Origin of the sequence: Arenibacter sp. ARW7G5Y1 (assembly GCF_003201775.1) — a bacterium.
Taxonomy (GTDB): Bacteria; Bacteroidota; Bacteroidia; order Flavobacteriales; family Flavobacteriaceae; genus Arenibacter.
The window spans coordinates 1-57,671 of sequence record NZ_QJJZ01000010.1 but is presented as its reverse complement, the minus strand read 5'-3'; the positions used below and the strand labels follow the sequence as shown (position 1 = coordinate 57,671).

At 40.5% G+C, this 57,671-nt stretch carries 49 protein-coding genes and 2 tRNA genes (1 of these 51 running past the window's edge); 28 read left to right on the top strand and 23 right to left on the bottom strand.

Annotated features, from left to right (window positions below; all coding sequences use genetic code 11):
• The 3 genes from C7972_RS14845 to C7972_RS14835 form a co-directional block, all read right to left on the bottom strand.
• A protein-coding gene (locus tag C7972_RS14845) for a DUF4386 domain-containing protein (RefSeq protein WP_110356966.1) crosses the window boundary here: on the bottom strand, positions 1-38 show its beginning. It extends 667 nt beyond the left edge of the window; the window shows 38 of its 705 coding nt (coding positions 1-38); it begins with the start codon at positions 36-38; the stop codon falls past the left edge of the window.
• A gap of 57 nt (positions 39-95) precedes the next feature.
• Complete coding sequence (locus tag C7972_RS14840) at positions 96-815, bottom strand: porin family protein (protein WP_110356965.1); 720 nt, start codon at positions 813-815, stop codon at positions 96-98.
• Between the two features lie 189 nt (positions 816-1,004).
• Positions 1,005-2,840, bottom strand: a complete 1,836-nt coding sequence (locus C7972_RS14835; RefSeq protein ID WP_146216332.1) for a helix-turn-helix domain-containing protein — start codon at positions 2,838-2,840, stop codon at positions 1,005-1,007.
• Positions 2,841-3,030: 190 nt separating this feature from the next.
• On the opposite strand from C7972_RS14835, the gene C7972_RS14830 reads away from it, so the two are divergent.
• Positions 3,031-3,777 (top strand): hypothetical protein, encoded by a 747-nt coding sequence (locus C7972_RS14830; RefSeq protein ID WP_110356963.1) that lies wholly within the window; start codon positions 3,031-3,033, stop codon positions 3,775-3,777.
• 52 nt (positions 3,778-3,829) lie between these two features.
• Here the strand turns inward: C7972_RS14830 and C7972_RS14825 are convergent, their stop codons facing one another.
• Positions 3,830-4,927 carry an adenylate/guanylate cyclase domain-containing protein gene (locus C7972_RS14825; RefSeq protein ID WP_110356962.1) on the bottom strand — a complete coding sequence of 366 codons (1,098 nt, stop codon included), beginning with the start codon at positions 4,925-4,927 and terminating at the stop codon, positions 3,830-3,832.
• Positions 4,928-5,065: 138 nt separating this feature from the next.
• Between C7972_RS14825 and C7972_RS14820 the strand changes: the two genes are divergently transcribed.
• From C7972_RS14820 to C7972_RS14790, 7 genes are all read left to right on the top strand, one after another.
• The gene (locus C7972_RS14820) at positions 5,066-7,399 is read left to right on the top strand and encodes a helix-turn-helix domain-containing protein (protein WP_110356961.1); all 2,334 of its coding nucleotides are present in this window, start codon (positions 5,066-5,068) and stop codon (positions 7,397-7,399) included.
• Positions 7,400-7,531: 132 nt separating this feature from the next.
• Positions 7,532-8,440 carry a leucine-rich repeat domain-containing protein gene (locus tag C7972_RS14815; RefSeq protein ID WP_110356960.1) on the top strand — a complete coding sequence of 303 codons (909 nt, stop codon included), beginning with the start codon at positions 7,532-7,534 and terminating at the stop codon, positions 8,438-8,440.
• A 132-nt stretch (positions 8,441-8,572) separates the two neighbouring features.
• Positions 8,573-9,016 (top strand): GNAT family N-acetyltransferase, encoded by a 444-nt coding sequence (locus C7972_RS14810; RefSeq protein WP_110356959.1) that lies wholly within the window; start codon positions 8,573-8,575, stop codon positions 9,014-9,016.
• A 145-nt stretch (positions 9,017-9,161) separates the two neighbouring features.
• Positions 9,162-10,133: an NAD(P)-dependent alcohol dehydrogenase gene (locus tag C7972_RS14805; RefSeq protein WP_110356958.1), complete on the top strand. Its 972-nt coding sequence runs from the start codon at positions 9,162-9,164 to the stop codon at positions 10,131-10,133.
• A 541-nt stretch (positions 10,134-10,674) separates the two neighbouring features.
• Positions 10,675-10,956, top strand: coding sequence for a hypothetical protein (locus tag C7972_RS14800; RefSeq protein ID WP_110356957.1), 282 nt, complete (start codon positions 10,675-10,677; stop codon positions 10,954-10,956).
• A gap of 253 nt (positions 10,957-11,209) precedes the next feature.
• Positions 11,210-14,053, top strand: a complete 2,844-nt coding sequence (locus C7972_RS14795; RefSeq protein ID WP_110356956.1) for a DUF1549 domain-containing protein — start codon at positions 11,210-11,212, stop codon at positions 14,051-14,053.
• A gap of 6 nt (positions 14,054-14,059) precedes the next feature.
• Positions 14,060-15,511: a DUF1501 domain-containing protein gene (locus C7972_RS14790; RefSeq protein ID WP_110356955.1), complete on the top strand. Its 1,452-nt coding sequence runs from the start codon at positions 14,060-14,062 to the stop codon at positions 15,509-15,511.
• A 139-nt stretch (positions 15,512-15,650) separates the two neighbouring features.
• Here the strand turns inward: C7972_RS14790 and C7972_RS24200 are convergent, their stop codons facing one another.
• From C7972_RS24200 to C7972_RS14775, 3 genes are all read right to left on the bottom strand, one after another.
• On the bottom strand, positions 15,651-15,776 hold the full coding sequence (locus tag C7972_RS24200) for a hypothetical protein (RefSeq protein WP_258364872.1): 126 nt from the start codon (positions 15,774-15,776) through the stop codon (positions 15,651-15,653).
• A gap of 152 nt (positions 15,777-15,928) precedes the next feature.
• Positions 15,929-17,245, bottom strand: a complete 1,317-nt coding sequence (locus C7972_RS14785) for a sugar porter family MFS transporter (RefSeq protein ID WP_110356954.1) — start codon at positions 17,243-17,245, stop codon at positions 15,929-15,931.
• Between the two features lie 313 nt (positions 17,246-17,558).
• On the bottom strand, positions 17,559-18,794 hold the full coding sequence (locus C7972_RS14775) for a 3-deoxy-D-manno-octulosonic acid transferase (protein ID WP_110357076.1): 1,236 nt from the start codon (positions 18,792-18,794) through the stop codon (positions 17,559-17,561).
• A 115-nt stretch (positions 18,795-18,909) separates the two neighbouring features.
• On the opposite strand from C7972_RS14775, the gene C7972_RS14770 reads away from it, so the two are divergent.
• The 4 genes from C7972_RS14770 to C7972_RS14755 all read left to right on the top strand — a co-directional run bounded on the left by C7972_RS14770 (position 18,910) and on the right by C7972_RS14755 (position 22,267).
• On the top strand, positions 18,910-20,064 hold the full coding sequence (locus C7972_RS14770; protein WP_110357075.1) for a DegT/DnrJ/EryC1/StrS aminotransferase family protein: 1,155 nt from the start codon (positions 18,910-18,912) through the stop codon (positions 20,062-20,064).
• Positions 20,065-20,137: 73 nt separating this feature from the next.
• Positions 20,138-21,154, top strand: coding sequence for a UDP-glucose 4-epimerase GalE (gene galE, locus C7972_RS14765; protein WP_110356952.1), 1,017 nt, complete (start codon positions 20,138-20,140; stop codon positions 21,152-21,154).
• A gap of 157 nt (positions 21,155-21,311) precedes the next feature.
• Positions 21,312-21,740, top strand: a complete 429-nt coding sequence (locus C7972_RS14760) for a hypothetical protein (RefSeq protein WP_110356951.1) — start codon at positions 21,312-21,314, stop codon at positions 21,738-21,740.
• Between the two features lie 170 nt (positions 21,741-21,910).
• Positions 21,911-22,267 (top strand): hypothetical protein, encoded by a 357-nt coding sequence (locus tag C7972_RS14755; protein WP_110356950.1) that lies wholly within the window; start codon positions 21,911-21,913, stop codon positions 22,265-22,267.
• Position 22,268: 1 nt separating this feature from the next.
• Here the strand turns inward: C7972_RS14755 and C7972_RS14750 are convergent, their stop codons facing one another.
• Positions 22,269-22,799 carry an alpha-ketoglutarate decarboxylase gene (locus C7972_RS14750; RefSeq protein ID WP_181422902.1) on the bottom strand — a complete coding sequence of 177 codons (531 nt, stop codon included), beginning with the start codon at positions 22,797-22,799 and terminating at the stop codon, positions 22,269-22,271.
• Positions 22,800-22,903: 104 nt separating this feature from the next.
• Between C7972_RS14750 and C7972_RS14745 the strand changes: the two genes are divergently transcribed.
• Both C7972_RS14745 and odhB read left to right on the top strand, forming a co-directional pair.
• Positions 22,904-25,714 (top strand): 2-oxoglutarate dehydrogenase E1 component, encoded by a 2,811-nt coding sequence (locus C7972_RS14745; RefSeq protein ID WP_110356949.1) that lies wholly within the window; start codon positions 22,904-22,906, stop codon positions 25,712-25,714.
• 118 nt (positions 25,715-25,832) lie between these two features.
• Complete coding sequence (odhB, locus tag C7972_RS14740; protein ID WP_110356948.1) at positions 25,833-27,056, top strand: 2-oxoglutarate dehydrogenase complex dihydrolipoyllysine-residue succinyltransferase; 1,224 nt, start codon at positions 25,833-25,835, stop codon at positions 27,054-27,056.
• A 103-nt stretch (positions 27,057-27,159) separates the two neighbouring features.
• On the opposite strand, the gene C7972_RS14735 is transcribed toward odhB, so the two are convergent.
• Positions 27,160-27,600 (bottom strand): TIGR02281 family clan AA aspartic protease, encoded by a 441-nt coding sequence (locus C7972_RS14735; RefSeq protein ID WP_110356947.1) that lies wholly within the window; start codon positions 27,598-27,600, stop codon positions 27,160-27,162.
• Between the two features lie 39 nt (positions 27,601-27,639).
• Here C7972_RS14735 and C7972_RS14730 point away from each other — a divergent pair, with 39 nt between their 5' ends.
• The 8 genes from C7972_RS14730 to C7972_RS14695 all read left to right on the top strand — a co-directional run bounded on the left by C7972_RS14730 (position 27,640) and on the right by C7972_RS14695 (position 32,919).
• Positions 27,640-28,407 carry a TatD family hydrolase gene (locus C7972_RS14730; RefSeq protein WP_110356946.1) on the top strand — a complete coding sequence of 256 codons (768 nt, stop codon included), beginning with the start codon at positions 27,640-27,642 and terminating at the stop codon, positions 28,405-28,407.
• 90 nt (positions 28,408-28,497) lie between these two features.
• A complete protein-coding gene (locus tag C7972_RS14725) occupies positions 28,498-29,544 on the top strand; it encodes an asparaginase (RefSeq protein WP_110356945.1) in 1,047 nt (348 codons plus the stop codon).
• A 66-nt stretch (positions 29,545-29,610) separates the two neighbouring features.
• Positions 29,611-29,698 (top strand) — tRNA-Ser (locus tag C7972_RS14720).
• Between the two features lie 79 nt (positions 29,699-29,777).
• The gene (locus C7972_RS14715) at positions 29,778-30,527 is read left to right on the top strand and encodes a MotA/TolQ/ExbB proton channel family protein (RefSeq protein ID WP_110356944.1); all 750 of its coding nucleotides are present in this window, start codon (positions 29,778-29,780) and stop codon (positions 30,525-30,527) included.
• 26 nt (positions 30,528-30,553) lie between these two features.
• On the top strand, positions 30,554-30,997 hold the full coding sequence (locus tag C7972_RS14710) for a hypothetical protein (protein WP_110356943.1): 444 nt from the start codon (positions 30,554-30,556) through the stop codon (positions 30,995-30,997).
• 14 nt (positions 30,998-31,011) lie between these two features.
• The gene (locus C7972_RS14705) at positions 31,012-31,632 is read left to right on the top strand and encodes a biopolymer transporter ExbD (RefSeq protein WP_110356942.1); all 621 of its coding nucleotides are present in this window, start codon (positions 31,012-31,014) and stop codon (positions 31,630-31,632) included.
• Positions 31,633-31,656: 24 nt separating this feature from the next.
• Positions 31,657-32,139, top strand: a complete 483-nt coding sequence (locus C7972_RS14700) for a biopolymer transporter ExbD (protein WP_110356941.1) — start codon at positions 31,657-31,659, stop codon at positions 32,137-32,139.
• A gap of 87 nt (positions 32,140-32,226) precedes the next feature.
• A complete protein-coding gene (locus C7972_RS14695; protein ID WP_110356940.1) occupies positions 32,227-32,919 on the top strand; it encodes a porin family protein in 693 nt (230 codons plus the stop codon).
• Here C7972_RS14695 and C7972_RS14690 read toward each other — a convergent pair.
• The 6 genes from C7972_RS14690 to pyrH form a co-directional block, all read right to left on the bottom strand.
• A complete protein-coding gene (locus C7972_RS14690) occupies positions 32,914-33,519 on the bottom strand; it encodes a hypothetical protein (protein ID WP_110356939.1) in 606 nt (201 codons plus the stop codon). The two genes, C7972_RS14695 and C7972_RS14690, sit on opposite strands and share 6 nt — an antisense overlap.
• A complete protein-coding gene (rpoN, locus tag C7972_RS14685) occupies positions 33,519-34,976 on the bottom strand; it encodes an RNA polymerase factor sigma-54 (protein WP_110356938.1) in 1,458 nt (485 codons plus the stop codon). Before rpoN ends, C7972_RS14690 begins: the two co-directional genes overlap by 1 nt.
• Before the next feature lie 40 nt (positions 34,977-35,016).
• The gene (gene asnS / locus C7972_RS14680; protein ID WP_110356937.1) at positions 35,017-36,450 is read right to left on the bottom strand and encodes an asparagine--tRNA ligase; all 1,434 of its coding nucleotides are present in this window, start codon (positions 36,448-36,450) and stop codon (positions 35,017-35,019) included.
• A 102-nt stretch (positions 36,451-36,552) separates the two neighbouring features.
• Positions 36,553-38,955, bottom strand: a complete 2,403-nt coding sequence (locus tag C7972_RS14675; RefSeq protein ID WP_110356936.1) for an RND family transporter — start codon at positions 38,953-38,955, stop codon at positions 36,553-36,555.
• A 303-nt stretch (positions 38,956-39,258) separates the two neighbouring features.
• Positions 39,259-39,813 carry a ribosome recycling factor gene (gene frr / locus C7972_RS14665; protein WP_110356934.1) on the bottom strand — a complete coding sequence of 185 codons (555 nt, stop codon included), beginning with the start codon at positions 39,811-39,813 and terminating at the stop codon, positions 39,259-39,261.
• A gap of 40 nt (positions 39,814-39,853) precedes the next feature.
• Positions 39,854-40,561: a UMP kinase gene (pyrH, locus tag C7972_RS14660; RefSeq protein WP_110356933.1), complete on the bottom strand. Its 708-nt coding sequence runs from the start codon at positions 40,559-40,561 to the stop codon at positions 39,854-39,856.
• A gap of 242 nt (positions 40,562-40,803) precedes the next feature.
• Here pyrH and C7972_RS14655 point away from each other — a divergent pair, with 242 nt between their 5' ends.
• Complete coding sequence (locus tag C7972_RS14655) at positions 40,804-42,696, top strand: peptidase M61 (RefSeq protein ID WP_110356932.1); 1,893 nt, start codon at positions 40,804-40,806, stop codon at positions 42,694-42,696.
• A gap of 409 nt (positions 42,697-43,105) precedes the next feature.
• On the opposite strand, the gene tsf is transcribed toward C7972_RS14655, so the two are convergent.
• The 4 genes from tsf to rplM form a co-directional block, all read right to left on the bottom strand.
• Positions 43,106-43,930: a translation elongation factor Ts gene (gene tsf / locus C7972_RS14650; protein ID WP_110356931.1), complete on the bottom strand. Its 825-nt coding sequence runs from the start codon at positions 43,928-43,930 to the stop codon at positions 43,106-43,108.
• An 89-nt stretch (positions 43,931-44,019) separates the two neighbouring features.
• Entirely contained in the window at positions 44,020-45,129 is a 1,110-nt protein-coding gene (rpsB, locus tag C7972_RS14645) for a 30S ribosomal protein S2 (protein WP_110356930.1), read from the bottom strand.
• A 274-nt stretch (positions 45,130-45,403) separates the two neighbouring features.
• Positions 45,404-45,790 (bottom strand): 30S ribosomal protein S9, encoded by a 387-nt coding sequence (rpsI, locus tag C7972_RS14640; RefSeq protein ID WP_031442374.1) that lies wholly within the window; start codon positions 45,788-45,790, stop codon positions 45,404-45,406.
• Positions 45,790-46,245: a 50S ribosomal protein L13 gene (gene rplM, locus C7972_RS14635; protein WP_110357074.1), complete on the bottom strand. Its 456-nt coding sequence runs from the start codon at positions 46,243-46,245 to the stop codon at positions 45,790-45,792. The genes rpsI and rplM overlap by 1 nt, the downstream gene beginning before the upstream one ends.
• 412 nt (positions 46,246-46,657) lie before the next feature.
• Between rplM and C7972_RS14630 the strand changes: the two genes are divergently transcribed.
• The gene (locus C7972_RS14630; protein WP_110356929.1) at positions 46,658-47,158 is read left to right on the top strand and encodes a hypothetical protein; all 501 of its coding nucleotides are present in this window, start codon (positions 46,658-46,660) and stop codon (positions 47,156-47,158) included.
• 89 nt (positions 47,159-47,247) lie between these two features.
• On the opposite strand, the gene polA is transcribed toward C7972_RS14630, so the two are convergent.
• Together polA and C7972_RS14620 are read right to left on the bottom strand one after the other, a co-directional pair.
• Positions 47,248-50,094, bottom strand: a complete 2,847-nt coding sequence (polA, locus tag C7972_RS14625) for a DNA polymerase I (RefSeq protein WP_110356928.1) — start codon at positions 50,092-50,094, stop codon at positions 47,248-47,250.
• A gap of 44 nt (positions 50,095-50,138) precedes the next feature.
• Positions 50,139-51,134 carry an isoaspartyl peptidase/L-asparaginase family protein gene (locus tag C7972_RS14620; RefSeq protein ID WP_110356927.1) on the bottom strand — a complete coding sequence of 332 codons (996 nt, stop codon included), beginning with the start codon at positions 51,132-51,134 and terminating at the stop codon, positions 50,139-50,141.
• Between the two features lie 42 nt (positions 51,135-51,176).
• On the opposite strand from C7972_RS14620, the gene C7972_RS14615 reads away from it, so the two are divergent.
• The 3 genes from C7972_RS14615 (at position 51,177) to C7972_RS14605 (ending at position 53,572) form a co-directional block, all read left to right on the top strand.
• Positions 51,177-51,905 carry a copper homeostasis protein CutC gene (locus tag C7972_RS14615; RefSeq protein WP_110356926.1) on the top strand — a complete coding sequence of 243 codons (729 nt, stop codon included), beginning with the start codon at positions 51,177-51,179 and terminating at the stop codon, positions 51,903-51,905.
• 49 nt (positions 51,906-51,954) lie between these two features.
• Complete coding sequence (locus tag C7972_RS14610; RefSeq protein ID WP_110356925.1) at positions 51,955-53,184, top strand: metallophosphoesterase; 1,230 nt, start codon at positions 51,955-51,957, stop codon at positions 53,182-53,184.
• A gap of 91 nt (positions 53,185-53,275) precedes the next feature.
• The gene (locus tag C7972_RS14605) at positions 53,276-53,572 is read left to right on the top strand and encodes a co-chaperone YbbN (RefSeq protein ID WP_072862855.1); all 297 of its coding nucleotides are present in this window, start codon (positions 53,276-53,278) and stop codon (positions 53,570-53,572) included.
• Between the two features lie 55 nt (positions 53,573-53,627).
• Here the strand turns inward: C7972_RS14605 and C7972_RS14600 are convergent, their stop codons facing one another.
• Entirely contained in the window at positions 53,628-56,960 is a 3,333-nt protein-coding gene (locus C7972_RS14600; protein ID WP_110356924.1) for a DUF2723 domain-containing protein, read from the bottom strand.
• A gap of 284 nt (positions 56,961-57,244) precedes the next feature.
• On the opposite strand from C7972_RS14600, the gene C7972_RS14595 reads away from it, so the two are divergent.
• Positions 57,245-57,316, top strand: a tRNA-Gln gene (locus tag C7972_RS14595).
• Positions 57,317-57,543: 227 nt separating this feature from the next.
• Here the strand turns inward: C7972_RS14595 and C7972_RS14590 are convergent.
• On the bottom strand, positions 57,544-57,671 hold a 128-nt coding region (locus tag C7972_RS14590), incomplete at its 5' end, for a transposase (protein ID WP_146216331.1).

The following is a 57,671-nucleotide window of genomic DNA, read 5'->3' as shown; positions in this document are numbered from 1 at the left end:
GTCCCCGCAATTAGGGCCATCCTTTTATTGTTTAACATGGTGGGAAGTATAAAAAGTTTTTGTGTAGGATTGATGACGATTAAATATCACTAATTTTATTTCAACGGATTGGCCAATTGCTCATCATATGCCTCCCAAAAGGCAAGGTCCCGGCTCTTTTTCTTTTCTAATGGATTTTTTTTCCATTTTTTGGAAAGCAGGATATTCATATTAAAATAGCGGTTATACATGTCGGCTCCGTTGCCTATGTCCACCATGCCATAATGGTAGCGTAGATCCAGTAGGAGTCTCGATTTTTTAAACTTGAACTCATAGCCCATACCAAATTGTAAGCCGGCATCCCAGCGACTATAGGTACCCAGTTCCGAACCGAATTCCATTTTGGACTTACCTCCGGACAGGTTGCCATTGCTCTCGGTTTTTAACCGGCCTCCTATGTTATAACTTATTACTGGTCCGGCGTTTAAATATAGGTTGCACAAATGAAGGCGCCCCATTACGGGTAGGTCCAGGGTGTTGAACCTAATCTTGGTTTCCTGGCCTGTAAGAGGATTATTATTTTTCAACCGTCCTCCTTTCATAACAAAATAAAGTTCAGGTACCAAGGAGAAATACTCATTGATTCCGGCCTGGAAGGAGGCTCCTGCTTGAATTCCCCAATATCCCTTTTTAAAATCTTTAAGATCTTTGTTGTTGTCCCCATAATGAAGACTTGTTGGGGTGTAGTTGATCACTATGTCCATAAAAGTCTCCTGGGCCATGGTCTTTCCGGTAAAGGTGGCCATTGTAACGAATAATAATAATTGCTTTCTCATCTTTGTGATAGAATTTATGATTGATTATGGGACAAAGATGAAAATGTAGTGGGTGTCAAACGCCCGTACTTATGATTCCGAACTATTTAGGTGAAATTTGGAACTTGTTTATTTCGCATCCGTTAAAAGTGGTATTGTAAGAGAAGTGTTTTTCCAGGTACCCCTATCATTTTAATCTGTACTCGAAATTTAGGGCATCCTCAGTTTTAACCATTGCTTAGGGGTCATCCCGGTTTCTTTTTTAAAGAAGGTATTGAAGACGGTTTTGGAATTGAAACCACTGTCGTAGGCCAGCCCAAGTAAGGTCAGGTTTTTATTGGCAGGGTCTACGGCCATTTGTTGAAACTCTTTTATACGGAATTGATTTATAAAATCGTTGAAATTTTTTCCGAAATGGTTGTTCAACAGCCATGAAAGTTTGTTGGGGTGCAGCCCCACATGGGCGGCCAGTTGTTTTAAGTTTAGTTCTGGGTCAATAAATAGCTTTTCTTGGTGCATAAGTAGTTCCAAGACCTCGGAATAATGCTCAATTTGACCACTGTCAAAAGGGAATGAAGCTACGGGGCTTTTGGGCTCCAAAATAAATTCTGGCAAATCCAGGGTTTGAAATATTGAATCCTCAATTTCTTTATATTTCCTATGGGTACGCAATGGTTCCAATAGTGGGTCGTTTCTAAAATTGAACAATTGTCCAGATCTTTCCTTTATCCGATTATGAAGTATATTCAAGGCCATTTCATGGTTGCCACTATAAACCTCATAATAGAGGTCCCACGCACGAAGACTAATCTCCGCGGCCTCCTGCAATTCTTTTTCTACCTCTTTTTTTGAAATATTAAAAGCATCTGCGTTGTGCATGAGGTCATAAATGGCCCTATATGAATTGGGTCGTTCCAACTGTGGAGTATTTTCAACAAACGATGCCAGCAGATCTGCCTGCCGGTCTAAAATCAGGGCTGCAGCCTTCATTTCCAGTGCCAAGGGAAAACATGGATTTATTGATAAAGCCTTGTCAAAAAGAACAACCGCTTCTTGGAAGTTCTTTTTGAAGTAAATCATATTGCCTTTAGTGAAATATAGGTTGGCGGATAGGGGATTGATGCGCAATGCCATTTTGTTATTGGCCAAGGCTTCGTCTATTTTTCCCAAGGCAGAAAAGCCGTCTGCCATGGCATCACGTACTTCCGAGGAATTAGGATTAATTTTAAGGGACAATTGTAAATGTTCAAAAGCATCCTTGTAGTTCCAATAACCCCAAAAACTAATGGTACCCTTCACATAATGTCCCATGGCAGAGTTGGGATTCAGTTGAAGTCCAATATCAATGTACCTATTGGCCTCCAGAAGCCCTTCGTCCTTTATTAAATATCCCCAGCTGGCAAGCATACCCAAACACCAACCTTTTTCAAAATGGGCATCGGCATAACTAGGGTCTAGTGTTATACTTTGTTCAAAATAAGGGATGGCATTTTTAACATCTTGGGCGTTCCAACGCATGCGCAATTCGCGGCCTTTTAAAAGGTGTTTGTAAGCCTCAATATTTTTGGTAGGGGCTTCAATTAAATGTTCCTGAACCTCCAGGTGTCCAAAATTCTCCCGAATCTTGTCGACGATTAGAAGACTAATCTCATCCTGTAGTTGAAATATATCGGAAAGATGGCGATCAAAATTCTCGGACCAGATATGAAATCCTGTGTCGGTGCGTATCAATTGGGCTGTAATCCTTACCCGATCATTCAAAATCCTTGCACTTCCTTCAAGCAATGTTTCCACCCCAAGCTCATTTCCAATGATTCGGGCATCCAAATGTTTATCCTTGTAGTAAAAGGTAGATGTTCTAGCGGTCACTTTTAGGTCACGTACTTTGGTCAGCGCATTGATGATTTCTTCCGTAATGCCGTCCGAAAAGTACTCGTTTTCTTCCCTTCCAATGTTTACAAAAGGGAGTACTGCAATAGACTTTGGATTAAAAGAGGTATGCACTCGTGGGCAGGGGTTGTTCGTTAAATAGAAAAAAAATCGCAACTAAAATACAAATTTTAATCTAAAAGTATCCAGTTTTAGTAGCTCGGCAAGGGTCATATTCAGGAACTGTTTATGGAAATCAAGACCTAATTGAAAATCAGAACCTTTTAGTGATAATCGGAACTTTTAAGGGTATATAGCTGGCTAACTTGCACTTGTAAAATAGTGCGGAACACTAAAAATATACCTTATGAATTATCCTTTTGTACGACCTAAATTTTATTTGAGATTGATTAAGACCTTAATGCAGTTTGTCTCTCAGCCCCAGTATCTTCCATTAAAAGACTTAATAGTCAAGAATAAAATATTCGACACCTTGGGATTGTTCCTGATTAAACTGGTCTTTTCGCTATTGATCGCAAATGTACTGGCTGTTTTTTATGAGCCAAAAAATATCACGGATGCAAATATGTCGGAGCGGTTTGCTCCTTTAACCTACCTCTTGGTGGGGGGTGTAATTCTACCCCTTTATGAAGAGGTTTGTTTTAGATTGAGTCTTAAGTTTAAACCGCTGTATGCGGCTTTTACTTTTACGTCGCTATCATATTACTTGCTTACAAAAGCCATATACAAAACCAACTTGAGCCTAGTGGATGAAACCTTTTATACCCGGGTGTTGCTCTCCCTGTTTCTTGGTGTAATTGCATATGCCTTAATGTATAGGAAAAAAATCACCAAAAAGCTAGCCGCTATTTGGGAGAATAATTTTAGGTGGATTTATTACCTTTCCTGTGTGCTGTTTGCCTGGTTGCATATTTTTAATTTTGAACTGACCTGTACCAATCTACTCCTGCTTCCTATTATAACCTTGCCCCAGTTGTTTGGTGCCACCATTGCCGGATATACACGACTCAGCTTTGGGTTTAAATATCCATTGTTTGTTCATATGGGTACTAATTTGCTTTTTATAGGCTTAACATTTCTACCGTTGGATTAGTTGGTTTGTCAGCAAGGTTAGCAAGCCTACATCCTGTAAATGTAAAGCTGATTTAATCCTTAATAGTGAACAATTCCATGTTTTGCTCTTTTCCTTTCAGTTCGTTTTTGCCCAAGGATTGTATTTTGAATTCTGGTTCAAGGGTTAGGCTTTGGCACAAATCCCCAGAAATTAGAATGTCTACATTTAATGGGTTGCAGAGCCCCTGAATTCTAGCGGTAGTATTGAGGACGTCGCCCGTAAATATAATTTCCTTCTTCAGCTCACCTATTTCCCCTGTAGTCACCTTCCCGAAGTGAAATCCCGCTTTAAAGGTAGGTGTAATGCCGTAGTGGGAGGAATACCATTTTGCCCTTTCGTGAAGGTCCTTTTTCATGGCAAAAAAACATTTGATACAATTGTTGTTTACAATACCGGCCTCATATTTCCATGAGATAATAATTTCGTCCCCCACATATTGGTAGATTTCTCCAGAATGTTGAATAATAGCTTCCGAAAAGTCGGCGTAATACTCCTTCAGAAGTTCAAAATACTTTATATGGCCCAATTGTTCTGCTATGGCCGTTGAGGATTTCATATCGGAAAACATGAAAATCCTTAATTCCTCGGTAGGGGTGTGATATTTTCCGGTAAAGAAATTCATTAGGACACCGTGCCCAATATTTTCACTGATTTCGGAGTAGAATAAGGAGGCCAAAAGTGATGTCGCTAACTGGATATCGGTACTTAGGTGTGTAATGCTGGTAAGGTAGTCCCCGAACATATCCCAGACACCTGGGTCAAAGATTGAAATATCCAGTTCCAAGCTCTTGGCAATAGGATAGGTGACGGAAGTAATGATCAAGAGCAACAATATGTAAAAAATGGTTTTGTATACGATCTTCTTGGTAAAACTTTTTTTTGAAAAAACTTGGTTTAGATATAGGAGTTCTATGGTCCCAATGAGCAGTCCAACAATCATGAGGGCAGCGCTTGAAAATAGGAATACCTCAAAATTCATGGCAATCCTGGAGGATTGGTCCTGATCGGAATTGCCCGCTGCAGCTTGCTCCACGATCCAAAATATCCAACCAGATACCAGCCAAATAATTCCAAACGGGATTATACGGGTAAGGATTCTTCTAGCTTTGGGAGATAATTGTAACGTCATGGAGAAAGTAAACTCTTGAAAAACCTCTGTAAAGTTAATGTCTTTTTTAAAATTGTCACTGAAAAGTGTTTATTGCAAATTATTGTACTTTTGGAATATGTTGCTTTCTTTAGCAATGAAATCTAAGATCAAAAATCAATGCCAAGCAATAAAAACCGACGCATTGCGGTCATAATGTTCACCGATATTGTTGGCTACACCGCTCTGATGCAGAGGGATGAAAATGCCGCAGCGGAAATGCGGGCCCGTCATAGACAGGAGTTCGAAAAAAATCATAAACTTCATAATGGGGATATCCTCCAATATTATGGAGACGGAACCCTGAGCGTTTTTTCCAGTGGCTTGGAGGCAGTGGAATGCGCCATAGCCATACAAAAAGCTTTGCAAAAGGAGAACGCCGTGCCGCTTCGCGTAGGGTTGCACCTGGGAGATATTGTTTTTGATGGAACGGAAGTTTATGGGGACGGAGTAAATATGGCTTCCCGTATAGAGAGTCTGGGAATTGCAGGTTCAATTTTGTTATCTGGGAAATTAAATGATGAGCTAAAAAACCATCCGCATATACCCACAATATCTTTGGGTGATTTTAATCTCAAGAACATTGCCAGGCCAATAGAAATATTTGCTATAAATAAGCAAGGTATACAGGTGCCCAGTCGTTCCGATCTTATGGAGGTTCCTGAAAATGAGCCCAAGTCTATTGCTGTTCTCCCCTTTGTAAATATGAGTTCCAATACGGACAATGAATATTTTAGTGACGGCATGACAGAGGAGATCATTAACGCCCTTGCTAAAATCAAGGGATTAAAAGTAACTTCTAGAACCTCGTCCTTTCACTTTAAAAATGTTAATCTTCCCATAGCTCAGATAGGCAAGGAACTTAATGTATCTACCATCCTGGAGGGTAGCGTGCGGTTGTCCAAAAATAAAATGCGCATAACTGCACAGCTGATCGACGTAAAGAATGATTTTCATTTTTGGTCGGAAACTTTTGATAGGTCCTTGGAAGATGTCTTTGCCGTTCAGGATGAAATTAGTCTGCTCATTGCAGAAAGATTGAGGGAACATATTGGACATTTTGAAATTGAAGGCCAATTGGTCCAAGACCCCGAAGTGCCAATTGATATATACCAAGGCTATTTAAAAAGCAGGTATCATATTTTAAAGATGGGCAAGTCCGATATTGAAACAGGGATGTCAATTTTAGAAAGAATTCTAGAGGATTACCCTCATTTTGCATTGGCCCATTTGGGGATGCATCTGGCCTATACGTTATTGGGTACAATAGGTTTGGTGCCCCTACAAGAGGCCTTTGCAAAGGGACAGCCTTTTTTGGACAAGGCCATAGAATTGGATGAAAACTTGCCCGAATGTCAATTGCACCTTTCCTATGCCTCCTTGATTCAAAAATGGGACCTACAAGAAACCTATAAGCATTTAAACAAAGTGTATGAAGCGGGACCACTTGTTGACTATTACCCGAGTATGGCATCCGCCTTGGTAGCCGAAGGGAGTTTTGGTGCGGCCCGGACCTATATTGAAACCGCCCTTCAGCTCGATCCTTTCTCTTCCATAAATTATCATTTGAAGGGATTTATAGATTACTGCGAAGAAAAATATGATGATGCCATAAAGTGTTTTGAAAAGGGAGTAGAACTGAAAGTAGATTTTAAAACCTCTACATTATATTGGGGGCAGTCACTGTTGTTGATGGGTAAAGGCAAGGAAGGATTGGCCTTTTTTGAGAAATTGCCACAGAATGAAACCGAAGATATCATGAGACTGGGGGGGACAACAATGGCCCATGCGGTATTAGGTAATAAGGATAAGGCCGAAAAGGGAATAGCCAAGTTGGAAGTAGCCCTGGAAACCGATCTTATGGGGAGGGCCTTAAACTTGCTTATTCTGTGCAATGCCCTGTTGGGGAAAATACCGGAAACCATTAGCTTAATAGAACAAGGTGTTGCCCACAGATTGCCAATGATGATTTACATTTTTGTGGAACCAATATTGAAGCCCTTTTACGGAATGCCCCGTTTTAAGGAACTTAGGAGGCAAGTTTTGGGTGAAGACAGTAAATTTTCGACCAAGAAACGGAAGTATCAAAAATCGTTGTTCAATAATACACAGCTCAGGGAATATAAGAAAAATTTGGATCGGTTAATGTTGGAAGAGGAGCCCTACTTGGACCCCAACCTTACACTTCCGATTTTGGCGGAAATGATGGAAATTCCTTCCAATCATTTATCGCAGCTGCTAAATGAGGGGTATGGAAAAAATTTTGCCGATTATGTGAACACCTACCGTCTGGAAGCTTTTAAGGCCAAGGTGGCCGACCAATCCCAAAGACAGCTCACTATTCTTGCATTGGCATATGATAGCGGCTTTAACTCCAAAACCGTCTTTAATACCTATTTTAAAAAGATAATGGGTACAACCCCCAGAGCTTATTGGAAAAAAATAGTGGCTTAAAAGGTTCCGATTTGTAATCCAGAACGACCAGTCCTGACATTTTATACATCTTTGTCTCAAATAAAACTATTCTAATTTAAGAATTAATATAGGTTTTATAACAGCTTACAATTAATATAATTTTACTTAAAAATGTATAAGGATTTTTTCGTTGGGACCGCAATTCAGATAGCAATTATCATTACCATCTTAATTACCTCATGCTCCCGTAATGATACAGACTCATATGAAAATAAATACCTGGAGATTCCAGATTCTAGTTTTGAAGCCATTTTAATAGAGCATGGTATAGATTCTGACGGGGTCCTAAATCAAAGGATGTTGAGAAAAGATGCTTCGGAAGTAAGTGTTCTGGATTTAAATTTTTCAAGTGAATGTGTAATTAGTGATTTGACCGGAATTGAGGGCTTCGTAGGGCTAAGGAAGCTATCCGTAATGCAACATGAACTAGTGAGCATCGACTTAAGTTCCAATACTTTATTGGATACCTTATACCTTGCCGGTAACTTTATTTCCAGCATTGACGTAAGTAACAATCCCAATTTAATTATGTTGGATGTGCAGTCTAACCAGCTTAGTGCCATTAACGGACTTTCCAAAGCGGCTCACTTAAAAGAATTAAATCTATCCTTTAACGAATTGGAAGAATTTAGCATTGAAAATGAAACTCTTGAAATATTGAAAATAAGCAATAACTTATTGCATTCCTTTGATGTCAAAAGATCTATAAATCTGAAAAATATATTGCTAACAACGAATGAGCTAACTTCTGTAGATTTTGGCAAAAATGTAAAATTGGAAACCTTATTGATTTCTGACAATAAAATTCAGAATATAGATCTTAAACATAATACAGGTTTAACACACCTTTATATTTCAAGTAATTCGCTTACTGATCTGAATGTGGGCAGTAATCAGGAATTAATTGATTTAAAGGTGGATAGAAATCCTAATTTAAACTGTATCAGAATTGAAAGTGGACAGAACATACCTAATGTTTCAATATCCGAATACCAAGAATTAAATACTTCCTGTGAATAACCAAAAATCCCACAACTCAAAAAAGGTTTCATATGTCCTTCAATAGAATACAGCAATTGGACCTTCATTTTAAATATTTCCTGTACATAGCCCGGAAATACTATTTTTAGGGTTTCTTTAAGATTGATACTTATGACATATAAAATAGAGTCCATTTCCCAGGCCGAATACCCCGTGGTGGTTGAGGTTTGGGAGGCCTCCGTAAGAGCCACACACCAATTTTTAAGGGAAGAGGACATTGCCTATTTTAAGCCGTTGATGTTGAACGAATACTTAAAGGCAGTACAATTAAGGTGCGTTAGGAATGAGGTCAAGGAAATAATCGGATTTATGGGAGTGGAAGGTCGGCATTTGGAAATGCTATTTGTACATCCGGCTTACCGGGGAATGGGAATAGGCAAAAGTTTATTGACTTTCTCCATACAAGAATTGAATGTAAATAAGGTGGATGTAAATGAACAGAACGAACAAGCTGTTGATTTTTATAAATATGTTGGATTTAAAACAGTAAGTCGTTCGGAATTGGATGCCTCGGGAAAACCTTACCCTATTCTGCATATGGAATTAAGAAAGTAAGAGCATCTTTATTTGTCCTGTGGTTGAAAAGAATTGCAATGCTTACATACTGGATTGGGCATGGCAAGACATTTTGCTCCGATTCCGAAACCCGAACGATTGGCTTAGAACTGCGCAATACATTTGTCATATAAAAAATGAAAAAATGAAAGCGATCATAACAACAAAGTATGGCTCACCCAAGGTTTTGCAACTCCATGAAATTCCAAAACCCGTACCCAAAGAAAATGAAATTTTGATAAAAGTAAAAGCTGCTAGTGTAACCACCGCAGATACCATGATGCGTAAAGGAAAACCATTCTATGGAAGGCTTTTTATGGGTATGACCAAACCCAAGTACCCAATATCTGGAACCGGATTTTCGGGTGTGGTCAAATCTATTGGTAAAAATGTAAGCCTCTTTAAGGAAGGAGATCCTGTTTTTGGCGAATCGGTATTTGGACAAGGCAGTAATGCCGAATACTTATGTATTCCGGAAAATGGATTGGTGGCCCTGAAACCTAAAAAAGTATCTTTTGAGGAGGCCTCAGTCCTATGTGACGGACCTTTGACCTCTTGGAACTATTTAAAGAAAATGGCCGATGTAAAAAGTGGACAGAAAGTGCTTGTAAATGGGGCTTCCGGAAGTCTTGGTTCTGCAGCGGTGCAATTGGCCGATTATCTTGGTGCGGACGTCACCGCGGTCTGCAGTTCCCCCAATTTGGATTTGGTAAAATCGCTGGGAGCGGATCATACCATAGATTATACAAAGGTAGATTTTACTAAAACAGAAAAGAGGTACGATATTATTTTTGATACTGTGGGCAAAAGTTCGTACCTCAAATGCAAAAAAGTACTGGTTAAAAATGGCACCTACCTTTCACCTGTACTTAGTATGCCACTGTTATTTCAAATGCTGTGGACCTCTATATTTAGTAGTAAAAAAGTAAAGTTTGCCGCCACAGGGCTTTTGGCAGTCCCAGAACTTGGTGCCATGTTGAATGAGCTCACGAAGTTATTGATGGCCGATAAATTAAAGTTGATCATAGATAAGCGTTACCCCCTTCATGAGGTTGCCAAAGCCCATAGCTATGTAGACACCGGCCACAAAAAAGGCAATGTAGTAGTAAAATTATAGCGCTCTCTCTCTTTTAATCTTCAAAAATAATACGAGCTGGATTTACAACTCTTATTTGAGGTGATTATCCATAGTTTCCCTTTGGCTTAAATAAAAAGTAACCAAATCATTTATGGCACATTTAGTAAGGAAAATTACATTTTATCCATAGTTTGTTAGAGTTGAACGTTGATATTTTGATACACGGGGATTCCATGCTAACTTTATAATTGAATTTCTGTCTTATGTGGATCTATGAAATTTAAACCTAGGAATATCCTAGTCTAGTTTAATTATCTCTCCTGTGTTACTGCGGTGACTATGGAAAACAATAAATTAAGGAATGAAAAAGAAATTTAATTTTATAGACTTGGTATTGACATTTAGCGGTGCCTTTGCGGTTATTGTATTGTTGTTGGTAGCTTCCAAGTTTTTATAGTTGTGCTTGGGATTAAGCTTATAGGAAAGTTTCTTAAAATTAACGGTCCATGGATGCCAATTTTTACATAAAAATGGTATCTTATCATGGAGCAATTTATTGTTTTAATTTAAATATAAAATAATGTCTAAAACATCCGCCCGTTGGTTATTGGTATTGGGTCTTGTCGTTGTCAGCTTTGGGGTCGGTATTTACTTGCAGGATTTAAAACATCAAGAAAGCACCAAGGCAGCCTGGAAGGCCAACCGCTTCAATGTGGCTAGGTTTAACAAAATAATGAGGTATGCCGGGGATATGAATGATCATAATTGGGCTACTATGCGGGATAGCATTGGTAGTCAATTGGATAGTTTGATGATATTGAGGTTCAGAAAAGAAGTTGATAGCATAAAAAAATCGAAATAATAAAATTTCCGGATTAAATTTGTCCAAGTGGTTACCTGTCATGGGGATAAGGAAGTGCCGCGGGAAAATAATCGTTAGAAGCAACCTAAGAGGGTTGCTTTTTTTGTGGGTAACAACACAGATAGGTCTTGTATTTTTGATTTGAATAGTTAACTTAGAGGAAAATAAATATAATAGGAATAAAATTGTGTGGAACATTATAAACCTCACAATTGGTATTATATTGTTTACATAAAAATATTAAATTGCTACTATGGACATTGAATCGTGGGAATGGATATTTCAGTTGTTGGGACGCTTTCACCCTTTGGTGGTGCATTTTCCCATAGGCCTGTTAGTGGTTGCTTTGTTTCTGGAGTTTTTAACCCTGGGGGGTAAGCGACAAGGCCTCAGGGAGGGAATTAATTGGATGGTATTTTTGGGAACTGTGTTTGCCTCACTGGCCGCGGTCTTGGGCTGGTTACTTCGTACCTATGACGAATATGAAGGCGAGTTGGTTCAATTTCATCAGAATGCGGGTATTATCACTGCTGTTTTGGCCGTTGTTACCTGGTTTTTGTTACGCAGTACCTTAAATGGAAAACTTACCAATTACATATATTACCGTTTTGGGTTATCAGCAACAGTATTGGTTTTGGTCGTGGCGGGTCATTTGGGAGCGAATCTAACCCATGGGGAGGATTATTTAAGCAGTGTCTTGCCCCATAATCAAGATTCATATGATAATGAAAGGACAAAGGAACTATTAACAGAATTAAAAGGGCTGGATTCTTTGTCTGAAGTCCAACAGGAAAGTTTAAATCTGGGAGTCCGGGCCATATTGGCACATAATTGTTATCAATGCCATAGCGAAAATAAACAAAAGGGAGATTTGGTATTGGATAATAAACGAGGAGTCTACCAAGGCGGGAAGTCGGGCCCTATTATTGTGGCGGGCAGGCCGGAAGAGAGTGAGATGTTTTTAAGGGTAAACCTTCCTCCCGATCATGGTGATGTAATGCCAAAGAAAGGGAAGGTATTGAAGGATAGTGAAATTAAGTTGATAGAGTTGTGGATCAAAAATGGCGCTAAATGGTCGGATGGGGCACTAAAGATTTTTCCAGAGGCCGAGTTGGCCCTTTCACAGCCCGAATTACCCGAAGGCAGCATGGAGAGCCACCCTTTGGACAAAATAATGGATATCTACTTTAAGGAGGAAAAATTAAAATGGCCAAGGATCGTGGACGATAGGACTTTTATTAGACGAACTTATCTGGATATCCTCGGTTTGCTTCCAGAGCCCATAAAAATAGATCAATTTGTGAATGATGGGGATAAAGGGAAAAGGGCGAAGCTCATCGATGAATTGTTGGCGGATAAACATAATTATACCCAACACTGGTTAAGCTTTTGGAACGATTTACTTAGGAACGATTACAGTGGTCCGGGATTTATAACGGGAGGACGTAAGCAGATTACGGATTGGTTGTACAAGTCGCTTATGGAAAATAAGCCTTATGATGTCATGGTCAAGGAACTTATAAATCCAAATGAAGCATCGGAAGGATATATTAAAGGGATTAAATGGCGGGGTTTGGTCAATGCCAGTCAACGTACCGAAATGCAGGCCGCCCAAAATATTGGTCAGTCGCTGATGGGGGTGAATGTAAAATGTGCCTCCTGTCATAATAGTTTTGTTAGCAATCTTACTTTGGAACAATCCTACGGCTTTGCTTCGATTTTTGCCGATTCCATTTTGGAACTGAATAGATGTGATATGCCCATTGGGAAACTGGCCGAAGTGAATTTTCTATATCCGGAACTGGGGTCGGTAGAGGCAGAGGGTGTTAAGGAAAGATTGTTTTTGCTTTCAGAGATAATGGTAAAACCTGAGAATGGTAGACTTTACCGTACCATTACCAACAGGTTTTGGAAACGATTTATGGGAAGGGGGATAGTGGAACCTGTGGACGAAATGGACAATGAACCATGGAATGCCGATCTGTTGGATTGGTTGGCTGCCGATTTTGTAAATTCCGGGTTTGATATAAAACACCTCATGAAAATGATCATGACGTCCAAATCTTACCAACTGGAAACAATGCGATTGGAAAATCAGGAAGATTTGAAAAAGGGGTATGTGTTCAAAGGTCCCATACTTAGGCGTTTAAGTGCAGAGCAATTCTCCGATGCCGTTAGCCAGGTAGTGGCCCCTATGTATTATGCGGCGGCTTACGACCCCAATAATGAAGGCCTGCCATTTAATAGGATCTGGCACAGGGAAATTAAGTTTGATCGAGATGTATTGCCCGAACCAGGAAGGCGGTATTTTAGGCATAGTTTCAATTTAAATGATAAAGAAATAATGGCGGCCAAAGCTTTGGTTTCTGTAGATCATTCCTATGTCCTGTACCTCAATGGCAAAAAAATATCGGAAGGTGCCGATTGGAGAAAGGTAGATCGTTTAGACGTGGCCGATATGCTTGTTCCTGGAGACAATATATTGGCTATAGAGGGAGATAACGAAGGAGCCATTGCCAATCCCGCTGGAATCTTATTTGCCATGAAAATCCAGTATGGGGATGGGACGGAAATGTTGGTCACCTCCAACGATAAATGGAAAAGCACGGATAAACTACCTGAAAAGGGATGGGTAAGCTTAGCATTTGATGATGATGGTTGGCAAGGTGTCCGTAATTATGGTTCCGGTAATTGGGACAAGTTGGTGAATTTCACTTTTGAAAATACAGGACGGGAATTCGCAAGGGCCAGCCTTGTAAAACAACATCCCTTTATGAAGGTTATGGGAAGGCCCACTAGGGAAAATGTAGCTACAACAAGGGACGAACAAGCTACTTTGTTGCAGGCACTGGAATTGACCAATGGGGAGTATTTTAATGGGGTGCTAAAGGAAGGGGCAAAGGAATGGCTCCAGAAATATGGAGATAAGAACGAGGAAATAGTACTAAATTTATATCAAAAGACATTGGGTAGAAATCCTACCGATAAGGAAAGGGGAATAATGTTGAATGCCTTGCAAACCGATGCAAAGGATGAAGCCTTGCAAGATCTTTTTTGGTCCATGTTTATTTCACCCGAATTTCAATTTATATACTAAGCAATAATGAATAAGGATTTACATATCAATGCACGTAGGGATTTTGTAAAAAAGATGGCCGCGGCCAGTCTGTCGGCTGCCACCACAAGTATCCCCATTGCTAGTTTTTTAAGTTCCTGCAATTCGGCGCCTGCAATAACCTCCAAAGCGGATACGGTTATATTGCTTTGGATGGCAGGTGGAATGGCCCATACCGAAACATTCGACCCCAAAGCATTTGTACCTTATTCCAAGGGTGTGGAGAGCAAAAGGGTTTTAAGCACCTTTCCCAAGGTGCCTACAATTGTTGATGGTCTACAATTTTCACAAGGATTGGAATCTATTGGGAGTGTAATGGATAAAGGAGCCATAATCCGTTCCTATAAGTCCGCAGACCTTGGCCATATTCTGCATACGCGACATCAGTATCACTGGCATACCTGCTATGAGCCGCCACAATCGGTCCAGGCTCCACACATAGGTGCGTGGATAGCCAAGGAGTTAGGCCCTGTAAACCCTGTTATCCCCCCATTTATTGCCATGGGGCAGCGATTTACCGTTGGGGAGGCAGAGGAACTAAAGGCATTTCATTCTGCCGGATTCTTAGGGAGTGAATATGGTCCTTTTCTAATACCGGACCCTTCCACAGGTTTGGATAGTGTAAGGCCGCCCCAAGGAATGTCCCTTAAGAGATTTGAAGCCCGTTACAAACTTTATAAGGAGTTGGCCAATAAGAGCAAGATTATGGAAGGCGGAAGCGATTATCAAAGGGAATCCCTGATGCGCTCCATGGAACAATCCTATCGGTTGTTAAATTCTCCTGAAGCAAAGGTATTTGACCTATCACAGGAACCCAAGGAGGTATATGACACCTATAACACTGGTAGATTTGGACTAGGGTGTCTATTGGCAAAAAGGCTGGCCATGAACGGAGGTAGGTTCATTAGTGTATCAACGGAATATGAGCCTTTTCTTGGCTGGGATACCCATGAAAATGGCCATACCCGGGCCGCGAAAATGAAAGAGCTTATTGATAGGCCTGTTGCCCAACTCATTAAAGATCTGGACGAGTCCGGGCATTTGGATAGAACGCTGATTATTTTGGCCAGTGAATTTAGTAGGGACGCCATTATGGAAGGTCGCCCTGGGGTACCCGTGCAGGACCAAGTTGATCAACCAGATATTATTGAGGATGAAAAATTCTATGGTATGCATAGACATTTTACGGACGGTAGTTCCATTCTCATGTGGGGCGGTGGAGTCAAGAAAGGTTTGGTGTATGGCAAAACAGCCGATGAGCGACCCTGTTCTTCCATTGAAAACCCAGTGGTTATAGATGAAATACACCAATCTATATATCATGCCTTGGGAATGGATCCTGAAACAAATTACACTATTGAAGGCAGGCCATTTTACACCACTCCTGATGGGCAGGGCAAACCAATATTGGACCTGTTTGGCGAAAAAATAGTAACCTAGATTGCTTGTGTGGGTTCATTGTGCATATATTTGCCAAATTGAACCTAACTCCAGAGTAATAAAACAAGTACCCGTCATTATTGGGAAAAAGAATACGACCCAGAATTGTTTGGGTCTGAAAGGCTAGGGCAGGTTCCTCTTAAAAGAAACCAAAGGCTGCTAAAATCAAACAGACTACCACAGCCAATAGGATGGCAACCAATACTACGACCATAAGGCTTAGGAATCCATTGAGCACCCTTGTGCCAAAAGTAACATCTTCCATGATATTTAGATTTTAAAACAATTTAATGAATTATCCTCAAATTATCATGTGTTTTAGGGGCAAATCCGTTAAATGACCATGATTTGGTATACTAATCCGTTGTACTGTAAAAATTTTCGATAAAATACTGATAATCAGCAAGTGGTATTTTCTTACTTACTAAGTTTTTTGCTTAGTTCTTCCAAGGTAATTCCTTTGGTCTCGGGCATTATAAAAATAACAAAGAGCAATTGAAGCACCATCATAAAGGCGAAGAACCCAAATACTGGTCCTGGTCCCACCCATGCAAAAAGTGCGGGAATCGAGGAAGGTATAAGCCATGCCAGTACCCAATGTACAGAACTGCCAAAGGCCTGACCGGAGCCTCTTAGGTGATTGGGGAATATTTCGGAAATAAAGACCCAAATTACGGCACCCTGACCAATGGCGTGGGAGGCAATAAATAAGAAAAGAAAAATAGGGACAGCCATGCCTTCCCAGTTTAAAATAAATGCGGCAGCTACCAGAGACAGTGAAATTATATATCCAATAGAGCCAAAATACATTAATTGCTTTCGGCCAAGGCGGTCTATTAGGAATATACCCAAAAGGGTAAAGATAAGGTTGGTGATACCGATTCCTATACTGCTCAGTAGGGCTGTGCTTTCTCCCAACCCTGCAGCTTCGAATATCCTGGGAGCGTAGTATAAAAATGCGTTGATTCCGGAGAATTGATTAAAAAAGGCAATAAGAAAAGCCAATGTCAGGGGAAATCGATATTTCTTCATAAAAATATTCTCGGAGGCAGCAGCACTTTCTTCCCCGGAGGTAATTTCCGCCTCCAGTTCTTCCAATGAGAGGTCTGGGTTTATGGAATACAGTATTTTTTTAGCCTCTTCAGTCCTGTTTTTGGTCAAAAGCCATCTTGGGCTTTTAGGGACGGTTAGAACAAATAAGGTGTAGATTATGGCAGGAAAAGCTTCCACACCTACCATCCAGCGCCAATCGTTTTCGCCCACATTGCTAAGGGCATAATTGGACATGAAGGCCACGAGAATTCCAAATACAAGCATAAATTGATATAGGCCGACCAATCTTCCCCGATTTTTTGCCGGCGCAATTTCTGAGATATAGGCCGGGGCCGCCACTGTGGATGCACCGACCCCCAAGCCACCAATAAACCTAAATATCCCGAAGGTGACGGGGTCGTTGGCAAAGGCAGATCCTATTGCGGAGATGGAATATAGGATACCAATCCATATAAGGGTGTTTTTTCTACCTATCTTATTGGTGGGGATTCCACCCAGAATTGCTCCTATAACAGTTCCGAACAAAGCCATGCCTATAACCACTGTTCCGTGAAAAGCTTCCGAGGAGTTCCATAAAAGTTGTAACTTTTTTTCGGCGCCTGAAATTACTACTGTATCGAAGCCAAATAAAAATCCGGCCAATGCGGCAATAAGGGAAATACGAAGAATTTTGGAATCCATAATTTGGTTCGTTGGTTTTTGTAAAGCTAACAAAAAAAGTAAACCAAATGTATAGACTATTTAAGATAGGGCAATTTTGGGCCTTAGTGTATCCCGTGTTTTGGACTTTTGACCATTTTTGGTTTTGGGTTTCAATTTTATGGGATCCGGTTTCTTGATAACTTCCTTTTTTGGAGATGAAGCTCCCTTTTCAGTTGGGGTTGTGCCTTGTTGTTCTCTTACCGGTTCCCTACACGAAAGACAGGAAAGTGAAAAATAGGTTACTGTGACCAAGGTTAAAGTTCGGAAATATTGCATAGTCGTACATAGGTGTTCATATTAATGTACGTATATAGGTCATGATTTGGATGCTTGCTCCTTTATTTTCAGAGACATAGGTGCTGTTGATAGTACCGGTTTTTGAGAGATATTTTAAATCTCCTGACAGTTTGTTTATTATAGTTTCGAACTCCATTTTGGATTTTACTACCAATATTCCTCCTTTATTTACCAAATCTTCGGCTTCCTTAAATCCTTTGTAGTTTGGGCCAATAATTACGGGAACTCCGTATACTGCAGGTTCCAATGTGTTGTGCAAGCCAGTGGCGAAGCCACCACCTACATAGGAAATGTCCGCATAACTATAAATTTTGGTCAACAAGCCAATAGTGTCTACAATAAGTACCTCGTAGTCGGCTGGATTTTTACTCTCAATTTCAGAAAAAAGTACTGTTTTCTTTTGTATGGACGCCCTTAATTTGTTGATATGTTCCAATTTTATGTTGTGGGGCGCAAGAACAAATTTTAAAGGGGATGTGACAGAGTTTATATACGGGACCAAAATTGCCTCGTCCTCGGGCCAAGTGCTGCCGGCCACTACAGTTTGTGTATCATTCTTAAACGCTTGCATGAATTTTAAATGGTTGTCTCGCTGGAGAATTTCAACCACCCTATCAAATCTGGTATCCCCGCTGATATCTGTATTTCTAATGCCAATTCCCTCCAATAATGCAATGGATTTGTTGTCCTGGACAAAAATATGGGTGAAATTGCGTAGGGCGCTGCGCATAAAACCACCTAAACTTTTGAAATAAATTTGATCATCCTTGAAAAGGGCAGATATGAGTATGGTGGGTATTTTATGTTTGTTCAAGGCCCTTAGATAATTGGGCCAAATCTCGTACTTCACAAAAATCACCAGCTTTGGATCCACGATGTCTAGGAATTTTTTGACATTTTTTGAGGTGTCCATGGGCAGGTAGGTGACCATATCGGCCGCTGTTGTATTTTTTTTGACCTCATAGCCCGAAGGGGAAAAGAATGTGACCAATATTTTATATGTTGGGTAATCCTTTTTTAAATTTTCTATAATGGGAAGGCCTTGTTCAAATTCTCCCAAAGAGGCGGTGTGGATCCAGATTATGCGATCCTCTTTTGCAATATTCTTTATAAGGTAGGGCAGCACTCCTTTACGCCCCCTTACGAAAAGTTTAATTTTTGGATGAAAGAGCGCTATCAATTCCAAGAAAAGAGCGGACAATTGTACGGCAAAATAATATATAGCAAACACTGAATCTTCGTTTGGGGCTAAAATACGCTTCTTTACATAAATTCCATTGGCTGCCAATCCTTATTTTTGTAATATTGTTTCCTCCAAACCAAGTTTGGAATCTAAGTTTTATTCAATGAGGAAAATACAAATGGTTGACCTAAATGGTCAATATGAGGTTATAAAGGAAGAAGTAAACGCCTCTATCTCCAAAGTACTGGAAACAGCTGCATTTATTAACGGTCCAGAGGTGCATGCCTTTCAAAAGGAGTTGGAAAACTATTTGGGCGTGAAACATGTAATTCCATGTGCCAATGGTACCGATGCCTTGCAAATAGCTATGATGGGCCTGGGTCTGAAACCGGGGGATGAGGTAATAACTGCCGATTTTACTTTTGCAGCAACGGCAGAGGTAATTGCCCTTTTACAACTTACTCCTGTTTTGGTAGACGTGGAACAGGACAGTTTTAATATAGATCCAATAGCCTTGGAAAAGGCCATTACTCCAAAAACTAAGGCAATAGTACCTGTGCATTTATTTGGACAATGCGCCAATATGGACGCTGTATTGGAAATTGCGGAAAGGCATAACCTATATGTAATAGAAGATAATGCCCAGGCCATTGGTGCCGATTATACCTTTAGTAATGGTAAAAAGCAGAAAGCCGGTACTATGGGACATGTGGCGGCAACCTCATTTTTTCCGTCCAAGAACTTGGGTTGTTATGGAGATGGGGGGGCTATATTTACCAATGATGGTGATTTGGCGCATACCCTAAGGGGAATTGTGAACCATGGGATGTACGAACGTTATCATCACGATGTGGTGGGGGTAAACTCTAGATTGGACTCTATCCAGGCAGCAGTGCTGCGAGCTAAGCTCTGTAGGTTGGATGATTATAATGCCAGTAGGAGGGCGGCAGCAAAAAAATATACCGAAGCCTTTAGTGGGAACAAGAATATTGTTGTTCCACAAATGGCCAATGGCTGTAGGGAGATATGTGATACTTGTGATTGCCATGTATTCCATCAATATACCTTGAGGATCTTAAATGGCCAGCGCGATGCGTTGGTTAAGCATTTGGCTGAAAAGCAAATTCCTTGCGGGGTGTATTACCCAATACCTTTGCACAGGCAAAAAGCATACTTGGATGAGCGTTATAAGGAGAAGGATTTTCCAATAACCAATCAATTGGTCAAAGAGGTTATTTCTTTGCCAATGCACACCGAGCTGGACGATGAGCAAATTTCCTTTATCACCGGGACCATTAACCAGTTTATAGGGGAATAACGGTAAAACGCTTTGGTGCGGTCAAGTTTAATTAACGAAAATGAAAACCAAAATTTAAAATAAAAATTAATAAATGAAAATACTCGTAACGGGAGGTTTGGGATTTATAGGTTCCCATACCACGGTAGAATTACAGAATAAAGGCTATGAAGTAATTATTATTGACGATCTGTCCAATTCAACCGAAAAGGTTTTGGATGGTATTGTGGCCATTACGGGGAAGAGACCAATTTTTGAAAAATTAGATTTGAAAGAAAGGTCAAAAGTTGAGGATTTTTTTAAAAGACATCAGGATGTAGCCGGTGTTATTCATTTTGCGGCCTCCAAAGCAGTTGGTGAAAGTGTGGAGAAACCATTGTTGTATTACGAGAACAATATTGGTACATTGGTTTATTTGCTAAAGGAGCTTTCGCAAAAGAGCCAGTCCAGCTTTATATTTAGTTCATCTTGTACCGTTTACGGACAAGCCGATAAAATGCCCATTACGGAAAGTGCACCTGTAAAAACGGCAGAATCACCTTATGGTAACACCAAGCAAATGGGAGAGGAAATTATTCGTGACACCTGTAAGGTGACGCCGAGCTTAAATGCTATTGCACTTAGGTATTTCAATCCAATGGGAGCCCATCCAAGTACGGAAATTGGTGAATTGCCAATTGGTGTACCGCAAAACTTAGTGCCCTTTATTACCCAAACAGGCATGGGCATTCGGGAACAACTTTCGGTTTTTGGGGGCGATTACCCCACTGAGGACGGTACCTGCATTAGGGATTATATTCATGTGGTAGATCTGGCCAAGGCCCATGTAGTGGCATTGGAAAGATTGATGAACGGTAAAAACCAGGATAATTATGAAGTGTTCAATGTGGGGACAGGGAAAGGCAGTTCGGTTTTAGAGGTTATTAAAAGCTTCGAAAAAGTGTCCGGAAAAAAATTGAATTATAAAATTGTGGACAGGAGACCGGGAGATATTACATCGGCCTATGCCGATACCACCAAAGCTAACACGGTTTTGGGTTGGAAGGCCAAATCTACTCTGGATGAAGCCATGGAGTCGGCCTGGCTTTGGGAGAAAAAAATCAGAAAATAAATTTCGGGAACCGACCTTTCCTTTTTAACGATATCCAAGAGAGGTATGCACGCAATGCCAGCCTCCATTGTTCTGGGTTACTGGGTGATTTGGAAAAATTGACCTAGGGAAAAGCAACCCATCCGAATCCTGTGCATCCTAAAAATAAAAGGACCTTATGAAATCATTTATTGTTATAACATTTGTTTTGTTAGCGCTAAATTGCAGTGATAACGATACGGATGATGCCTCCAATTGTTCCGATGTATTTTGCACCCAAGAATTTAGGACCATTACAGTTAGTGTCAAAGACAGGGATGGCGTTGCCGTGGCCTTGGATAAATTTAAAGTTGTGGTTTTGGCTGGTGGAGAGGATATTACCCTGAATACCGCAAATGGTGAGTATGATGGGATGATAAAAAATGGTACCTACCCCTTATTTAGTGATAAGTATTCAATGGAATACAGAAATAAGGAACTTGAAGTCAACTTCAAAGGGTATATAGGGAATAGTTTAGTGGTGGACTCCCATTATACGGTGGGTGCAGATTGCTGTCATGTTACACTTATTGAAGGGGAAACGGCTATTGTAATAGATAATCCTTGATCCGAAGTGGAATATGAAATATCCTATTTTTTAAAAGGTGCCCAGGTAGATTTGGGTTTGTTCTAGGTAATTTCATCGAAAAAAGGGGCGGGATTGCTGAAATGTAAAAAAAGTGGACTTTATTGCGCTTCCTTAAAAACCATTTCAAATAAAATTTCGTAAGTAAGTATATGGTTGTAAATTTCCCCAACATTTCGGCGCTTTTAAAACATGCCAAAGACCAAAGTCTTTATCAGGATCTAGTATCGCAACTGCAGAAAGATTTTGTGTTCGCCAATGTATTTATAGAATTGCCGGACAATATACCCCCAAAGGATCTAAAGACGTTGGTACATGAGAAAGTTTATTATTTGATCATGGAGAAATTTACCGATTATTTAAATCTACTTTACATTATAGATGTTCCTGAAAAAGCTGTCAAGGCCATTGAGACCACGGATGTGGTCGAAATTTCGGAACAGGTTACTTTTGAGATATTAAAGAGGGAATGGCAAAAAGTATGGTTTAGGAACAAGTATGGTTCCTAGCCTAGAAATATACCCGCACAAAAGGCATCAAGGCATTGGCGTAAATACTTTTTTGGGTGTCGTGCAATACATTGTATCGCATGCCCAAGGTTAGGTTTCTATTGCTATAGCCTAGACCAAGAAACAATGCCGGCGACCAATAGTTTTCTTCCTTATTGCCACCATCCAACTCTAATACCCTATTTACCCTTAGTTGTTCCAGTTCGCCCGAAAGTTGCAAGGCAGGAATTGGATTGTAGAGGGATAAAAGACTACCGCCATAGGCCATTAATTGTGCATTTCGAAATTTGGCATAGTTGAAATTTATTCCCACTCCCATACCCAGTTGTTCGGTGGCCTGATAAATAGCACTGGGAGAGATGGATGTGTTAAAGGAATTATTGCCAAACCCAAGGCCAAAATTGCCTCCAAAATATACGCGGTTCCAAAAATCGGAATTCCCAAGGGTTGATTGCGAATGACCAAAACTCCAGAAAACCGAAAAAAAAACACCTAAAATCAAGCTTTTTTTTAAGGAAGGGCTATTTATCATAATTATTGTAATAATTTTCCAATATTAAGGGCTAAGATAAGCTTAGATATGCTAAATGTTGTATTTTTGAATAAATTTTGTTCAAAAGACAGAGAGACTTTTTCATGGATAAATATTCCTTTTTAAACGCTGCGCATACTTCTTATTTCGCAGAATTATACGATAAGTATTTAATAAATCCCGATAGTGTAGAGCCTAGTTGGAGGGCCTTTTTTCAAGGATTCGATTTCGGTATGGAAAATTCCATGGGCGGGATGGATGATGAATTGCAGACGGCACCTTTGTCCGTAGCTGGAGGTCACGAGGTTGAGGTTCCCGAAAGACTTCAGAAGGAATTTCAGGTAGTTCGACTTATAGATGGGTACAGGACAAGGGGGCATTTGTTTACCAAAACCAATCCGGTTAGGGAAAGAAGGCAATATTTCCCCACCTTGGAGATTGGGAATTTTGGACTTGCTCCAAATGATTTGGATACCACGTTTACTGCTGGGGAAATTTTGGGTATAGGCCCCAGTACCTTGCGTGAAATTATAGAGCACTTAACACGTATCTATTGTGATGCCATTGGGGTGGAGTACATGTATATCAGAAACCCTGAGAGGGTGGAATGGATACAAAATTGGTTGAATGTCAACGACAATCATCCCAAATACGATGCAGATAGGAAAAAGCACATTCTTAAAAAACTAAACGAGGCGGTTTCCTTTGAAGGTTTTCTGCATACCAAATATGTGGGCCAAAAGAGGTTTTCTTTGGAAGGTAGTGAATCGTTGATACCTGCATTGGATGCCGTAGTGGAAAAGGCGGCCGAAATGGGTGTTGAGCAATTTGTTATGGGAATGGCGCACAGGGGCCGCTTGAATGTTCTGACCAACATATTTGGAAAGAAGGCAAAGGATATTTTTAGCGAGTTCGATGGAAAGGATTATGAGCAGGAAATTTTTGATGGGGATGTGAAATATCATTTGGGGTGGACCTCTGAGCGGAAAGCTAAAAATGGTAAGAAAATAATTATGAACATAGCACCAAACCCTTCCCATTTGGAGACTGTTGGTGCTGTTGTTGAAGGTATTGCCAGGGCAAAACAGGATGCTCGTTATAAGGATGATTTTTCCAAAGTATTGCCTATAGTAGTCCATGGTGACGCTGCCATTGCAGGTCAGGGATTGGTATATGAAGTGGTGCAAATGGCAAATTTGGATGGTTATAAAACCAATGGAACCATTCATATTGTTGTAAATAATCAAATTGGGTTTACTACCAATTATTTGGATGCCCGTAGCTCTACCTATTGTACGGATGTGGCCAAGGTAACCTTAAGTCCGGTACTGCATGTTAATTCCGATGATCCGGAGGCAGTGGTACATGCTTCGCTTTTTGCCTTGGAATTCCGTATGCGTTTTCAAAGGGACGTATTTTTAGATCTTTTGGGATATAGGAAATATGGACATAATGAAGGTGATGAGCCACGTTTTACCCAGCCAAAGCTTTACAAGGCAATCGCCAAGCATAAAAACTCAAGGGATATTTATGCAGAAGCTTTGATAAAGGAAGGTATTATAGGGGATAGCTTTGTGCGGGAATTGGAAGAACAGTATAAAGCCTCTTTGGAAGAGGAATTGGAAGATTCCAGAAAAGAAGATAAGACCGTAATAACCCCCTTTATGGCCGATGAATGGAGCGGGTACACCCATGTACGGGAATGGGAAATGATGGATGCGGTGGATACAAAATACGATAAAAAGAAACTTACGGCCATAGCCAAGGTGTTAACCGAACTGCCAAAAAATAAGAAGTTCTTACGCAAAGTTGAAAAGTTGGTGAATGACCGTAAGGCCATGTTTTTTGAAAATGACAACTTGGATTGGGCCATGGGGGAGCTATTGGCTTACGGTACGCTTCTGGAGGAAGGTTACGGGGTGCGTATGTCCGGTCAGGATGTTGAAAGGGGTACTTTTTCACATCGCCATGCTGTAATGAAGGTAGAGGAAAGTGAGGAGGAAGTAATGCTTTTGAACCACATTTCGGATAAACAGGGGGTTTTTCAAATATATAATTCACTTCTGTCCGAATATGGGGTAGTGGGATTTGACTATGGGTATGCTATGGCGAGTCCTAATACCTTAACGATTTGGGAAGCCCAGTTTGGGGATTTTAGCAATGGTGCCCAAATTATGATAGATCAGTATATATCTGCAGCAGAAGATAAATGGAAATTGCAAAATGGATTGGTGATGTTATTGCCGCATGGGTACGAAGGCCAGGGTGCGGAACATTCCTCCGCCCGAATGGAGCGTTATTTGCAACTATGTGCTAGGGATAATATGTATATAGCCGATGTAACCACCCCTGCCAATATGTTCCATTTGTTAAGAAGGCAAATGAAGGTAAATTTCAGAAAGCCCTTAATAGTGTTTACACCAAAAAGTTTGTTGAGGCATCCTCGGGCCGTGTCAACGGTGGAGGAATTTGCCAACGGAGAATTCCAAACGGTAATTGATGATGCATCCGCTGAGGTATCCAAAATTAAGAGTTTGGTTTTCTGTACCGGTAAATTCTATTACGACCTATTGGCATATAGGGAAGAAAACAAAAGGGAAGATGTGGCCTTGGTGAGGGTAGAGCAATTATTTCCGATGCCTACTAAGCAAATGAAGGCGATAATGGAGAAATACAAAAATGCCGAAGACAAGGTTTGGGCCCAGGAAGAGCCAAGGAATATGGGTGCCTGGGGGCACTTAACCATGCACTTTAGCGAGGCTCATAAATTAAGGGTGGCCTCAAGGAGATTTTATGCTTCCCCGGCCGCCGGTAGTGCAGTGCGCTCCAAGCGCCGTCATCAGCAGGTAATAGATTATGTTTTTGATATCAACAAGAACAATATGGGTAGAAACCCTGATAATATGGATAAATAATATTATTTTCCTTGGACATCTGGGGGTGAAAACGGCTTAATGACCAATAGAAGGTAATTTTAGAAAGATAAAAGTTAAAAAACGAGTTTAGGCAAAACACAAATCAAAATTATAAAACATGATTTTAGAAATGAAAGTCCCTTCTCCAGGGGAGTCCATTACGGAGGTAGAGATAGCGGAATGGCTGGTGAGCGATGGCGATTACGTGGAGAAAGATCAAGCAATAGCAGAAGTAGATTCGGATAAGGCCACATTGGAATTGCCGGCAGAGGAAAGTGGGATTATTACGCTTAAAGCAGAGGTGGGAGATGCTGTTGCGGTAGGCGCGGTAGTGTGTTTAATAGACACCAGTGCTTCCAAACCTGCAGGGGCAGCCAAGAGTGAAGAAAAACCAGAGGAGAAGAAACCTGAGGTGAAGCAAGTGGCTGAACAGAAAACCGAGCTAAAGTCGGAAAAAACTTCTTATGCCACGGGGTCGGCTTCACCAGCCGCCAAGAAAATACTCGCTGAGAAGGACTTGGATGCCTCCACCATAAAAGGTACAGGAAAAGACGGACGCATTACTAAGGAAGATGCGGTAAAGGCCATTCCTTCCATGGGCACGCCTACAGGAGGGTCGCGAGGTGAAAGTAGGACCAAATTGTCCATGTTGCGTCGTAAGGTTGCCGAACGTTTGGTAGCTGCCAAGAATGAGACGGCAATGTTGACCACTTTTAACGAAGTGGATATGTCGGCCATCTTTGCTTTGAGAAACCAATACAAGGAAGACTTTAAGAATAAACACAATGTTGGCTTAGGTTTTATGTCCTTTTTTACAAAGGCCGTAATCAGGGCTTTGCAAATGTATCCTTCCGTGAACTCAATGATAGACGGCAAGGAAATGATTTCCTATGATTTTTGTGATATCAGTATAGCGGTTTCTGGGCCTAAAGGTCTTATGGTACCTGTAATCCGCAACGCGGAGAATTTAACCTTCAGAGGTGTGGAATCGGAAGTAAAAAGATTGGCCATAAGAGCACGTGAGGGTGAGATTACAGTTGATGAAATGACAGGGGGTACCTTTACCATTACCAATGGAGGGGTGTTTGGATCCATGTTGTCCACTCCAATTATCAATCCTCCGCAAAGTGCCATATTAGGGATGCACAACATCGTGGAGAGACCTATTGCCCGCGATGGGGCCATAGCTATTGCTCCTATCATGTATGTTGCTTTGTCTTATGATCACCGAATCATTGATGGTAAGGAGTCTGTAGGCTTCCTAGTAGCAGTGAAAGAGGCCTTGGAGAGTCCTGAAGAGCTACTTATGGACAACAACGTTAAAAAGGCGTTGGAGCTTTAGTACGAAATTATGTTCGTGGGGGTCAACCCTATGTGGAATAATATGGACCTGTTGGGATTTTAAAACCTGACAGGTCTTTTTTTTATTTGAAGTCTAATAGGTCCTATTGTTTGAGGTAAAGTCGGGTTTTTTGGTAATCAATGATGGCCTTTCCTTTTTTTAATATATCCGCCCCAATAATGCCATCAACGGGCATGGCTTGGTGCGAGGTCAGGGCCTGATTTACATGGACAAGGTCGAACAGGACTATTTTTTGTTTGTGTTTAAACCATTTCCCTATTTCTATAAGATTTTTGGTGGATAGTTTGGTGAACATTTCCGTGGCTCCTGCTCCTGCAGCCTTTACTTTGGAATCTTTGGAATTTAATTTGAAGAATTCTATTTTGTCCAGACCAATACAGGTGTTGGAGGCGCCGGTGTCCAATATAAACCTGCCTTTTACTCCATTGATGGTGGCCGTGACTTCAAAATGATTGGTGGCCGTAAGTACCAACGGAATAGCTATATATTTTTTTTTATGTAGAAAAACTTTAAGACTGGGCATATGTACTTTTTTTGTCAAAGATAATCCTATTTTTGTTCTATGATATTAACAGATACACATACCCATTTATATAGTGAAGCTTTTGATGGGGATCGCTCCCTGGCCATAGAGCGAGCTTTGGATTTGGGAGTAGAGCGCTTTTTTATTCCCGCAATAGATTCATCCTATACTGAGGCAATGCTGGATTTGGAAAAAGCCTATCCGGATAATATCTTTCTTATGGCAGGGCTACACCCAACCCATGTTAAGGAAGATTATCGGAAGGAGCTGGCCCATGTGGAGGAAATGTTGGCATCCAGGAAATTCTACGCAGTGGGGGAGACGGGCATCGACCTGTATTGGGATAAAACTTTTTTAAAGGAGCAGCAGCTTGCCTTTAAACAGCAAATACAATGGGCTAAAAAGTATGCGTATCCTATAGTTATCCATTGTAGGGATGGTTTTGACGAAGTCTTCCAAATCCTGGAAGAAGAAAAGGGCGAAGGGCTTTTTGGTATTTTTCATTGTTTTACCGGCACTTTTGAGCAGGCACAGAAGGCAATTTCATATAATATGAAATTGGGTATCGGTGGGGTAGTTACCTTTAAAAATGGTAAAATAGATACTTATCTCGGAAAAATTGACCTAAAACATGTTGTTTTGGAAACGGATTCCCCCTATTTGGCCCCTGTTCCCTATCGTGGAAAACGTAACGAGAGTGCTTATTTGGTGAAGGTTTTGGAAAAGATGGCCCAAATATATTCCATGGACAAGGAAGAAGTTGCTGCCATTACCACAGACAACTCCAGACAGGTTTTTGGAATTTAAGAGGATCTGTGCATCGCTGGTCTAGAGGCCGTAGTTTTTGCTATAGGGTGGATGGAGCTCCCTATTTTTTTTACCTAACGGATATTGAGAATGAAAAACAAATATTCCAAAGTCGATAAAACCCGAATACTCCTCATTTATACTGGAGGCACCATAGGCATGGTAAAGGATTACGATTCGGGGGCGCTAAAGGCTTTTGACTTTAATAAATTGATAAGTAATATCCCCGAACTTGGTCAATTGGATTGCGCTATAGACAGTATTACCTTTGATGTTCCAATAGATTCATCCAACATGAATATTGAACATTGGGTAAATATTGCTACGATCATAGAAAAGCATTATGATTCACATGAAGGATTTGTGGTGCTTCATGGGAGTGATACCATGAGCTATACTTCCTCGGCCTTGAGCTATATGTTGGAAAATCTGCAAAAACCGGTCATATTTACGGGGTCCCAGTTGCCCATTGGTGATTTAAGGACAGATGCCAAGGAGAATTTGATCACCTCCATACAAATTGCTGCCTTACGGGAAGACAATAAGCCGGTAGTGCAGGAGGTAGGGCTGTATTTTGAATATAAATTGTATAGGGCCAACAGAACTACAAAGATCAATGCGGAACATTTTGAAGCTTTTGCCTCCCTAAATTATCCTGCCTTAATAGAGTCCGGGGTGCATTTAAAAGTAAACAGGGAGTATTTGTTAAGGCCAAATACCGCTAAAAGGTTAAAAGTTCACAAGGAGATGGATCAAAATGTGGTCATTTTAAAATTATTTCCCGGTTTTAACCAAACGGTGTTGCATAGTATCCTAAATTCCCCTAACTTAAAAGCAGTGGTCTTGGAAACATATGGTTCGGGCAATGCTCCTACCGAGGAATGGTTTACTTTGGAGTTGAAAAAGGCGATGGAAAGAAATATTTTTTTAATTAATGTTACACAGTGTTCTGGGGGAAGTGTCCTTATGGGGCGTTATGAAACCAGTAAGCACCTGCAAAAACTGCAAATTATTAATGGTAAGGATATTACAACAGAGGCGGCAATTACCAAGTTGATGTATTTACTTGGAAATAATATTTCCCCTAAGTTGTTCAAAACCATATATGAAACATCCCTCAGGGGCGAAATGCAATAAAAATAACAGTCTAAATTTCTTTAACTAATATTTTTTTTGTTATTTGGCTGCCCAATAACTATAACTAGAGAGGTGGCCGAGTGGTCGAAGGCGCACGCCTGGAAAGTGTGTATACCCCACAAGGGTATCGAGGGTTCGAATCCCTTCCTCTCTGCTGTTAAGTTTTAATTTTTATATTGCGAATTTTTTTTATCTTTAACCCTATTAACTAACTAAATTTAAGTTTGAAAGAAATGAAAAGATTATTCTCTATCCTGGCAACAGCTGGGTTATTTGTGGCAGGTACAAATACAGTAAGTGCAAAAGTTGTTGCAGCAGCGGCTATTTTGCAAGATGCAGCTCCAGAAGCGGAATTAGGATTCACCCAGGTGCTCAAGGAGCAATTTATACAAGGTGGTGCCGGATTTATGGGTATTGTTCTTTTATGTTTAATTCTTGGTTTGGCAGTGGCAATAGAAAGGATTATTTATTTAAACCTTGCTACAACCAACACTACTAAACTAAAGCAACAAGTAGAGGACGCTTTGGCTTCCGGTGGTATAGAGGCTGCTAAAGAGGTTTGTAGAAACACAAAAGGTCCTGTTGCTTCCATTTACTATCAAGGTTTGGAAAGAGCTGGGGACAGTATAGAGTCTGCAGAGAAGGCGGTTGTAGCCTACGGAGGTGTGCAAATGGGACAATTGGAGAAAAACGTTTCTTGGCTGTCATTATTTATTGCAGTAGCTCCAATGCTTGGGTTCATGGGTACGGTAATCGGTATGATTCAGGCCTTCCAGAAAATTGCAGCGGTTGGTAACTTGAGTGCCTCCCTTATTGCAGGTGATATTCAGGTGGCGTTATTGACTACGGTATTCGGTCTTATTACTGCGATTATCCTTCAAATTTTCTACAATTATATCATTGCTAAGATTGACAGTATTGTAAATGATATGGAAGATTCATCAATCACTTTGATTGATATGTTGGCAGATCACAAAAAATAAGTCGGACACTAAATACTTAAAGTATCATGCATAAAATAGTTAAAATAATATTAGTTGTACTCGGAGCGATTGGGGCCATACTGTGGTTTCAACTTCCAAGTGCAGACGTTCCCGTATCGGAGGCCATAAATAATGGGTCTATGAACTTCATGTTCATCATTACCTATTTATTGTTGGGGATTGCGATTGCGGCCACGGTTCTTTTTGGATTGATGAATTTATTTACATCCAAGGGGGCCTTAAAGAAAACCTTATTTGGTGTAGGTGGTCTTTTGGTGGTCGTTGTTATTTCTTATGCCCTGGCTAGTGGAACCGATGTTAATTTGGAGGAAATGGCCAAAAAAGGCGTTCCTACTACCGAGAGTACGGTGAAAACCATAGGTATGGGGTTGAATGTGTTTTTTATCCTTACCATTGTAGCTGTAGGTGCCATGTTGTGGTCTGGAGTTAAGAAAATGATTAGTAAATAATAAAATAAAATATTATGCCAAAAAGAGGAGCACCACCAGAGGTTAATGCGGGTTCTATGGCAGACATAGCGTTCTTATTGCTTATCTTTTTCCTAGTGACTACCACTATTGAAACGGATGCAGGATTAGATCGTATGTTGCCACCAATTGAGCCGCCAGATACCGATGTAATCATTAAGCAAAAGAATATTTTTCAGGTCAGTATAAACCGGGATGGACAATTATTGGCAGACGAGGAATTAACAGATATTAAGGAGTTAAAGGCCAAAGCCATTGCCTTTTTGGACAATGGAGGTGCGCCATCGGGATCTCCGGACTATTGTAGTTATTGCAAGGGTAAAAGGGATGCATCTTCATCCGATAGCCCGGCCAAGGCCATTATTTCGCTTAAGAACGACAGGGAGACGAAATACGGAACCTATATAACCGTTCAGAACGAATTGGTTGGAGCGTATAACGAGCTTAGAAATAGGGAAGCCCAACGTCTTTTCAAGAGGAATTTTACGGATATGGAAGCGGAATATCTCAATCCTGAGACTCCGGATGATGTTCGTGAGGAACTGAAGGAAAAGGTAAAAAGGATACAGGATTTGTTTCCACAGAAACTTTCAGAGGCCGAAACATCGTCAAACTAAATAGAGAAGTTAAAACAAGTTACTATGTCAAAATTTAATAAGAAAAAAGATGCGGCCTTACCTGCGGTGAATACTGCATCGTTGCCTGATATCGTTTTTATGCTTTTGTTCTTCTTTATGACGGTTACAGTGATGAAAGACAGTACCTTGAAGGTTGAAAACGTCTTGCCCAATGCAACGGAAATTAAAAAATTGGAGAAGAAAGATAGGGTAATCTATATTTATGTTGGGAAACCAACCCGTGAATACGAGAAGACCTATGGTACCGAATCCAAAATTCAATTGAACGATAAATTTGCCGATGCTTCCGAAGTTGGAGATTATATTTTGATGGAAAGGGCCAAAAAGCCACAGGAACTACAAAATGTATTGACAACCGCACTTAAGGTGGATAAGGAAGCCAATATGGGTATTATTTCCGATATAAAACAAGAACTTAGAAAGGTAAATGCCTTGAAGGTAAATTATACCACCTATGAAGGTGATGCTTTCAGGAATTTGCAATAGTTAGTAAAAGGATAAGAGAATTTAAAACGCTTCAAATGCATATATTTGAAGCGTTTTTTATGTTTAATTAATTACCTTTAAAGGACTATGAAATGTTCCTTCATATATATAATACTACTGCTTTCAGGGGCTTTTGTTTCTGGCCAGGTCCTGGAATCCAACAAGGATGTGGATAAGAAATATTTGGAAGATCAATTTTATGTAGGACTTACCTATAACTTTGCGACCAATTTGCCATCCGGGGTTTCCCAAAGGAACCTGTCATATGGTCTGCAAGCGGGTTTTATAAAGGATATTCCGCTGAGTTACGATAGGGACATGGGCCTGGGTATCGGGCTGGGTTATGGCATTAATTCCTATTACACCAATTTGTTGGCATCCCAGCAAGGTTCCACGGTGGAATATTCAGTGTTGGATAGTGATGCCGATTTCAGGAGAAATAAGATTGCGACCCATGTCTTGGAGATTCCCTTTCAGTTTAGATGGCGTAATTCAACCCCAGAGGAATATAAGTTTTGGAGGATATATACCGGTATTAAAATGGGTTATGTTTTTGATGGTCGATCCAAATTCGTTTCAAGCTCGGAAAGAATAGTGTTTGTTAATAAGGATTTAAGGGACTTTCAATACGGGCTAACTTTGAATGTGGGTTACAATACCTTCAATATTCATATCTATTATGCGCTCAGTTCCCTGTTCAATGATGGAGTAATGGAGCAATCAGGAGAGGTTATTGAGATAAAGCCGCTCAGAGTAGGGCTTATTTTCTACATTTTATAACCAAAATTTAATCGTAAATAACTGGGTAAACAGACCTATGGCAAATCCAATCAGAACTTCTGCCTTGGTATGGGCGTTCAGATAAAGTCTGGAGGTGGCGGCCAAGCCACTGAGCAAGGTTACTATACTTATGGCAAGGGTAACGTTTATTTCAAAGTGGATACTGAGGTTTATTAGGTACATTAACAGGCTTCCCATGCCCAAGAGGTGCATACTGCACTTAAAATTTAGAAATAGCAGTACAAGGGCGCTAAACAAGCCTGCGATTAGGCCTAAAAAGTAATAGTGCAACTCTATGGTAAAGTTATTGGGTATTACTTTGAATAAGACCATTATAAGCAGTCCTAGGCTAATATAAAGTGGGTATTTCCTTTCTTGGAGATTGGGCATGAATACAGAACTTACAATACCTAGGTTGCGTAAGATCAGGTAAAATATAATAGGTATGATGATGGTGAGTATAAATATGGGCAGGATATTTCCACTCTGAACCTCCAACGGACTGTATTTGGGAGTAATCAGGAAATAGGCTATGGTTCCTGCAAAGGGTATAAAAAGCGGGTGTAAAAGGTAAGATGTGATCTTAAGGAATAGTCGCATTAGATCTGTTTTCTCAGCCTAGCTACTGGAATATCCAGCTGTTCCCTGTATTTAGCTACCGTACGCCTGGCAATTGGGTATCCTTTTTCTTTGAGAATAGCAGCCAATTTATCATCGGTAAGCGGCTTCTTCTTGGTTTCCTCCCCAATCACTGTTTCCAATATCTTTTTTATCTCTTTGGTAGATACATCTTCCCCTTGATCGTTTTTCATGGATTCGGAAAAGTAGTCCTTTATTAATTTTGTACCATATGGGGTGTCAACATATTTACTATTGGCCACCCTGGACACGGTGGAAACGTCCATGCCAATACCGTCGGCTATATCCTTTAGGATCATAGGCCGCAGTTTGCGCTCATCCCCGGTTAGGAAATACTCTTTTTGGTATTCCATGATTTCGTTCATGGTGATATAAAGGGTTTGCTGTCGCTGTCTAATGGCATCAATAAACCATTTGGCCGCATCCAGTTTTTGCTTGATAAACATTACGGTGTCCTTTTGGGACTTTGATTTCTCCTTGGAGTTTTTATATCCTTCCAGCATATTGTTATACTCGCGGGAAACATGAAGCTCCGGTGCATTTCGTCCGTTTAGTGTGAGTTCCAGTTCCCCATCCACAATACGGATGGAAAAATCGGGGACTACGTGCTCCACAATTCTGTTATTCCCAGAATAGGAACCTCCCGGTTTGGGGTTTAAGCGTTCAATTTCCGTAATGGCATCCTTTAATTGCTCCTCAGTAATATTGTGTTTTTGAATAAGTTTTTGATAGTGTTTTTTGGTAAACTGCTCAAAGGATTTTTCCAACAATTGAATGGCCAATTCTATACTTGGGGTCAGCTCTTTTCTTTTTAATTGAAGAAGAAGGCACTCTTCCAGCGTTCTGGCTGCCACCCCTGCAGGGTCAAGATCCTGGACTATATGCAATACTTTTTCAATGGTTTTTTCCTCTGTATAGATGTTCTGTGTAAATGCCAGGTCGTCCATTATATCTGAAAGAGGTCGTCTTATATACCCGCTCTCGTCTACACTGCCCACCAAAAACTCGGCAATGGACCATTCCTCATCCGTTAAATAAATAGTATTTAACTGATTTATAAGATACTGGTTAAATGAAATTCCAGCTGCATATGGAACATTTTTTTCCTCATCATCCGCACTGTAATTGTTGGCTTGTGTGCGATAATCAGGAATCTCGTCATCACTTAAATAATCATCTATATTGATGTCTTCGGCACTGATGCTTTCACTGTCGGTTTCATTATCGTACAAATCCTCAAAATCATCGTCTTGACTTTCATTTTCCTCCTTTCCAGTTTCCAGGGCAGGATTTTCCTCCAGTTCCTGTTTTAGTCGTTGTTCAAATGCCTGCGTAGGCAATTGAATCAACTTCATCAACTGAATCTGTTGTGGAGATAATTTCTGCGATAATTTAAACTGTAGGTGTTGTTTCAGCATTGATAATGGTGATCGATCTTATAAAGTTAAAGAATAATGATTAGAATTCAGCATTTTGTGGTGTTCTTGGAAAGGGTATTACGTCCCTGATATTACCCATTCCTGTTGCAAACAATACCAATCTTTCAAAACCAAGCCCAAAGCCACTATGTACGGCAGTTCCAAATTTTCTAAGATCCAAATACCACCAAAGTTCTTCCTCATCAATGCCCAAGGCCTTGATCTTCTCCATTAAGATGTCCAGGCGTTCCTCACGTTGGGAACCACCAACAATTTCACCTATACCAGGGAACAGGATATCCATAGCCCTGACCGTTTTTCCATCCTCATTTAAACGCATATAAAATGCCTTTATTTTGGCTGGATAATCGAATAGTATCACTGGGCATTTAAAATGTTTTTCCACCAAGAAACGTTCGTGCTCACTTTGAAGGTCGGCTCCCCATTCGTCGATAAGGTATTTAAATTGCTTCTTTTTGTTGGGTTTACTGTTTCTAAGAATATCTATGGCTTCGGTATATGTTACACGTTTAAACGTATTGTCCGAAACAAACTTAAGTTTTTCTATTAAAGGCATCTCGCTGCGCTCGGCCTGTGGCTTGCTCTTCTCTTCGTCCAATAATCGCTTTTCTAGGAATTGCAGGTCTTCCATACAATTTTCCAAAGCATAATTTATAACATTCTTTATAAAATCTTCGGCCAAATCCATGTTGGCGTCCAGGTCATTAAATGCCACTTCCGGCTCAATCATCCAAAATTCGGCCAAATGTCTTGAAGTGTTGGAGTTTTCTGCCCTAAAGGTTGGGCCAAAGGTGTAGACCTTGCCTAGGCCCATGGCATAAGTTTCGGCTTCCAATTGTCCGGAAACCGTTAAATTGGTCTCTTTTCCAAAAAAATCTTCCTTATAATCAATTTTGCCATCCTCTGTTAAAGGCGGTTTTTTATTGTCCAAGGTAGATACCCTGAACATTTCTCCAGCACCTTCAGCATCCGAACCTGTAATTATTGGGGTATGAACATAAAAGAATCCATTTTTTTGAAAATATTGATGTACAGCGAACGAAAGGGCCGATCGCACCCGCATGATAGCTGCAAAGGTGTTTGTTCTAACACGGAGATGAGCTTTTTCCCGTAAAAACTCCAGAGAGTGTTTCTTGGGTTGGATAGGGTAGACCTCAGGGTCTGCTCCTCCGTGTACTATGATTTCCTTTACCTGGATCTCCACGGACTGTCCTTTTCCTTGGCTTTCAACCAACGTTCCACTTATTTGAAGTGCGGCTCCGGTATTAATTTGCTTTAGTGTGTTTTCATCAAATTCCTCAAAATCTACTACGCATTGAATATTGTTTATAGTAGACCCATCGTTCAAAGCAATGAATCTATTGCTCCTATAGGTTTTTACCCAACCGTTAACAGTAACCTCTTGGTGCAAATAATCGGTCGATAGTAGCTCTTTTACGCTAAATGTATTCATTTGAATTCCTTGTAAATTAAGTGGCAAAGATAGCCTTTTTGCAAAAATATAAATTGGGTATATATCTGTATATACCAGGTAAAAAATATTTTAATTAATGGACTATTCCTCCTTGTCCGTGATATTGAGTTCTTCCTTGGGAAGAATGTCTATTTGTGGTTCTTTTAATACCTGTTTGTTGGCAATGCTTCTTTCCAAAGATAGAAGTAAAGACGGTAATAAAATAAGGTTTGCCAGCATGGCGAACATTAAGGTGGCCGATACCAATGCGCCTAAAGCCACTGTTCCTCCGAAACTTGAAATTATAAAGACCGAAAAACCAAAGAACAGTACAATGGAGGTGTAGAACATGCTAACTCCGGTCTCCCTTAGGGCGGCATAGACCGATTTTTTTATTCTCCAATGGTTGCTTGTTAGTTCCTGTCTGTATTTGGCGAGAAAGTGTATGGTGTCGTCCACGGAAATTCCGAAAGCAATACTAAATACCAAAATAGTGGAAGGCTTAATGGGTACTCCTACAAATCCCATAACCCCTGCTGTTATTACCAGCGGCAATAAGTTGGGGATCAATGAAATTACGATCATTCTAAAAGAACGGAAAAGATAGGCCATAAATAGGGCAATTAGCCCAATGGCCAACGCTAGGGACATAATGAGGTTTTTTACCAAATATTTGGTACCCTTTAAAAATAGAAGGGCGCTGCCGGTCATGGAAACCTTATACCTGTCCGCAGGAAATATTTTGTCGATATTTTCTTTTAATTTGGCCTCTATGGTTTCCATACGGGATGTCTTTACATCCTTCATATAAGTAGTCATTCGGGCTATCTGCCCGGTACTGTCTACAAAACTGCTCAGTAGGTTGCCGTTGTCTGCTGATTTCCGGGCAACATCCATTATAAAAGTATTCTCTTGGGAGGTGGGCAGTTGGTAATATTTGGGTATGCCGTTGTAAAAGGCCTGTTTGGAATATTTTACCAGGTCCACGACCGAAACTGGCCTGGAAAGTTCGGGAATGTCATTTATCACCGTACCCAACTCGTCCATCTTTTTCAGGGTGGAAGGTTTTAAGACCCCTTTGGGTCTTTCGGTGTCCACCACAATTTCAACTGGCATTATTCCGTCAAATTCTTGTTCAAAAAATCGTATATCCTGGAAAAACTCGGCTTTTTTTGGCATGTCCTCTATGGGACTTCCCGAAATGTCTATTTGATAAATACCAATAATACTGGTTACAAGAAGTGCAATGGATACAATATAAACGGTAATCCTTCTTTCCCTTACAATTCTTTCCATCCAGCTTACAAAAGTTTCTATCCACTTTGTGTTCAGGTGTTTCAAATGCTTGTGTTTTGGAAGGGGCATGAAGCTATAGATAATCGGAATTATCAGGAGGGAAAGTACAAATATCCCAATGATATTGATAGAAGCAACAATACCAAACTCTTTAAGTAGTTTGCTATCGGTTATAATAAATGTAGCGAAACCGGAGGCGGTAGTAACGTTGGTCATTAAGGTGGCATTACCAATTTTTGAGATAACACGTTGTAAAGACAGGGCCTGGTTACCGTGCTTTTTTACTTCTTGTTGGTATTTGTTGATAAGAAAGATGCAGTTGGGAATGCCAATAACAATAATCAATGGCGGTATTAGGGCGGTAAGCACTGTAATTTCATATTGTAACAGACCTAAAATCCCAAAGGCCCACATAACGCCGATAATTACGACGAACATGGAAATGATCGTAGCTCTAAAACTTCTGAAAAAGAAAAAGAATATCAAGGAGGTGACCCCCAGTGCCGCAAGAATAAATTTCCCTATTTCATCTATAATATTTTGGGAGTTCATGGTCCTTATGTAGGGCATGCCCGAAATATGAACATCGAGGCCGGTTTCTTTTTCAAAATTTTTGACCAAGGTAGATAGGTCTTCCAAAATAAAGTCTTTACGTACAGAAGTATTAACAATATCTTTGTCCAAATAAATAACGCTGCGTATGGTATGTGTTTTTTTATTGTAGATAAGGTTGTCGTAAAAAGGAAGGTCGTTAAAAAGATGATTGGTAAGACTGTCCACCTCTTTTTTGGTTTGCGGGGTCCGTTTAATAAAGGGCTGCATAACAAATTCTTGTTTTACAGTGTCCTTTACGAGCTCTTGTAAATTATCCGTGGACAATACAAAGTCTACTTCAGGGAAGGCACCCAATTGTTTGCTGAGCTTGTTCCAACGATTAAATTTTTTAGGGGTGAACAGCGAACTGTCCTTTACGGCTATAACAACCACATTGCCTTCTTCCCCAAACTGTTTTAGGAAGGAAAGATACTCCAAGTTTACAGGGTGGTGATCTGGCAAGAGATTGGCCTGTGAATTGGAAAACCTCATTTTGTCCCATTGCATGGACATAAAAATGGTCATAATGGCTAAAAGAACAAGAATTATAATTCTGTTCCTAAGTATTAACCTTGCTATTTTTGCCCAAAATCCTCGCGTTAACTTTGCAACCATCTAGTGAAACGTCTTATATCAGAATGTTTTTTGGTATATAAACCATAAAAAAACCTGTAAATCCTTAGGATTTAAAAAGGTCTTTCGGATTCTAAATTTATTCGAGCGCAAAGGTAGAGAATGATTGTTATTGTTCCTAGGAAGCTGGGGTTAAATAGTAGGGGGTGGGCAAACGAATTTAACCGGTCACGGAAGTTATGGTATAGGGACTTACGATCTGGGGTTTTTGCTAATGGGATGGGGAATATAAAAAAGAGCGACCCATGGGTCGCTCTTTTTTGTATCGGTATTTTACTTTAAGGATTATACCTTCATGATTTCTGCTTCCTTGGCCTCAAGGAAGGCATCGATCTTTTTTATATACTTGTCGGTGAGTGCCTGTACATCGGCCTCTGCATTCTTTTGTAGATCTTCGGACACTTCGAGGGCCCTAACTTCCTTGTTGGCCTCCTGACGTGCATTACGGACACCGATCTTGGCGTCTTCCGCTTCCGCTTTTGCCTGCTTTACCAAATCCCTTCTTCTTTCTTCTGTTAAGGGAGGTACGTTGATGATTACAAAATCGCCATTGTTCATAGGGTTAAATCCCAGATTGGCGTTCATAATGGCTTTTTCAATTTCATGTAGCATGTTTTTTTCCCATGGTTGAACGGAGAGGGTACGTGCATCAGGGGTATTCACATTTGCAACTTGGGACAAAGGGGTGGGGGATCCGTAATATTCCACCATTACACTGGATAGCATTACCGGACTGGCCTTGCCTGCCCTAATTTTCAGAAACATCTTTTCAAGGTGTGCTATGGCACTGTCCATCCCTTCTTTGGTGGTGTCAAGTATAAATTTAATTTCTTCGTTCATATGCTATTTTTTAAAGGATTTAACACAAATAGTGCCAAAACTATAAATTTACGACGGTTCCTATATTTTCGCCGGAAACCAACTTCATCAGGTTTCCTTTTTTGTTCATATCGAAAACAACAATCGGTAATTCATTTTCTTGGCTTAAAGTAAAGGCTGTGGTATCCATAACTTTAAGTCCTTTTGTCAGTACATCTTTAAAGGTTATCGTGTCAAATTTGGTGGCTGTTTTGTCTTTTTCCGGGTCGGAGGTATAAATACCATCCACTCGGGTCCCTTTTAAAATTACATCTGCCTCAATTTCTATTGCCCGTAATACAGCAGCTGAATCTGTGGTAAAATATGGATTTCCTGTACCACCGCCGAATATGACAACTCTGCCCTTTTCCAAATGTCTCATGGCACGTCTTCTGATAAATGGTTCGGCTACCTCATTTATTTTTATGGCAGATTGTAACCTGGTCTGTACTCCTTTCAGTTCCAGGGCGCTTTGTAGTGCCAATCCGTTTATCACAGTGGCCAACATACCCATATGGTCTGCCTGTACCCTGTCCATTCCATTGCTGGCTCCTGCCAATCCACGAAAGATATTGCCGCCACCAATAACAATAGCAACTTCTATACCTTTATCGACAACTTCTTTGATCTCCTCGGCGTATTCGGATAAACGCTGTGCGTCTATGCCGTACTGCTTAGTACCCATTAAAGCTTCTCCACTGAGTTTTAAAAGTATTCTTTTGTATTGCATCGTGTTGTTGGTTATTTTGATGCAAAAATAATCAAAAATATTTATGAAGTAACTTGGTATGCACGATTCGTCTATCCTTAATTATTTCCTAATGCATATGGGAAGGTAGATTTATTTTTATAATCTTGTGCCGGTTATTGTAGTTCCACCAATATTTAGTGGCAAAAAGCCGTTCCCGGCCATTTTGGTTTTTAGGGGGGTATCGGCTTTTTGGAGAAAACAATAAATAAAATCAATAGAAAATGACAAATAGAATTAAGTTATTTAAAAGAACGTGGGTTTTAGGGGTTGCAATTTTGATACTTCATGGATGTGGAACCACAAAAGCTTTGGTGTCTGTAGAAAAGGCTGCCATTATTGCTAAAATTGATTTGATCAATGTAGCAGATGATAAAGTTAATGTGGTATTGGATCCAGCAGCTTTTCAAACGGATACGGTTACCTTCTTTATTCCCAAGACGGTACCGGGCACCTATAGCGATGATAACTACGGGAAGTATATAGAGCAGTTCAAAGCCGTAGATTACAAGGGAGGGGAGCTGAAAGTAGAAAAGTTGGATGATAATACGTGGAGGATAACCGATGCCAAGAGTTTGGATAAACTTGATTACTGGGTGAACGACACCTATGATACCGAGATGGAAGAGGGGGAGCATGTCTTTTCACCTGCCGGTACCAATATTCTTAAAGGGAAGAACTTTATGTTGAACCTGCATGGTTTTGTTGGTTATTTTGATGGCCTTGAGGAAGCACCGTATTCATTGGAAATTTCTGCCCCCGATGGATTGGAACCTGTGACTTCCTTGGTTAAGGGGATTCAAGATGTAAATAAGCCTGAAACAGATGTGCTTGTGGCCAACCGCTATTTTGAGGTTATAGATAATCCTATCATGTATTCCAGTCCCAGTACGGAAACATTTCAGGTGAATGATATTGCGGTTACCTTAAGTGTTTATTCTCCCAACGGTCATTTTACTGCCGCCGGTCTAAAGGCTGGGATGGAGAAAATGATGCGAGGTCAAAAGGCTTTCCTGGGAGACATCAATAGTACCAAGCATTACACCATTATCCTATATCTATCCGATATGGACGGTAATGATGCTACAGGTTTTGGAGCGTTGGAGCACCATACTTCCACGGTAGTGGTAATGCCTGAGCAAATCTCGAAGGAGCGATTGGAAGAAGCTATTTTTGATACAGTGGCCCACGAATTTTTTCATATCGTTACCCCCTTGACGATCCACTCCAATGAAATACAATTTTTTGATTTTAATGATCCCAAAATGTCCATGCACCTTTGGATGTACGAGGGAACTACCGAATATTTTGCCAACCTTTTTCAAATTCAACAGGGGCTGATCACGGAGGAAGATTTTTACCAACGACTTATGGAGAAGGTTGAGAGGTCCAAAACCTTTGACGATAGGATGTCCTTTACCGAAATGAGCAAAAATATTTTGGAGGAACCTTACAAGGATAATTATGCCAACGTTTATGAAAAAGGAGCTTTGATAAATATGGCCCTTGATATTAGGCTAAGGGAATTAAGTTATGGGGAAAGGGGTGTTTTATGGTTGATGAAGGAGCTTTCCAAGAAATATGGGGATTCCAAGCCATTTGAGGATGATAAATTAATTGATGAAATCGTTGCTATGTCATTTCCGGAAATAAGGGAATTCTTTACTACCCATGTGATAGGGAATACCCCTATAGACTACGATTCGTATTGGAAAAAAGTGGGGCTGCGCACAACGGAACAGGAGCAGTCCACGGGATACTTTTTTGACGGGGAAATACCTTATATAGATGTGGATCCGTCAAATGACAATGCTATTTTTGTAAGGGAAGGAATTCAATTGAACAGTTTTTTCAATAGTTTAGGAGCCCAAGGGGGCGATATAATTAAGAGTGTTGATGGTAAGATCACCAATTTGGTCAATATTCGATTGCTGATAGGGCAGAGTATAGATTGGGATCCGGACAAGGAAATTGAATTGGTGGTGAAAAGAGGAGAGGAGGAAATTACCTTGAGCGGAAAAGTTGGTGTTCCTACTTTGAAGGTCGTTAAGTTGGTCCCTATGGAAGGCGCTAGCGAACAACAGAAGAAGCTACGGGAAGCATGGTTGAAGGGGTAGTTCCTAATGGATTATATAGAATTGACGGTGGTCTTTTTAAAAGGTGGCAATTGAAATTGGTTGGGTTGCATTGTTAAATTCCGTACGTCGACCGTTTGAAAGGGGAAAAGTGGAATTGTGTTAAACGACACCAGTCCGGAATTACCGGTGTGCCCAAAAATGTTACAAGCTAGGTTTATTTAACCACGATGTGATTTAATGCATAAGGAGTTACTGACTTTGATGACTGTCCAATGTTGGGAAAGGACCCAATACAGATATATTTCTTTCCATTTAAAGTGCTTGGTCCTGAAGGGAATTTTCTATAAAACTTTCATTTGGAATGGCTAGGAGTGCCTTAGAGTTGGGGCATAAAAAAACGCCTTTACACGATGTAAAGGCGTTTTTTTTAATATGCTTGGGTCGTGGATTAACCTAAAGCAACCCTTTTAAATCCTGTTACTTCCAATTTGGAATCAACAGATTTTACGTATTGTGCTACACTTTGTTTGCTGTCTTTAATAAAATCTTGGTTTACCAAAGTATTGTCTTTGAAGAAACGTTTCAATTTACCTTTGGCGATATTGTCCAACATAGCTTCTGGCTTTCCTTCTTGACGTAGTTGATCTTTGGCAATTTCGATTTCTTTATCAATGATCGACTGGTCCACTCCATGTTCATCCAGGGCTACTGGATTCATAGCGGCTGCCTGCATGGCAACATCCTTGGCGGCAACGTCTGCACCTTCAACGGCAGCGGAAAGTCCTACCAAGGTAGCTATTTTGTTTCCAGCGTGAATGTACGAACCAACAAATGGAGCAGAAAGTTTACTGAACCCACCTATTTCAATTTTCTCGCCAATAACACCTGTTTGTTCCGTAAGTTTATCCTGAACGGTGTTTCCTTTGTAATCGGCATTCAAGAAATCTTCTTTAGTATCGAAATTTAAGGCTATGTCTGCCAATTCGTTGGCCAAAGCTACAAACGTATCGTTCTTTGCAACGAAATCGGTTTCACAGTTCAAAGAAATGATAACCCCACTAGTGTTGTCTGCATTTACTTTGGCGATAGCGGCCCCTTCGGAAGAATCCCTATCGGCTCTCTTGGCGGCAACTTTTTGTCCTTTTTTACGTAAGATTTCAATTGCCAAATCAAAATCCCCTTCTGCTTCAACCAGGGCATTTTTGCAATCCATCATGCCAGCACCAGTTGTTTGTCTTAATTTGTTTACCTCAGCGGCGGTAATTTTAGCCATTTTATTTTGTTTTAATTTTCACCTATATAGGGGTTGAAATGTATTCCTTACCTAGGTTAATTTATTATTTTATTTATGTATCAAGGGGGTTATTCTATTCCTCCCTTAACGCTATCTTGCCATTCCTGCAGTTCATCCCAATTACCTTCTGCTGCCATTTTTGCCTGCTTTGGCCATGACCCTGGGTTTTTGGAAGCATATCTAGGGCCTGATTCAGTAAGGATCCCTTTAAGGTCGTCCTCTGATTTGTCCGCTAGGTCTGCATAGGTATTTATGCCCGCTTCTTGGAAAATTTCGGCAATTTTTGGACCGATACCTTCTATTTTAGTCAGGTCATCTCCGGCAGTAGTGGCTTTTTTAGGAGCCTTCACTTCTGATTCAGGAGTTTTCTCTTTTGATTCAGGAGCTTTCTCTTCCGATGTAGGGGCCTTTTCCTCTGCAGCTACCTTTGCTTTTTTCTCTTTTGGTTTGGCTTCATCTCCACCTTCCTTCTCACTTTGTTTTTCAGATTTACGTTCCGTTAATCCTTCTGCGATAGCAGCAGTTACAGATGCCATAATTACCTCTATGGATTTGGAGGCATCGTCATTGGATGGAACTATAAAATCGATTGGTCGTGGATCGGAATTGGTATCTACCATTGCAAAAATTGGAATGTTCAATTTTTGTGCTTCTTTAACGGCGATGTGTTCCCGCATAGTGTCAACAATGAACAATGCCGCTGGTAGACGTGTCATTTCAGAAATGGAACCTAAGTTCTTTTCCAACTTGGCACGTAAACGGTCTACTTGTAAACGCTCCTTTTTGGAAAGTGTATTAAAAGTTCCGTCTTTTTTCATTCTGTCAATAGAAGCCATTTTCTTAACAGCTTTACGAATAGTGACGAAATTGGTCAACATACCACCTGGCCATCTTTCTGTGATGTAGGGCATGTTTACATTTCCTGCTTTTTCAGCAACAATATCCTTTGCTTGTTTCTTGGTAGCTACGAAAAGTATTTTTCTACCTGAAGCTGCAATTTTCTTAAGAGCCTCGTTGGTCTCATCTAGTTTTGCAACTGTTTTATAAAGATTGATAACGTGAATACCGTTACGCTCCATGTAGATATAGGGAGCCATGTTCGGATTCCATTTTCTGGTAAGGTGACCAAAATGTACACCTGCCTCTAAAAGGTCTTTTACTTCAACTTTGTTTGCCATTTTTATTTTTTAGTTTACGTTCCTTTGAATTAGCAATATTAAAGTGGTACCCCTTGGTAGCCTTTAATATTTAGATGCTAAACTAATTTATCCAGAATTTGAATTCATCGGATTTTCCCATAAGGAGAAGTCCTGTGATTAATCTTGGATTATTACTTACCCTATGACCAGGGTTTTCAATGAACAATTTAAAATTATACCGAATCTCCCAATTTTCTCTCGATAACCCTCAAGAACATTGCTGTATTTCAGTATTTGATTTGTTAATGCGGTATTAACGTTTAGAGAACTGGAATTTCTTACGAGCTTTCTTCTGACCAAATTTCTTACGTTCAACCATTCTTGGATCTCTAGTTAAAAGACCTTCTGGTTTTAGAACCAATCTGTTTTCGGCATCCAATTCGCACAATGCTCTGGACAATGCCAAACGAACGGCTTCTGCCTGTCCTGTAATACCACCGCCATATACATTTACCTTTACATCGAAGTTTTCTTCGTTGTTGGTCAAGGTAAATGGCTGCTTTACTTTGTACTGTAATGTTGCTGTAGGAAAATAGTTGCTTAAGTCTCTCTTGTTGATAGTAATGTTACCATTTCCTTCAGTAACATAAACTCGGGCAACTGCAGTTTTTCTTCTACCAATTTTATGAATCATTTCCATTACTTAAAATCGTTTAAGTTAATTGCTGTTGGTTTTTGTGCTTCTTGGTTGTGGGTAGCTCCGGCATATACCTTCAGATTACGGAAAAGCTCTGCACCCAATTTATTTTTGGGCAACATACCTTTTATCGATTTCTCTACGATACGCGCTGGATCCTTAGCCAACATTTCTTTAGCCGTTGTAAACCTCTGGCCTCCTGGATAACCGGTGTGACGAACGTAAGTTTTTGAATCCCACTTCTTTCCGGTTAGGTTGATTTTTTCTGCATTGATAATAACAACATTATCCCCACAATCAACATGTGGTGTAAAACTAGGCTTGTACTTCCCTCTAAGTAACTGCGCTACTTTAGAAGCAAGACGGCCCAATGTTTCTCCTTCAGCATCAACTAGTAACCATTGTTTGTCAACGGTCGCCTTATTGGCCGAAATCGTCTTGTAGCTTAATGTATCCACACTAATATATTTATTGATTAAACACTTCAATCCCGTTTAACGGGCTGCAAATGTACAATTATTAAGTTGAATTCCAAATGGTTGTTTCTTATTATTTATAGTTTTTTCCAATATTGTTATATTGAAGTAAACTTTGCATGCACTTTGCCATCTCAATAATTGTTTTTAACATGCATTAAGACTTTTTGTTCTTCATAAATCCCAAGAAGCCATAATGGTCTTTTGTTTTAATGTTGGGTATGGTTAAAATTTATCATATTATCTGCAGGGTACTCTATAACCCACTTAATTTTAATTGCTGTCCATGATGGTCAAATAGGGTTTCGGTAGTGTGCCTAATTGCCTGTCCTTATGATGTACTAATTTATGCTATAATGCGTTAGCTTTTAGTATAATGTAAATTTTAAAAAAGATGAAAATTAATTGTTTACTGCTTTTTCTGCTTACGAGTCTTGTCATTTCATGTTCTTCGGACAGTGACGATGATAATTCCAAGGAGGATTCCATTGTTGGGGTTTGGCAGGCCTATGAACTTAAGGTCAATAATGATACCGCCAGTGATGATGAAAAGAATGCCAGGGATTTATTGGCTTTTTTAAGCGCGAAAAAGTGTTATGTACTGAGTTTTGATTTTAAGGAGGATTTAACCGTTATTATTGAAAACTCCGTGCAATATCTGGAAATTGGTCTAAATTCCGAAGGGAATGGTTTTGATATTCCTTGTCCTACCGAAAAGGATACGGAAACCACCGTTTATGTGTATGCAGACGGTAAACTAACATATACGGACGAAGACCGGCAGGAAATATCTGTTGCTATTACTATAGATGGAGATGTAATGACCCTTGATGCCGCTGATCTTGATATCCCCAATTTAAATGCAGGGGGGCAGCTTATCTTTAAGAGAAAATAAAACCTTGGCAATAAGTTATTCCTAAAAAAAACGGAACACCACTGGTTTAAATCAATGGCGTTCCGTTTTTATTTTTTCAGGGCTTAGGTTTAATGGGCTTCTAGCCAATTGTTTCCAACGCCCAATTCCACATCCAAGGGTACGGATAATTTATAAGCGTTTTCCATCTCCGACTTGATCATGGTCTTTAGCTCCTCCAATTCGGGCTTAAATACGTCGAATACCAATTCATCATGTACCTGTAGGAGCATCTTACTTTTGTATTTTCCTTCCTCGAGTTTTCTATGAATATTGATCATTGCAATTTTTATGATATCGGCAGCACTTCCCTGTATAGGCGCATTTACTGCATTGCGTTCCGCAGCTCCCCTTACAATGGCATTGCTTCCATTGATATCCTTGAGATACCTGCGTCTGCCCAACACGGTCTGGACGTATCCATGTTCCCTTGCGAAATCTATTTGTTCACTGATGTAATTGCGCAATTTGGGGTAGGTTTTATAATAGGTGTCTATTAGTTCTTTGGCTTCTGCACGTGATAGATCGGTTTGGTTGCTCAATCCAAATGCCGATACACCATATATAATTCCAAAATTTACTGTCTTGGCATTGCTGCGCTGCTCCCTTGTAACATCCTGCAATGGGATGTTGAATACTTTGGAGGCGGTGGAGGCGTGGATATCCTCTCCATTTTTAAAGGCCTCTATCATGGTGGATTCATCGCTTAGCGCAGCTATAATCCGCAATTCTATCTGGGAATAATCCGCTGCCAGTAAGGTGTAATTTTCGTTCCTTGGAATAAATGCTTTTCTTACCTGCCTTCCCCGTTCAGTTCTAATAGGGATGTTTTGCAGGTTGGGATTGTTGCTACTTAATCTTCCGGTAGCGGCAACCGTTTGCATATAGTCCGTATGTACCCTGCCGGTACTTGCCTCAATTTGTTCCGGTAGGGCATCCACGTAGGTGCTTTTCAGTTTGCTGAGTCCTCTATAGTCCAATACGCATTGAATTATTTCGTGGTCTTTGGCCAGATAGGACAGTACGTCTTCCGCAGTGGAATATTGACCTGTTTTGGTCTTTTTTGGTTTGTCTACCAGTTTTAGTTTATCGAAAAGTATTTCGCCCAATTGTTTTGGTGAGGCAATATTGAATTCCACTCCTGCTTCTTTGTATATTTTTAATTCCAGGTTTTTGATATCATTGTCAAGATCCTTGGCAAGCGAATTTAAAAAGGCCTTGTCCAAATTGATCCCTTCCTGTTCCATATCGGCGAGTACATGCAATAAGGGGATCTCTATATCATTAAAAAGTTCTTCGGTGTTTGCTTCTTTCAATTCAGGACGAAAGTGTTGTGCCAATTGAAAGGTGATATCGGCATCCTCTACAGCATATTCGGTTTGTTGCTCCAGGGGCACATCCCTCATGGATAATTGATTCTTTCCTTTTTTACCTATGAGTTCGGTTATGGAAACCGGGGTATAGTTTAAATAAGTTTCAGCCAGTACATCCATATTGTGGCGCATATCCGGATTAATAAGGTAATGGGCAAGCATGGTGTCGAAGCATTTGCCTTTTATGCGGACATTGTACTTGTGCAGTACTTTGATGTCATATTTTAAATTCTGTCCAATTTTTTCAATTCCCTCGGCTTCAAAAAAAGGTCTTAATTGTTCAATGATCTCCTGGGCTTGGGACCTATCTTCGGGAAAAGGGATGTAGAAGCCCTTACCTGCCTCCCAGCTAAAAGCTATGCCTACCAATTCTGCGGTAAGAGGATTCAATCCGGTGGTCTCAGTGTCAAAACAGACCGAAGTCTGTTTCATTAAATTTTGGACAAAAAGTTTCATGGCCATGCCAGGAAGGATACTCTGGTAGACATGCGGTACTTCCTTGATATTTTTTCTGCTGGAAACTTCCTTAATGGTACCCCCGCTAACCTGTCCGTCACCGCCAAATAAGGAAAATTGACCACCTCCGGCCTCTGTTTGTTTCTTTTTTGATACGGGGCTGTTGTCCTGTTGCCCCACATTTGCGCTATCGTTATCCGATTCTGGGGAGAAAAGCTTTAAGAACTGGTCCTTAAGTCTACGAAATTCCAATTCCTCGAAAATCTCCTGCACCTTTTCGCCATCGGGCATGGTGAGTTCATAGTCTTTGGCGTCAAAAGTTACATCGCAATCCACGAAAATTGTTGCCAGTTTTTTGGACAGGATGCCCAGTTCTGCATTTTCTTGGACCTTCTCCTTCATTTTGCCTTTGAGTTTATCGGTATTCGCTAGCAAATTTTCCATGGAGCCGAACTCTTCAATAAATTTTTTGGCGGTTTTGTCGCCCACTCCGGGCAATCCGGGAATGTTGTCGCTTGCATCGCCCATCATCCCCAAATAATCTATTACCTGTTCCGGACGTTCAACGCCGAAGCGTTTCTGGACTTCTGGGATGCCCCAAATTTCTATGCCATTGCCCAATCTTGCCGGGCGGTACATAAATATGTTCTCGGAGACCAATTGACCAAAATCCTTATCCGGTGTAACCATATATACTTTATAGTCCTCTTTTTCCGCTTGCTTGGCCAAGGTTCCAATAATATCATCGGCTTCCATTCCCTCTAATTCCACTACGGGAATATGCATGGCTTTTAAAATATTCTGAATATAGGGAACGGCTATTTTAATGGCATCTGGTGTGGCATCCCTATTAGCCTTGTATTCGGCGAACATTTCTGTGCGGTCCGCACTTCCTCCCTTGTCAAAACAAACGGCCAAATGATCCGGTTTTTCCCTTCTTATTACGTCCAGTAGAGAATTCATGAATCCCATAATGGCAGAAGTATCCATTCCCTTGGAGTTTATTCTTGGGTTTTTTATGAGTGCATAATATCCCCGAAATATGAGCGCGTATGCATCAAGTAAGAAAAGTCTTTTTTGTTCAGCCATTATAATTGATTCTTGTTGAGATTTGGATATTGAATAATTGGTAATTAGGATTTCAAGAAAGTCTCCGTCGGATTATTGCTTTGTCCTGCCCCTGTAAATTTGCTATAACTAAATCCAGGATGTATACAGTAACCTCCGGTTTCCCCTTTCTTGTTGATGGCGATAAACCCAATTTGAAAATCCCTTCTGTCCTTGTTCTTTTCCATGATCCGTCTTACTCCTTCCTCGCATGCCTCTTGTGGCGATTTTCCTTGACGCATTAGTTCCACGATCAAGAAGCTGCCAACGGTTCTTACCACTTCTTCGCCAACCCCTGTAGCCGTTGCGCCGCCAACTTCGTTGTCTACGAATAGTCCTGCACCAATAATAGGGGAGTCGCCAACACGTCCTGCCATTTTGTAGCCCATTCCACTTGTGGTACAGGCGCCTGCAATATCCCCGTTTTTGTCAATGGCTAGCATGCCAATGGTGTCGTGGTTTTCTATATTGATAATGGTTTCGTATTTGGAGTTTTTCTTCCATTCCAGCCAATCTTTTTTAGCCTTCTCGGTAAGTAGATTTGTTTTTGGGAACCCTTTTTCATAGGCAAATTGTTCTGCTCCTTTTCCGGCCAACATTACGTGGGGGGTATCTTCCATTACCTTTCTGGCAACAGAAACGGGGTGGGCTATATTTTCCATACATAATACCGCTCCACAGTTTCCGTCCTTGTCCATGATACAGGCATCCAATGTAACATGGCCATCCCTATCCGGCCTTCCGCCGTTGCCGACCGTTTCGTTGCTGAGATCGGCCTCTTCCACCATAACTCCTTGCTCTACCGCGTCCAGTGAAGAACCGCCTTTTTCCAAAACTTCCCAAGCCTTAGCCGTTGCATTCTTGAAATTCCAGGTGCAGATTACAATAGGTTTTACGCCAACTGTGGTGTCTGCAATTGGGGGGAGTTCCTTTTTTGTTTCCTGGCAGGAGGCAAAAAGAGGTGCGGATATTATTCCAGCGGTACTTAGGGTAGAATTTTTTAGGAAATTTCTTCTTTTCATAAGATAGTGTTACTTAATTTTAAGGTTCTAAATATAAGAAATATGATTGTAGAAGTATGTGCCAATTCTTTAGAATCTGCCTTAAATGCCCAAAAAGCTGGTGCTGACCGAATTGAGTTGTGTGCCGAGCTTGCCGTAGGTGGGGTTACCCCTTCTTTTGGGCTGTTGCAGCTTGTAAAGGAACATATTTCTATTCCCGTAAACGTATTGATAAGGCCAAGAAGTGGCGATTTTACGTATTCCGATCTAGAATTTGGAATTATGAAAAGGGATATCGCCATATGCAGGGAATTGGGTTTTAATGGAATTGTTTCAGGGGTGCTGTCCAAGGATTTTACCTTGGATTATAAAAGAACAAAAGAACTGATAACAGCTTCTAGGCCATTGCAATTCACCTTCCATAGGGCCTTCGATTGGGTTAGGGATCCAATTACTACCCTTGGGCAATTGGAAGAATTGGAAGTGGATACCATATTAAGTTCTGGACAACAAAATTCTTCGCTTACGGGGTTGGACTTGTTGATCCGGTTGTTGAAAGAATCAAAGTACAGTACTATTATGCCTGGGGGAGGTATAAGGGATGCCAATGTAATGGAATTTCGGGAGAAAGGTTTTGACGCGGTACATTTGTCGGGAATACAATTTCACAGAACTCTGGATGAAGCCCCTGCAGTAAAAATGAGCACGCCCAGTTTTCTTAAGGATGATGAAATTGCCATTAGCAACTTAACTACCTTAAGGGAAGTGGTCCGCTTAGTTAAAGAAAAGTGAAATGGACACTAATGGTATTGAAACCGATATCTTTACAAAAAAATAAGGTATGCTTCGTTGGATTGTTTTTATTGTCATCTATATTGTACTGGGAATTTATACTTTACAGGCTATTAAGGCAGCAACCCGTTATCCCTGGGTTTATTATGCCTATATGGTATTTTCGCTCTTTGTCCTCGGAAATTTCATATATCAGTTTACTTTGGGTGACGCTCCTGGCCGTGTATTAAGTGTTCCAAAAAGTTATGCTTTTGGACTTTTGTTGGCCATGCTGACTTTTAAATTGATAACCATAGTTTTTTTGTTTTCCGAGGATATTTTTAGATTTCTTACTGCAGCATATCACAAAACATTTGGTGGGACCAAGGAATTTAGCCTCCCCCAAAGAAGACGTTTTTTAAGTACCCTGGCCATGGGTATTGCCGCTTTGCCCTTCTCCGCATTGTTGTACGGGATGGTCAAGGGGAAGTACAATTTTAAAGTCCTTAAGTATGATTTGGAATTTGATGACCTGCCCAGTAGTTTCGAAGGGTATCAAATAACCCAAATATCGGATGTGCACAGTGGTAGTTTTGATAATAGGGAGAAAATTGAATATGCCATAGATTTGATAAATCGGCAAAAAAGCGATGTGTTGCTTTTTACAGGGGATATGGTAAACAACATGGCAGAGGAAATGTTGCCATGGAAAGACCTTTTTTCGACCTTAAGTGCAAAAGACGGTAAATTTTCCGTGTTGGGGAACCATGATTATGGGGATTATGTGGATTGGGAATCCGAAGAAGCCAAGAGAAATAATCTAATTGATCTTAAAAACCTACAAAAGGAAATGGGGTTCGACCTCCTGCTTAATGATAGCCGATATTTGCAAAAAGGGGAGGATAGGATTGCCTTGATCGGAGTTGAGAATTGGGGTAGGGGAGGTTTTAAAAAAGCGGGCGATCTAAAGAAAGCCGTTTCCAAAATCGATAAAGATGATTTTAAAATTCTAATGAGCCATGATCCTTCCCATTGGGAAGATCAAGTCCTAAAGGATGATTATCACTATCACCTTACTTTGAGTGGGCATACCCATGGCATGCAATTTGGGATAGAAATTCCGGGATGGGTGAAATGGAGCCCGGCCAAATGGAGATATAAGTATTGGGCAGGGGTATATGAAGAACTGGGTCAAATGATTAATGTAAACCGAGGGTTTGGATTTTTGGGGTATCCTGGAAGGGTCGGTATTTGGCCCGAAATCACCGTAATTACCTTAAAAAAGAGGTCATTAACGTGATTTTAACCACTACCTTGTCGACAAAAATGATAGCACTGGTTGTGTTTTAACATTTTTTCTTATTTTTGATTTATATTCCAATGTATAGTATATGTCTAAATTTGGTGAATTAATTGATATCAATGTTCCTGTGTTATTGGATTTTTACGCAGAATGGAACGAACAGTCAACAGCCATGCATCCTGTCCTAAGGGATGTTGCCGCTGCCTTGGGCGATAAGGGCAAGGTGATCAAGATTGATGTGGACAAAAATAAGGAGCTTTCCCAGGCTTTACGGGTGAAAGGTTTGCCTACCTTGATGATATACAAGAAAGGTGAAATGGTTTGGAGGCAAAGTGGGGAGCAGGATGCAAATACACTTATAGGGATACTTAATGAGTATCTGTAACTAATTAAATAGTATAAAAAAAACCGAGACTCAGGTCTCGGTTTTTTTGTGTCCGTTATTCCGGAATTGCTATGCTGTCCAATTGTTCTTCCGGTAAGGCATCTATAGCCGATGAATCCATTAGGTCGGGATCCGATGTCGGAGCTTGTATGTCCTCCATCGGGTCGTTGCGATAAAAGCGTTCAAACTTCTCTATGTATTCGTTGAAAATAAGGGTTTCCTTTTCTGCAATCTCCTGATCCTGGTTGGTAATCAAAATGTCGATATTTCTACTGTAGGCCTCCAAGTCGGGAATAATTTCATCCAAGAACATTCGCTGTTCCTCAAAAGGTAGATTGGAATAATAATCCAAGCGTTCCTGATAAATATTTTTTAATTTTTGAAATAGGTCCCTGGCCTTTTGGGTTTCCCCTACCTTAAAGTACCCATCTATAAAAGGTTCTACAAAGGCGTAATAGCCGAAATACTCCACGGGCATATTTTCCATGGCAATATTGATCACATCCTTTGCTTTTTCTATCTTGTTTTCCTCTATCAACGTTTCTGTAAGACGAGCTAGGTTGCCTCTAAAGGAAAGTGCCTGTGTGCGTGTTTGGGGATCGTGATAAATATCCGGGCTCCCTGCATTGCCCCATTCCCATTTCTTTACAATGTCGTACATGAGGTCGGCATCTATCCTGCCCATCTCATAAGAACTCCTGTTTGTTGTTTTAATGGGTACCAGTTTGTACACCAAGCCGTCCAATTGAAGATAATCTTTCATCCATATATATTCTGCGGCATCAAAACTTCCTCCGGAGAAATATATGGGGCGTTTCCAGTCATTGTTGGCAATGATGTCCAACATCAGGATTCGGTTTTTGGGAAGGGCGCTTTTTGGTAGGTCAATATCAATATAATCGACAATTAGTGCCGAATCCTTTTCTTTGACCAAGCCACTTTCCAGTACATTTTTCTTATTCACAGGAACCCTAATTTTATTGGTCGGATAGTAAACAACATCCAAATTGCTTTCGGAATACTGACTTAAGTCCGCACCTTTTTTCTGTAATATGCTTCTAAATTTGGTTTGTTCCTTGTCGCTGCCTACCCAGTTCATAAAGTCTTTTATGTCCCATCTACTTTGGGTAAGCTCATTAAAGTATATGGCATCCCTAGACCCCCATTTGTATTCGTTATGGGTAAGCTGCGAGGGAATGGGGTCACTTTCATAGGCCTTCTTTTTCATTTGGTCTATATACCAATCGGTGGCAAAAAGGCTGGTATTTACCACGCGTACGTCTGTCCTAAAGCCTTCAATTTCCTGGGCGTACCATAAGGGAAAGGTGTCGTTGTCCCCAATAGTGAACAAAATGGCGCCAGCATCTTCTTTGGTCGATTCCAGATAGGCCTTTGCTGTAGACTTGGCAGTAAATCTATTGGATCTGTCATGGTCGTCCCAATTTTGGAACGCCATTACAGCTGGAACTGCCAAAAGACAGAGAATAGTAATTCCGGGAGCCAATATTTTTGGACTCAATAACTTTTGGAATTCATCAAAAAGTCCGTACACGCCCAGGCCGATCCAGAGGGCAAACACATAAAAGGAGCCCACAAGGGAGTAATCCCGTTCCCTAGGCTGAAAAATGGCCGGATTGGTGTAGAACTGGATGGCAATACCGGTAAACATAAAGAACACGAACAATGCCCAAAATTGTTTGGGGTTTTTACTAATTTGAAAGATGAGGCCTATAATACCAAGTAGTAAAGGGAGGAAGAAATAGGTGTTCCTGCCTTTGTTGTTCTTGATATCACTAGGTAGGTTTTCCTGACTGCCTAGTCTGGCATTGTCAATAAAGTTTATACCGCTTAACCAATTTCCGTGGTTGTCATATCTACCTTGTATATCATCTTGTTTACCCACAAAATTCCACATGAAGTAGCGCCAGTACATATATCCAAATTGAAATTGGAACATGTATTTTATATTTTGCATCACCGTGGGAGGCTGTACATCTATATATTCGCTAAACTCCCTAAGGAATCTCATATATTGGGAAGTGTCTATTTCTCCCTTGGCGAAACCGTCCTTAAATTGGTTTACGGCTTCCCTAAGTTCATTGTTTCCGAGATAATCAGATTTGATCCTAAAGGTGAGCGGGTCAAAATACTTCATGTAATTTTCTGCATTTTGTTCGCTCCACATCCGCGGCAGGAGTCCTACGTGATCGGAGTTTGGTCCCTGCAGCGCATTTTTATAGTTGTTTACTATAATGTATTTTCCGGTCTTTAGGTCTTTTTCGTATTTGGGTTTTTCGTCCTTTTCATCCCCTGCAGGAGCAAAAGTGTCCGAGTAATAGGCGCCATAAACAGGGCTGTCCACCCCGGGATATTGTTCCCGGTTGTAATAGGCCAACAAAGATCTGGCATCCGAAGGGTCATTTTCATTGATGACTACATCGGCATTGGCCCTTATGGGCAGCATTAGCCATGAGGAGAATCCTAAAAACAAGAACATTAGGCAGAGCACAATAGTGTTGGCTACGGTGTAATTGTTCTTACGCGTGTAGCGCAATCCCCAATAAAAAACACCTACAAATATGAGGCCCATAATAATGGTTCCTGAGTTAAATGGCAGGCCAATGGTGTTGATGAAAAACACCTCGCTCCAACCAAAAACCTTTAGTACATAGGTCAGCGAAAATTTGTAGACCAGCATCAATATGGCCACTACGATAATATTGGCCAACAAAAAATTCTTTATTGTGGTGGTCTTGTAGGTTTTAAAGTAGTACAACAAACCTATTGTAGGTATCGCCAGGAAGCCCATGAACTGAATTCCAAAAGTAAGTCCTACTACAAAAGAAATAAGTATAATCCATTTGTTGCCTCGAGGATTCTCCAGGTCATCTACCCATTTTAACCCTAACCATAGAAGGAGGGACATGATTAAGCTGGCCATTGCATAGACTTCTGTCTCTGTGGCGTTGAACCAAAAACTATCGGAAAAGGTAAAGGCCAGTGAGCCAACTATCCCACTACCCAAAATGGCCAAGGCTTTACTGTTGGTTATGATTTCTTCCTTGGATATCAGTTTTCTTGTGAGGTTGGTAATGGTCCAAAACATAAAAAGGATGGTGAAGGCGCTTGAAACCCCGGAAACGAGGTTTACCATCTTTGCAACCTGGGTAGGTTCCAAAGCGAACATGGCCATAAATGCCCCTATCATTTGCAATAAAGGTGCTCCTGGTGGATGTCCTACCTGCAGTTTGGCCGCTGTTGAAATATATTCTCCAGCATCCCAAAAACTACTAGTTGGTTCAACGGTAATTACGTAGGTAACAAGGGCTATAAAAAAAACAAACCATCCTGTGATGGTATCCCATTTTTTAAAATTTTTTGAAAACATGCGGTTTGTCGTTTGTCCGAAGGGCGAATTTACTAATTTAAATAGATAATAGGATATATATTTCATAAACCTTTAACATGATAATTGGGTCATGGTGCCTTCAAAATGCAGGACATAACAAGTAGCCCCAAGGTGTGCTCCTTTTGGATTAGTGGTTTGTGGTATTGTGGGAACCCCCGCATTGCGGGTTGTTGGGGAGTATTTTTTTATTTTTTTGGAATATGACTCGAAAATATTTGTGCATATAAAACTTTGTTTTAAATTTGCACGCTCAAACGAGGTAGTGGCCTATGGTGTAATTGGCAACACAGCTGGTTTTGGTCCAGTCGTTCTAGGTTCGAGTCCTAGTAGGCCAACTTAAAGTTTAGAAGTAAAATCCCAATGCAAACGTATTGGGATTTTTGTTTTGGATGAATATGTCGAATAAATGGAGCTGGTATTGGATCAGGAACAATTTTTGTGTTTATGAAAAAAAAGGACTAATTTGATCAGTCGTGTTTTTTTTTTTTGATAAATAGTTTTTATTAATAGGAGCAATTTAGTAAAACCAAGGATCAAGTCCGAAATCTGGGTTTTTACCATTTTAAGAATATAATTTAATCAAGCGATATAAGAGGTATTCCGTATTCCTGACTCCCCTAAATTGTGATCTAAAAGCCTTTACTTTGGCATTAAAGGATTCTGCTGAAGCATTTGTACTTCTGTTTAAAA

Bases quoted from the DNA above. Each gene is read 5' to 3' on its own strand.
- C7972_RS14840 (WP_110356965.1), bottom strand. From the start codon at position 815: ATGAGAAAGCAATTATTATTATTCGTTACAATGGCCACCTTTACCGGA.
- C7972_RS14830 (WP_110356963.1), top strand. From the start codon at position 3,031: ATGAATTATCCTTTTGTACGACCTAAATTTTATTTGAGATTGATTAAG.
- C7972_RS14825 (WP_110356962.1), bottom strand. From the start codon at position 4,927: ATGACGTTACAATTATCTCCCAAAGCTAGAAGAATCCTTACCCGTATA.
- C7972_RS14820 (WP_110356961.1), top strand. From the start codon at position 5,066: ATGCCAAGCAATAAAAACCGACGCATTGCGGTCATAATGTTCACCGAT.
- C7972_RS14815 (WP_110356960.1), top strand. From the start codon at position 7,532: ATGTATAAGGATTTTTTCGTTGGGACCGCAATTCAGATAGCAATTATC.
- C7972_RS14810 (WP_110356959.1), top strand. From the start codon at position 8,573: ATGACATATAAAATAGAGTCCATTTCCCAGGCCGAATACCCCGTGGTG.
- C7972_RS14805 (WP_110356958.1), top strand. From the start codon at position 9,162: ATGAAAGCGATCATAACAACAAAGTATGGCTCACCCAAGGTTTTGCAA.
- C7972_RS14800 (WP_110356957.1), top strand. From the start codon at position 10,675: ATGTCTAAAACATCCGCCCGTTGGTTATTGGTATTGGGTCTTGTCGTT.
- C7972_RS14795 (WP_110356956.1), top strand. From the start codon at position 11,210: ATGGACATTGAATCGTGGGAATGGATATTTCAGTTGTTGGGACGCTTT.
- C7972_RS14790 (WP_110356955.1), top strand. From the start codon at position 14,060: ATGAATAAGGATTTACATATCAATGCACGTAGGGATTTTGTAAAAAAG.
- C7972_RS24200 (WP_258364872.1), bottom strand. From the start codon at position 15,776: ATGGAAGATGTTACTTTTGGCACAAGGGTGCTCAATGGATTCCTAAGC.
- C7972_RS14785 (WP_110356954.1), bottom strand. From the start codon at position 17,245: ATGGATTCCAAAATTCTTCGTATTTCCCTTATTGCCGCATTGGCCGGA.
- C7972_RS14770 (WP_110357075.1), top strand. From the start codon at position 18,910: ATGAGGAAAATACAAATGGTTGACCTAAATGGTCAATATGAGGTTATA.
- galE (WP_110356952.1), top strand. From the start codon at position 20,138: ATGAAAATACTCGTAACGGGAGGTTTGGGATTTATAGGTTCCCATACC.
- C7972_RS14760 (WP_110356951.1), top strand. From the start codon at position 21,312: ATGAAATCATTTATTGTTATAACATTTGTTTTGTTAGCGCTAAATTGC.
- C7972_RS14755 (WP_110356950.1), top strand. From the start codon at position 21,911: ATGGTTGTAAATTTCCCCAACATTTCGGCGCTTTTAAAACATGCCAAA.
- C7972_RS14750 (WP_181422902.1), bottom strand. From the start codon at position 22,799: ATGATAAATAGCCCTTCCTTAAAAAAAAGCTTGATTTTAGGTGTTTTT.
- C7972_RS14745 (WP_110356949.1), top strand. From the start codon at position 22,904: ATGGATAAATATTCCTTTTTAAACGCTGCGCATACTTCTTATTTCGCA.
- odhB (WP_110356948.1), top strand. From the start codon at position 25,833: ATGATTTTAGAAATGAAAGTCCCTTCTCCAGGGGAGTCCATTACGGAG.
- C7972_RS14735 (WP_110356947.1), bottom strand. From the start codon at position 27,600: ATGCCCAGTCTTAAAGTTTTTCTACATAAAAAAAAATATATAGCTATT.
- C7972_RS14730 (WP_110356946.1), top strand. From the start codon at position 27,640: ATGATATTAACAGATACACATACCCATTTATATAGTGAAGCTTTTGAT.
- C7972_RS14725 (WP_110356945.1), top strand. From the start codon at position 28,498: ATGAAAAACAAATATTCCAAAGTCGATAAAACCCGAATACTCCTCATT.
- C7972_RS14715 (WP_110356944.1), top strand. From the start codon at position 29,778: ATGAAAAGATTATTCTCTATCCTGGCAACAGCTGGGTTATTTGTGGCA.
- C7972_RS14710 (WP_110356943.1), top strand. From the start codon at position 30,554: ATGCATAAAATAGTTAAAATAATATTAGTTGTACTCGGAGCGATTGGG.
- C7972_RS14705 (WP_110356942.1), top strand. From the start codon at position 31,012: ATGCCAAAAAGAGGAGCACCACCAGAGGTTAATGCGGGTTCTATGGCA.
- C7972_RS14700 (WP_110356941.1), top strand. From the start codon at position 31,657: ATGTCAAAATTTAATAAGAAAAAAGATGCGGCCTTACCTGCGGTGAAT.
- C7972_RS14695 (WP_110356940.1), top strand. From the start codon at position 32,227: ATGAAATGTTCCTTCATATATATAATACTACTGCTTTCAGGGGCTTTT.
- C7972_RS14690 (WP_110356939.1), bottom strand. From the start codon at position 33,519: ATGCGACTATTCCTTAAGATCACATCTTACCTTTTACACCCGCTTTTT.
- rpoN (WP_110356938.1), bottom strand. From the start codon at position 34,976: ATGCTGAAACAACACCTACAGTTTAAATTATCGCAGAAATTATCTCCA.
- asnS (WP_110356937.1), bottom strand. From the start codon at position 36,450: ATGAATACATTTAGCGTAAAAGAGCTACTATCGACCGATTATTTGCAC.
- C7972_RS14675 (WP_110356936.1), bottom strand. From the start codon at position 38,955: ATGGTTGCAAAGTTAACGCGAGGATTTTGGGCAAAAATAGCAAGGTTA.
- frr (WP_110356934.1), bottom strand. From the start codon at position 39,813: ATGAACGAAGAAATTAAATTTATACTTGACACCACCAAAGAAGGGATG.
- pyrH (WP_110356933.1), bottom strand. From the start codon at position 40,561: ATGCAATACAAAAGAATACTTTTAAAACTCAGTGGAGAAGCTTTAATG.
- C7972_RS14655 (WP_110356932.1), top strand. From the start codon at position 40,804: ATGACAAATAGAATTAAGTTATTTAAAAGAACGTGGGTTTTAGGGGTT.
- tsf (WP_110356931.1), bottom strand. From the start codon at position 43,930: ATGGCTAAAATTACCGCCGCTGAGGTAAACAAATTAAGACAAACAACT.
- rpsB (WP_110356930.1), bottom strand. From the start codon at position 45,129: ATGGCAAACAAAGTTGAAGTAAAAGACCTTTTAGAGGCAGGTGTACAT.
- rpsI (WP_031442374.1), bottom strand. From the start codon at position 45,790: ATGGAAATGATTCATAAAATTGGTAGAAGAAAAACTGCAGTTGCCCGA.
- C7972_RS14630 (WP_110356929.1), top strand. From the start codon at position 46,658: ATGAAAATTAATTGTTTACTGCTTTTTCTGCTTACGAGTCTTGTCATT.
- polA (WP_110356928.1), bottom strand. From the start codon at position 50,094: ATGGCTGAACAAAAAAGACTTTTCTTACTTGATGCATACGCGCTCATA.
- C7972_RS14620 (WP_110356927.1), bottom strand. From the start codon at position 51,134: ATGAAAAGAAGAAATTTCCTAAAAAATTCTACCCTAAGTACCGCTGGA.
- C7972_RS14615 (WP_110356926.1), top strand. From the start codon at position 51,177: ATGATTGTAGAAGTATGTGCCAATTCTTTAGAATCTGCCTTAAATGCC.
- C7972_RS14610 (WP_110356925.1), top strand. From the start codon at position 51,955: ATGCTTCGTTGGATTGTTTTTATTGTCATCTATATTGTACTGGGAATT.
- C7972_RS14605 (WP_072862855.1), top strand. From the start codon at position 53,276: ATGTCTAAATTTGGTGAATTAATTGATATCAATGTTCCTGTGTTATTG.
- C7972_RS14600 (WP_110356924.1), bottom strand. From the start codon at position 56,960: ATGTTTTCAAAAAATTTTAAAAAATGGGATACCATCACAGGATGGTTT.